This is a genomic window from Arcobacter sp. s6 (genome assembly GCF_040884245.1).
GTDB lineage: Bacteria > Campylobacterota > Campylobacteria > Campylobacterales > Arcobacteraceae > Aliarcobacter.
In genome coordinates this window covers 57,672-115,342 of record NZ_JBEVTN010000006.1, presented here as the reverse complement: position 1 = coordinate 115,342, position 57,671 = coordinate 57,672, and the positions used below count along the sequence as shown (strand labels likewise).

The window sequence follows — 57,671 nt, the reverse complement described above, 5'->3', positions numbered from 1 at the left end:
ACATTGTTTCTATACGCCTTTATTGTACAATCTATTCTTTTCTCAATTTCATTTTTATCATATAAATTAAAATCTATATAAAATTTAAAAATATCTTTTTGTTCTGCTTTAAAAGTAGTAAGAATACTCCCTGAACAAAACTTACAATCTTTTTGTTTTTTATTTGGATCTTTTTTATCATTTTCTATTATTTCATAATCAATTTGTAAAAACTTATTTATATTATTTTTTTCTTCTTTTTCTATTGCTTTAATATAAAAATTATCTACTTCAAATAAAGAGATAAAATCTTCTATAATAGAATCTGAATGTGTTGATTTTTTATATTGTCCATTTAATCTGTAAAAACCTCTATCTAAAGCTTTTTGGGATTCATTTAAGAGTTTTTGATTATATATTTTTGAAGTTGAGAATACTTCTTTTTCGCATGAAAGAGGAATTACTTTTTCTTTTAAATCATCGTTTTTATAATCATCGTTTGAAATATATTTTGAATATAAAACAATGGTTATTGCAATAATCACGATAGAGGCTAATGTAAAAAAATTATTTACAATTATACTCTCTTGTCGTGAACTTTTTTTCATATCATAAAACCAATGCTTCTTTTAAAACATCTTCTATAACATCAACAGGTTTTATTTCCATAGCATCTTTTACTTCTTGAGGGATATCATCTAAATCTCTCTCGTAATTTTTTCTAGGAACTAATGCTTTTTTCATTTTAGCTTTATAAGCTGCAATTAGTTTTTCTTTTAATCCACCAATTGGTAAAACTTTTCCCGAAAGTGTAAGCTCTCCTGTCATTGCAACATCTGCTTTTATTGCTTTCTCACTTAAAATTGAAGCAATAGTTAAAGCCATTGTAATACCTGCACTTGGGCCATCTTTTGGAGTTGCACCCTCTGGAATATGTAAATGAATATCAAATCTCTTGTATATTTCACTTGGATCTACTATAGTTTTTTCTTCAAGCTCTTTTGATGATTTTGGAATAATTTCATTCTCAATTAATAAAACACCCTTATCAATAAGTACTTTTACAACAGAATAAGAAATTCTTGAAGATTCTTTCATAACTTCACCTAAGTTCCCAGTAACAGTTAAACTACCTTTTCCTTTTAACTTAATAGCTTCTATTTTAAGAACATCTCCACCAACTGATGTCCATGCAAGACCATTTGCAATTCCTACAAAATCTTTTTTATCAGCTGGGTCTATTTCAAAGATTGGATTATCTAAAAATGATTTTATATTTTTTGTATTAATAATAACTTTTGTTAAAGTTTCATCATTTAATATCTGTTTTACACATTTTCTAAATATTTTTGAGAAAACTCTTCTTAAATTTCTAACTCCCGCTTCTCTTGTATATTTAGCAATAATTAATTCAATAGTTGCTTTATTTAAAGAAACCTCTGTTTTTTTAAGACCATGTTTTTCTAACTCTTGAGGAATTAAATAATCTTTTGCAATATGATATTTTTCATTTGGAGTATATGAAGAAATTTCAATAAATTCCATTCTATCTCTAAGAGGTGCTGGAATTCTTCTAGCATCATTTGCAGTTGATACAAAAATAACTTGAGATAAATCAACTGGGAAATTTAAATATAAATCTCTAAACTCATGATTTTGCTCAGGATCTAAAATTTCTAACATAACAGCAGTTGGATCACCTCTGTGATTTGCTCCTAGTTTATCAATTTCATCTAAAACCATTACTGGGTTCATTTTCTTTGCATCAATAAGACCTTTTATAAGACGTCCTGGCATTGCTCCTACATATGTTCTTCTATGTCCTCTTAACTCATTTACATCTTCCATTCCACCAAGTGCAACTCTTATAAGTGGTCTTTGTAATGCTTTTGAAATAGAGTTTGCAAGTGAAGTTTTACCAACACCTGGAGGTCCTACAAAACATAAAACTGTACCTTTTGATTTTAGATCTTCGATATTTCTTTGTTCTAAAAGTTGTTTAACAGCAAAATACTCAGATATTCTCTCTTTAGCTTTTTCAAGTGAGTAATGATCCTTATTTAACTGATCTTCAACATTTTTTACAGAAATTTTTTCATTTGCATATTCACCAAAAGGTATATCTAAAACTTGCTCAACATAAGTTTGAAGAAGATTTGCATCAGGAGAATCAGGATTCATTCGGCTTAATTTTTCAACTTGTTTTTTAGTCTCTTTATAAGCCTCTTTTGGCATAAAATCTTTTTTAGCTTTTAATCTTTTTTTGTAAGATTTAATCTCTTCATCTTTTTTAGTATCACTACCAAGTTCTTTTTGAATAGCTTTAATTTGCTCTTTTAAAAAGTAGTCTTTATGTGTTTTTTCTATTTTAGAGTTTACTTTTTGAGTAATTTCTTTTTGAATTTTAAAAGATTCAATCTCTTTTTTGATAACTTCAATAATATCAAGTAATCTTTGTTCTACATTTGCTTGAGAAAAAAGTTTATATGCTTCTTCTTTTTTTACTTTTAAAACAGATGAAATTAAATCAGCAATTCTTGTTGCATCATCATTTTCTTCAATTGTTTTTACTAAATCTGCAGGAAATTTGATATTTAATCTTGATAATTTTTTTACATTTTCTATCAATACTTCAATAACAGATTTTATACTTTGCTCATTTGACTCTTCATTTCTTAAAATATCTACATGTGCAAATAAAGAATTATCATCAGAAAAATCTGAAATTTTTCCTTTTACTAATCCTTGAAAAAGTACTTTTATTTTACCATCTGGTAAAGATACTTTTCTCATAATATTTCCAACAACACCAACATCAAAGAAAGAATTGTGCTCTCTTTTCCCTTCTTTTCCATGTTTTGAAACTGCAACTACAACTAATTTATTATGTTCAATTGCATATTCAACGGCTTTAATATTTTGCTCATTACTTAAAAAAAGAGGAGCAATCATAAAAGGATATAAAAATATATCATCTTCTATTATTAAAGGTATAGTTTGTGGAAATTCATCATAATTTTCTAATTCCATTTAATTAACTCCTAAAAATTGTTCATATTTATTAAATATATTTATTCGAAAATTGATCTATAAAATGGTACGCTTACAGGTTCAATTTCACTTGGTTCAATCCAAGATTCTTTTACTTTTTGCTCATAAAATGCAACAGCTAACTCTTTATCTTTTCTTTTATAAAGATCAGCTATTTCTCTATTTATAGATGCTTTTGCCATTTCTAATCTTGCATTAATTGTATCAACTAAAGGCATATATGGTGAAGTTGAATATTTAACTTTAAAATCTTGAATTTGCACTAAAGTATCATCAATTAATTGTTGATCCCTAAATTGATATTTAAAACCTAAAAAGTTTGCTTTTATTTTTAAGTATCTTGCATAGTCTATATCTTTACTTAAACTAAATCTTTTAATATATTCATCTAAATAGAAGTTTGCAAGGGCATACTCTTCTTCATCAATATGAGCATTAATTAAAATTAACATAGCACTTGGAATAAAAGGTGAATTTCTATGTTCACTTTCTAAAGATGTGTACGTATCATCCGCTTCATCTAAATCATTTGATGCTATTTGTTTCATCATTTTGTTATACCAATAAACTGCTGGTTTGTTATATTCTTCTTCTGATTTAGAAGAACAAGCAGTAAATACAAACGCTGCGCAAGCTATTAATAATATATTTTTCAACCTAAAGCTTTTTATCATTTCAATATCCTTTCTCATAAAAGTGATATTCTATCTAATAGTAGCTTAGGAATTATCTGCTATAATTAATCCAAATAACTAAAAAGGTAATATAATGAAACTTACATTAATTGGTAATGGAATTATGGCTCAGTCATTAGCAAGGGGTCTTCTTAAAAATCATGAGATTGAAATCATTGGTAGAGATATTGAAAAACTAAAAAATATTCAAGAGAAAATGCCATCTATTACTATAAAAGTATTAGAAGATCGTGAAGACATAAGTGGAAAAAATGTTTTATTTTGTGTTAAACCTTATGCTTTACAAAGTGTATCAGCAAGACTTACTGGAAATGCAAATTTATTATTATCAATCTTAGCTGGAACAAAATTAGAAACACTAAAAAAACAAATAAAAGCTAAACACTATATTAGAACTATGCCAAATATTGCAGCATCTGTTCAAAATTCAACTACTACAATTACAGGTGATAATGAAGCAAAAATAGTTGCTATGGAAATTTTTTCAAGTATTGGACAAGCTATTTGGGTAAATACTGAAAATCAACTGGATATTGCAACTGCAATCGCTGGAAGTGGACCTGCTTATTTAGCATTAATAGCGGAAGCTTTAGCTGATGGTGCTGTTAAAGCTGGACTTGAAAGACATATCAGTACTCAATTAGTTCAAGGATTATTTTCAGGAACGGCATCTTTACTAAAACATACGCATCCTGCTATTATAAAAGATTCTGTTATGAGTCCAGGAGGAACAACAGCTGCTGGTTATGCAAAACTTGAAGAAGCAGGTGTTAGAGATGCTATGATAAAAGCAGTTGAAGGTGCGTATAATAAAGCGATTGAACTTGGTAAAAAATAGTTTTACCCTAGTTGAAACATTAATTAGTATTACTTTATTAGCAATCGTAGTAAGTGGATTTTTAAACTCCTCTTATTATGATGAAAAAAATCACAATAATTTTATGTTGTTAAACAATTTAGAAAATAAATTTAACACACAAAACTACAGTGATTTTTCAAAAACATCTACTTCAATTCAAATTGTTAAAAATAATATAAATATTGAAAATATTAATGTTTCAAAATATCAATTTGAAAATGAAGATATAAAAATCTATAAATATGAAAAATAGTTTTTCTCTTCTTGAAGTCATTTTAACCCTTGTTATATCAAGCATTGTAATAATATATTCAAGCTTTTTAACAAAAGAACTAATCTTAGACAATAAATACAATCAAAATATAGAAATAGCAAAAATAAATATCTTATCAACAAAGATATTTTTTGAAAAGCATAAAAATGAATTGGATTTAATAAATTATTCAAATGAAAATTTATATTTTAAAGGTTCATTATTATTAGAAAAAGTAAAAGAATTTTCATTAAATAATGCAGGTACTATTATAAAAATAAATATAAACTATGATGATAAAATAAAACAATTATGGGAATTTAAAAAATGAAAAAATCTTATACACTTTTTATAAGTATAATTTTAATAACTCTCTTTTCATTTTTAGCTATTTCTATTTTAGAAACAAAAGCTCTTCGAAGTTCAAATTTATCAAATCAATATTTATATATTCAAGGGAAAAATCACTTGGAATTTTTCAAAAAATATATTATTGATTCAGATTTAAAAGATATTACAAGTTTAGAAATAAAAGATGATTTTTTTAATATTATTGCAAAAATAGAGCAAAAAGACTCTATTTTTATTATTAATATTTTGGTAAAAGCAAAAGATTATGATATTTCACTTTATGAACAAATTATTAAAGAATAATATCCAATACTTTTTTAGCAAGATTTAAGGCTTTTGTTCTGTGAGAAAACTCTTTTTTAGTTTCATATCCTAGTTCACCTAATGTTTTATCAAAACCATTTGCTATAAACATAGGATCATATCCAAAACCACCCTCACCTAATTCTTTATTTATAACATTTCCATGCATCCAACCATGAACTGTATAAACTTCACCTTTATAAACTATTGCAATACACGCTGTATAAAAAGCTGATGTTTTTTCTAAATTATTTTTATTTAAGTTTTCTATTAATTTTGCATTATTTTGTTTATCAGTTGAACCCTCACCTGCATATCTTGCTGAGTAAATTCCTGGTTCATTATTTAGTGCTGGAACTGTAATTCCTGAATCATCTGAAATTACAACAATATCATTTTGCCCTATTTTTATAAGTTCATTATATATTGTTTGAGCTTTTTTAATAGCATTACCTTTGAAACTATCTTTATCTTCAATTATTTCAAATTTTCCTAAAATTTCACTAAATGCTATGACTTCATCATTTGGCATAAGTTTTTCAAACTCAGCAATTTTCCCTTTATTCCCTGAAGCTAGTATAATCTTCACTTTTTATTCCTTTCAACCTACTATTAACTATAATTAACTATAATCACGACAAATTATATTATGTTTAGGATTATATATGATTAAATCAGTTTTACCTCTTAGTTTGATTATCGCTCTAAGATTTTTCGGTCTATTTTTAGTTTTACCAGTAATATCAGTATATGCTATGAATTTAGAAGGCTCAACTCCAACTTTAGTTGGTATTGTAATTGGTGGTTATGCATTGACTCAAATGATTTTTCAAGTTCCATTTGGAATGATTAGTGATAAATTAGGTAGAAAAGGAACTATTGTAATTGGATTAATTCTTTTTGCAGTTGGTTCTTTTATTTGCGCTATTTCTTCAGATATTTACTCTTTATTATTTGGTAGGCTTTTACAAGGTGCAGGAGCTATTGGAGCTGTTGTAACTGCAACTATTAGTGACTTAGTAAAAGAAGAACAAAGAGCAAAAGCAATGGCAACAATGGGTATGTTTATTGGTGTTGCATTTGCAGCATCAATGGCAGCAGGACCAACACTTGGTTCAGCATTTGGTGTTCATACTCTATTTTACATCACTATGTTTATAGCCCTTGGTTCAATTTTTGTTTTATTAAAAATGGTTCCAAATCCACCACATATAACTCATACTTATAATAAAAAAGTTGAGATTGGTGCTGTGTTAGGAAATATTAATTTAATAAAAATGAATATAACAAACTTTTTACAAAAAGGTTTAATGACATTTGCATTTATGATTATTCCTATTGTTTTAACAAAAACTTACGGATGGCAATTATCAGATTTATGGCAAGTTTATATGCCTGCAATGGTGTTTGGATTTATTGCTATGGCACCTGCTGCTATTATTGCAGAAAAAAAAGGTAAATTTAGAGAAATCTTAATTATCGGAATTATATTTTTTGCACTTTCATACCTAATTATTGGATTTAGTCCAAATGCAACTATATTTGTAATTGGTGTTGTTATATTCTTTATTGGATTTAATATGCATGAACCAATTATGCAATCACTTGCTTCAAAATTTGCAAAAGTTCATCAAAGAGGTTTAGTTTTAGGAATCTTTAATTCAGCTGGTTATTTAGGAACTTTTTTAGGTGGAATGCTTGGTGGTATTTTCTATCAAAGTGTTAGTTTAACTACTTTAGTTATTGTTATTGCAATCATCTGTGCTTTATGGGCTGTATTAATAATCACTATGGCAAATCCTGCTAAGAAAAAATTTGCATATCTATCACTTAATGAATTTCATTTAGAAAATAGTAAAAATTTAACTAATGATGCTATTGATGAATGGTATATAAATAATACTGAAAATGTAATCGCAATTAAATATGATAATGAAAAAATTACAGAAGAAGAAATTAAAGCGCTTCTAAGATAACTTTTACTTTCAATAATAATTAGCTATAATATTGCTAAAAAAGGAGGAAATAAGTTGAAAAAAATATTAATAATATCTTTCACACTTATCTCCTTTTCTTCCCTTTTTCTTAGTGCCTCAAAAAATGTAAATATCAGTGACTCACAATTAAACTCAATATCAAAGAAATACGGTTCTAGTGGTAAAACTAGAGTTGAAGCTTGGGATGCGATGCTAGAATCATCTAAAAATGAATCCCTTCTAAATAAAATCAAAAATGTAAATGACTTTTTTAACCAAATTACATACAAAACAGATGCTGCTCATTGGAAGCAAAAAGATTACTGGGCTACACCTTTTGAGTTTATGGGTACAGGGGCTGGAGATTGTGAAGATTATGCAATTGCAAAATATTTTTCTTTAATAAAGTTAGGAATTCCTGATGATAAGTTAAGAATTACATATGTTATTTACAAAAAAGCGAATAGTAGATTTGAGCAAGCTCATATGGTTTTAACTTATTATCACAAAACAGGGGCAGAACCTGTTATTCTAGATAATATTAATAGAAAATTAGAATTAGCATCAAAAAGAGATGACTTAAAACCTGTTTACAGTTTTAACGCATCTGGTTTATGGCAAGCAAAAACAAAAGGTGATACAAGAGTAGGAGATAATAATCTTAAATCTTGGAAGAGCTTAATAGATAGATTTTAAAAAGGAAAAAAAATGTCTTTATCTAAACAACTATATATAATCATATCAATAATATTTCTTATGATTTTTACAGGTAATTTTATTATTAGTGTAAAAAATACTAAAGAGTATTTAGAAATTGAGTCTATAACAAAAGCCCAAGATACTGCAACTTCTTTGGGTATGAGTCTTAAAACTTTACTAAAAGATAAGTATGATCCTGAAATTGGATCTATTATAAATGCCATTGCAAATAGAGGTTTTTATAAAGAGATTAGGCTTGAAAACTCTTTTTTTAATATCCAAGATAATGATTTAATAAGAGCATCCAAAGATTTAGATACATCAAACTGGAAAGTATCAAATGTTTTAATTGATGAAAGAATAGGAAAAATAGAGGTAATTGGAACTAATGATTTAGAAAAAGAGTTACTTGCCTTAGAAAATGGGAATACGAAAGATAATAAAAATAATCTAGTAAATGAACAAAATCAAAAGACCTATGACTTCATAGCAAATGATTCATATAAACATGTCAAAAATGTAACTTTTAATTTTACTGCTACAAATGAAAATGGAAGAATAGTAAATACAAGTGCTATTCTTAATGTAGATAAAACTTTAGTTCAAGTTAGTAGAGATGAGAAATTTGATTATATTCCAAACTGGTTTATAAATATAATTCCAATTCACCTAGAAGAACAATCAAGTGAAATAAGTGATGGTTGGCAAACTACTGCAATTATTTATGTAAGTGCAAATGCAGGAGATGCTTACGCTAAACTTTATGATCAAGCAAAAAGTGCAAGTATTTATGCACTAATAGCTTTTGTAATATCTATGATGATTTTATTTATTTTTGTTCAGTATCTATTAAAACCTCTTAAAAAAATTGAAAAACTTGCAAATAGTATTGCCGTTGGTAAATTTGAAACAATAGAAGAACTTCCTTGGACAACTGAAATAAAAACTGTTGCACTTGCAATGAATGATATGTCTAGAAAAATAGAAGCAATTATTGAGAAACTAAATACAAATTTAGAAAATCTTACTAAAAAACTATCTCGTGATGAATTAACACAACTTGATTTAAGACAAAATTTTGAAACAGATATGAAAGATATGTTTATTCAAAAAAATACAGGTTATGTGTTTATTATAAAAATATATGAATTAGCAAATTTTGCAAAAAATCATACTAATAAAGAAATTAATGGTTTTATAAAAAAATTTGCATTAGTTTTATCTTCTACAAAATTAAATGAAAACTCTAAACTAACTGCTTATAGATTTTTTGGTTCTGAATTTGCAGTTATTGCTAAAGATTTCAATGAAAAAGATGCAAAAGAATATTCATTAATATTACAAAAAAAATTTGAAGAACTAGCAAGTGAATATATCAAAAAAGATATAGTGCATATAGGATCAACTCCATTCAACCAAATAGGAACAATACCTCAAATTTTACAAGCGGCAAATGAAGCTTATGAAAAAGCAACGCTCATAGGTCCAAATGAAATATTTATTGCTAAAGATGCAACATCAGCAAGAGATATGGAAGAGTGGAAAGAGTTAATATTTGATATAGTTGATAATTCAAAATTCAACTTAAAATATATAGGTAATGCAACAAGTTTAAAAGACTCATCAAACGAGATAGTAATGCAAGAAGCATTCGCTAGTATAAAAGATAAAGAAAATTTAGATATACCTATTGGTACTTTTGTATCAATTGCAGAAAGATATGGAAAAATTATTGATTTTGATAAAAAAATCATTACAAAAGTAATAAACAATATTTTGATTAATAAAATAAGTCATGATATCTCTATAAATTTATCTATTGAATCTATTTCAAATACAGGATTTATTTTATGGTTAGAAAAAACTATTGATGAACATAAATCAATTGCTAAACAATTAGTATTTTCAGTTACTGCTTATGCTGTTGCAAAAGATGTTGATAAGTTCAAATTTTTTGCAGATGAAATGCATGAACACGGAGCAAAAATTATTATAAAAAGATTTGAAAGTAAATTTATACCTTTAAATAATATAAAAGATTTCAATCTTGATTATATCAGACTTGCAAGAGAATATACAAACAATATTACAAATGATTCTTCAAAACAAAGTTTTATAGAGGCTATTGTAGATTTAACACATCTTCTTAACATTAAACTATTTGCTGAAAATGTGCAAGAAGATGAAGATTTAGAAACTATAAAAGAATTGAAGGTTTATGGGGCAAGTAGATAAAAATTCAAAGAGAAATCTCTTTGAATTTATTAATGTTCCCTCTTCTTATTTATATATAAATTTAAAAGAGCTATTAGCTGATTTCGATCAAATGGTTTACTCAAATAATTATCCATTCCCTCATCTATATACTTTTCTCTATCCCCATTTATTGAATTAGCAGTTAATGCAATAATAGGAGTATATTTACCAATCTCTTTTTCATATGCTCTTATATGCATTAATGCTGTTAAGCCATCCATAATAGGCATATTAATATCTAAAAATACTAAATCAAATTCTTCTTTTTGATATTCATCAACAGCCAGTTGACCATTTTCAACTATTGTAACATTCAAACCTAATTTTTGTAAAATAATTTTTATTAATAGCTGATTATTTGGGTTATCTTCAGCAACTAAAACTTTTGCCGAAAAACTCTCTTTTGATTCAATTTTATTTTCAATTTTTTGAGCATCTTTTTCTATTAGTTTTGATTCTGCAATAATATTAAAAATTTTTGAACCATAAATAGGTACATCTAAAAAATAATCCATTAAATGCTTCATTTTATTATCATTATTTATTTTCTCTAGATTTCCCACATAAACAACCGGACATTTAAACTTAGCTTTTCTTCTTGAAAGTTTTTCATAAAGCTGAGGATCGCCAAAACAAAAGATTAAATCCATTTTTTTGCAACTTTCAATATCTTCATCCCCTTGATGAATTCTTCCAAAGTATTTAACTGTATTTATTAAATGATTTCTAATATTTTCTGTATCTTCCATAATATTACAAATAGCAAAATCATATTTTAATTTATTGACATCTACAATACTTATGTCTTGAACTACTAAATCTAAATCAAAATAAAACAGACTTCCTTCATGCTCTTTACTAATTAATTTAATTTCAGAACCTAACATTTTAATAATATTTAAACTAATTGCAAGCCCTAAACCAGTTCCACCATATTTTCTTGAAATTGATCCATCTGCTTGAGAAAAAGGTTCAAATATATTTTTTTGATTTTCAATTGAAATTCCGATTCCTTCATCTTTAACAGAAAATCTAACACTAGCTGTATTTTCATTCAAATTTAAAAGTTTTACATCAAATGAAACCTTACCCTTTTCAGGTGTAAATTTAATAGCATTACTTATAATATTTGAAAGAACTTGTTTTAATCTCGTTTCATCACTAAAAACAAAATTTGGAATACTTTCATCTAAAGTATATAAAAATCTAATATTTTTTTCTTTTGTATTCACAGCATATAATTGAACTATTTGATCTAATAAATTTTTTAAATCGAAATTAGATTTAGAGATTTCATATTTTCCACTTTCAACTTTTGAAATATCTAAAATATCATTAATAATATTTAATAAAGCCTTAGCGCTTTTTGAGATAATTTTTGCTTTTTCTCTATGTTCTAATTGTAAATCAGAGTTTGATAAGATATCTGAAAAACCTATAATTGCATTTAATGGTGTTCTTATTTCATGACTCATATTTGCTAAAAATTGAGACTTTGTTTCATTCGCTTTTAAAGCATCCTCTTCTGATTCTTTAGCTTTTAAAGTTATATCTTCTAACTCTTTATTTTTTTTAACAATTTGTTTAATAACTAAAAATCCAAGTAAAAGAATAACTACTATAATAAAATATGTAAATATATTCTCTAAATTTTTATAATACTCTTTTTCATTTTTTATATTTTTTTCTAATACAGAAATATTTTTCTTACTATCGTATAATAGTCTATTGCTGTTTTCTTTCATTCTTATAAATAAACTTGGTATTTGTTTGAAAAAAAGTTCTACTTTAAAAATATTATCTTTAATAAACTCTTCATTTGAAGACTCTATAATTGAATTTTTTACTTTAACTATTTCTTCCATACTAATGATTTTTTCTTTTAACTCGTCCAATTTAGGAATTAAATCTATTGCTTCAAAAACATATTTTTTATCATCAACTTGAAAATATATCTCATCACTTGATATTGTAGCTTCTACTAAATTTAATTTAATTTGACTTTTTAAAACTCCACCATTTTGTAAAACTTCAATTGCATTTAAGATATTTTGAATTTCATCATGGATTTCACTTTCAATATTTTTTAAAGCTCTAGTTTTTGTTGTAATTCCCATTTTGTAGAAATTAGCTTCTATTAAACTTATTTCTTTTAAAATATATTCACCAATTTTATATCTAGAATACTCGTTTTTCACACTATTATCTAGATCTGTAAGTATCTTAGAAAATACATTATGAATTACAAGTATTCCAATATATCCAATAGTAAAAGCAAATAACAAAGCTAATAAAGCTTTAAAAATTGCATTTTTCCTAAACATTTAGAATACTACTTTATCAAAATTTTTTATATCTTCATCATCAAGAAAACCATATTTTTTAAATACTTCTCTACCTTCAGCAGATGAAGCATAATCCATAAATTTTCTACTTAACTCTTTATTTTGAGAACTACTTAAAAGATTAAACACAAGTTTTGACTTTTGCGAAGACTCATCATCTAGAACTATTGCTTCTACTATATCTTTGTTATTATCCCAAAAAGTTGTTGCATGCCAATTTAAAATCAAATCTGCATTTCCATTTTTTATGGCATTTATCAAATTTCGTGAATCAGGAACTAAAAAAATAGCATTTGACACAGCTTTTTCATATAATCCAAATTTAGTTAAAACTTTTTTACTAGCAAGTCCAACACTTCCACTTTGTTCATTTCCTAAAACTACATTTAAATTTTCATTTGTTAATTCTTCTAAAGATGCCTTAACATTTTTTGGATTCCCTTTTTTTACCACTAAAGACAATTTGTTATAACCCACAAATTTACCATCTAGTAATAATCCTTCTTTTATGAATTTATCTCTATAAGATGAAGAACCAGGAAGATAAAGATCCCCAACTTGACTTGATTTTGCACTATCATACAAATCTTGGCTTCCACCTTGTAGAATTTTTATAGTACAGTTATTTACTTCTTCGAAATTCTTCGCTAACTCTTTTACAGGTTTAACCATAGTAATTCCAACATAAAAAAGAAGTTCATTTTTTGAATCGGCATAAACAATTGTACTTAAAAATAAAATCGATAAAAATAAGCCTTTTAATCGTTTCATAAAAATCCTTTTTGTTTTAATTATAACAGATTTTAAATAAAGAAAAATAGCTAAAATCATTGTTTTATAACATGTAATGATAAAATATTAATATTTTATTAATAATTATAAATTATAATACTCCTTTAAATTAAAGGGTAATAATGTTTGAAAAAATTTTGAGATTTTTTGTTGAAAACTCTCGTATGAACTATACTTTATTTTTTTTAGTTTTTGCTATAGGACTTTGGTCTTATTCAAAAACTCCAAAAGAAATCTTTCCAAGTTTTGAACTTGATATGATTTCGATTAAAGGCTCTTATAGTGGAGCAAGTGTTGATATTCTTGATAAAATGGCAGTTACTGAAATTGAAGATAATATTAAAAATATTGATTCAATTGATAGTATGTCTACAATAGTAAGTCCTGGTAAATTTACTATTGTTCTTGAGCTTAAAAAAGGAAAAAACAAATATCAAGAAGCTGACAAAATTAAAGACGCAATAACTCTAATAAAATCAAACCTTCCTTCTGATATGGATGAACCTTCTGTAAATACTCTTGATAGAACTAGATCTTTAGCTGATATTTCAATCACATCGAAAAAAATATCTATTGATGATTTAAAACCTTTTGCTGATGATTTAAAAAGTAAACTTCTTACAATAAATGGAATAAATGAAATTACAGTTTTTGGCGATTCTGATAAATACTTTGAAGTATTACTTGATGAAAGAAAGATTGATGCATTAAATTTAAATAAAAGTGATGTATTTGCAGTAATTGGAAACTTATCATATATTTTTCCTATTGGAAAAATTGAAGATCCAAAAAAGCACTACTACATTTCTACATATAATGGTGCAAAAAATGCTGAAGATTTTGGAAATACTTTAATAAAAATTTCTAATAAAACTGTTTATGTTAGAGATATAGCAACTATTTCAAAAAAATATGAAGACTCGTCTACCTTATATTCTTTTAATGGTGAAAATGCACTATCCCTTGAAATTGTACAAGCAGAAACAGGTGATGCTATAAATATTGTTAAAGACATAAAAAAAATATTACCTAATATTCAAAAAAATAATCCTGATATAAATATTTCAATTGCCGATGACAATAGTGAAAGAATTATTGATAGGTTAAGTGTTGTATCTTCAAATATTATGCTAGGAATTATTTTAATTACAATTTTAGTTGCATTATTAATAAATGGAAGAATGTCTTTTATTATAGCTCTTGGAATTCCAACTTCATTTGTAATTGCAGCTGTTTATTTCTATTTCTCTGGATATACAATTAATATGATTTCTCTAGTTGGGGTTTTAATCGCAATTGGAATTGTTGTTGATGATGCGATTGTTGTAAGTGAAAATATACAACAACATATAGAAGAAGGCTATACTCCAAAAGAGTCTGCTATTATGGGTGCTAAAGAGATGATAAAGCCAGTTACTGTTGCATCTTTAACTACACTTTTTTCTTTTTTACCAATCTTATTAATAAGTGGAACTATGGGAGAAGTTATGAAGCTAATTCCAATAGCACTTAGTGCACTTGTTATTGCTTCATTGATAGAATCATTTGTTTTTCTTCCAATTCATGCAGCTCATGTTTTAAAAAGTGGTTCAAAGGCAACTTCTTGGGAAAAAGCAAATGCTATTTACAATAAGATTATTCATTTTTTTATGAATTGGAAAAAAACTTTTATAATTATATTTATAATAATCGTACCTTTTTTAACTTTTGAATTCATAAGTAATTCAAAGTTCCAAATGTTTCCAAAATTTGATGGAAGTGATGTAAAAGTTACACTTAAAGCAAATGCAAATACTACACTTGAAGAATCCTTTAAAATAGTAAGTGCTATTGAAGCTGATTTAATGAAACATAGTGATGAGTTTTATATTAGAAATATAAACTCAATAGCAGGCTATAGAAAAGATGTTGGGGACAATACAGAAAACTTTCCATACGCTATGTATATGACAGTTGAGCTTCAAAAGCTAAAAGCTATGAATATCTTAGATAAATATGTAACACCAAATTTGAGTCTTGAATATGATGAAGAAGGAAGAACAAGAGAAATAACTTCTGATGAGATATCAACAAAATTAAAAGAATTTATAATTAAAAATGATTATAAAAATAAATTTAACTTAGAAGAGATAGAAGTATTAGAGCGAAAAGTAGGACCTGTAAAAGCAGATATTAAAATTGGAATTGTTACACCTGATAATCAAAAAGCAATAGCTGCTGTTGAAAAAATAGATAAAGAACTAAAACAAATACCAGGTATAAAATCAGCATCAAACTCTTTAAAATTTGGAATTGATGAAATCAAAATAAAAGTTAATTCATATGGAGAACAATTAGGTCTCACAGAATCTTTTATAGGAAATTATTTATCAAATTTATATTTATTGAAGAAAAAAGCTGTTTCATTTGATGAAAAAGAAATGTTAGATATAAAAATTCAATCTGAAAATAAAGATGATTATGAAAGCTTTAAAAATACAAAAATACCTGTTGAAGGTGGCTCTTTTGTAACATTATACGAAGTTGTAGAATTGACTACTTTAAAAGCATTTGAGCAACTTTTGAAAGATGAAGGTATTAAAAATTTTTACGTTTTTGCAAATGTAAATCCAGATGTTATAACAGCTAGTGAAGTAATTAATAAAATAAAACCTTTATTGGATGAAATAGAAAAAAGTGGAATCAAACTTGTATTTAAGGGTGAAGCAGAAAAGAATGCAGAATTAAAAAGAGATATGTTGCTTGCAACTGGTCTTGCTTTAGTACTAATTATGCTTTCTATGCTTTATCTATTTAATTCATTTAGAGAAACATTTATCGTAATGAGTGTTATTCCTTTTTCTATTTTAGGTGTTTTAATAGGACATCAAGTTATGGGATTAAATCTTTCAATGCCTTCAATGATTGGAGCCTTAGGACTTGCCGGAGTTGTTATAAATGATGGAATTATTATGATGACTTACTTAAAAAAAGCAAAAGATATTGAAGAAATATTTGCTCGTGCAACGAAAAGATTTAGACCTATTATTATAACAACGGTTACAACAATTGTGGGAATGTTAACTCTTATATTATTCCCAAGTGGAGAAGCTGCTATTTTCCAACCAATTGCTATTGCACTGGGATTTGGTCTTGCATGGGGAACTATTTTAAATTTGATTTATTTACCAGTTCTATTTACACTAACTCATAAATTAAGAAAAGTCCCTAAGATACAATCTTAGGCATTTTCTATAATTAAAGTACAAAAATAAAGTTTTTTAGTGTCGAAAGTCCTATTTCAAAAGGTTCAACATTTATTTTTTTTAATGTATATTCAACATTTATAAGTATTCGTGAAAGTACGATTTCAAATGAAAAATTTGAATAATCATAAACACTCTCTTTTTCTAATTTAATATACTCTAGGTCATTGATGATATTATAATCACCCATATATTTTTTTTCTAATTCAATTTGCCAATTATTTTGCCAAGTATTAAATAGATATTCACCTTTTTCATTTTTTGCTGTTTTAATTTTCCATCTTATAACTTGCAAATATTTATGCAAATTTTGCATCTCTTCTTTATTATATGAAAAAGAGACAAATTGATGTTCCCTCTCCATTGCATAAGCTTTGAAGATAAGTTTATACATACCAAGTATCAATAAATCATTTCTATTATTCATACTTTTTTCTGAAAATGCATAATAAAAATAATCTTCATAAGTTTCTAACTTAACTCCATCTTGTACTATATGAATATAATCTTGATTTGTTGATATTTCATTTATAATATCATCTTTTATATCTTTGTTAAATGCATTAGGATTTCTCAAATCTAATTTGTTCTTATAAGTAATCAAAGATTCTAAAATTTCAGCTTTATACTCTTCTATTTGAGATGCAGAATTTGTTTGTGCAAGACTTTTTAAGCTAACTTTATTAAAAGCACAAGCTTGAAAAAATATAGATAAAAAAATCAAAAAAAAGATTTGAGAGATAATTACTTTCATGAATTTCCTTTTATGTATTTAATTGTTATTTAGTATACAATAAAAAACTTCATCTATATCTTGAATAAAATGATTATTTGATATTTTATTTTAAATACTATATAGTTCATAAAACAAAATGAAGGGGTAATATGCCTATACAAATTAATCAAACAGTAAAAATATTGTTTGAAGTAAGAGTTGATGGAGTTGTAGTAGATGGAAGTAGAAGTAATAAACCTTTTGAATTTCAATTTGGTGTAGGTCAAGTAATACATGGTCTTGAAAAAAGAATAATAAATATGAAACCAGGAGAAGCAGCTGATATTTTAGTTCCAGCAGCAGAAGCCTATGGAGAGTATGATCCAGCAGGAGTTCAAATACTTCCAATGAAACAATTTGAAGAAATTAAAGATTTGAAAATTGGAATGCAAATTCAAGCACAAGATGAAAATGATCAACCTATTCAATTTATTGTAAAAGAGATTAATGAATATGAAGTTAAAGTTGATTTTAATCATCCCTTAGCAGGGAAAGATTTAGAATATAAGGTAAAAATAGATTCACTTCTATAAGAAGTAAATTTTATATATAACTTATTTTAACTTCTAAATATCAAATACTATTTATTAAGATATAATTCTTTTATAATTATAAAAAGGAGTAAAAATGGCAAAAGGTAAAGATGTACAAAAAGCTGTAAAAAAAGCACCAACAAAAACAATGAAAGAAAAAAAAGCAGAAAAAGTAGCTAAAAAAAACTCTAAATAATCAGTACTTTTTTCTAAAAAATAAAGAGAGAAAGCTCTCTTTATTTAAGTTTATCTATTTGTATATTATTTAAAACAACCTCTATTTTAACAAATTTCAATTTATTGTTGATTAATTTAATTTGATTATTTACTTTTGAACTACCTGTTATCATTTCATTATTGTAAGTATATTTTTCTTGCGCTTGTTCAGAAACATATGCAATGTTATCTTTTATACTAATTTTTCTATCTAATATTTTATAAGAATAATTTTGAGTAGAATCAAAGCCTTCTTTTGTTTTTACTAAATATTCACCTTTAGTAAGTTTTGTTTTTTGTTTATTACCATTGAAATCAACATTTATTATTATATCAACATTTTCATCTAAAAGTTCACCTATTTTATTAACATTTTTACTTAATACAAATCTATCAGATTCAAGTAAAAAACTTTTTATTTTTTCTTGTGTTAATTCATTTGCTAAGGTATTTGTAAACAATCCCACTATAAAGAACATGCTTATTATATATTTCATTTTTCTTCCTTTTATTTATGATTTTACAATTTTTTAAGAGTATATTGTACTTAAATTAATTTTTACTTGCAATTAATAGAATTAAAAAAAGCCCCATCAAACAGACAGGGCTTTTCAAAAATCTAAGTTAAAATCTTTTCTTAACTCAACGACTTCAATTCAGCCACAACCTTAGCTAGTTTATCTTCAGCAAGGGCTAACCCTGCTCTATTTTCTTCTAAAACATTTGCAGGTGCATTTGCTACGAATCTTTCATTTGAAAGCATTCCTGATAGTTTTGCTATCTCTTTTTCTAATTTTTCTTGTTGTTTTGAAAGTTTAGAAATAATTGGTGCCATATCAATCTCACCTCTTGGAATATAAACTTCTAGGTTATCACTTACATCTGTGATTGAGTTTTCTTGCTTTTGTGTTACAAACTCTAGGTTCTCTACTTTTGCAAGTTTTTCGATAAATGGTTTTGCTGTTTTCTCGTCAATATTTTTATTGATTTTTATATATGCTTTTGCAATTTTTGAGTTACCCATATCTATGATAACTTTTGCTCTTCTAATTGCTGTAATTGCTTCTTCTATTATTGCAAACATATCTTCAATTTCTTGATTTTTTGCTATATTTTTAGGGAAAGGATTAACCATTAAAGATTCACCCTCTTCCAAAGTTGTTCCTGATAATTTGTGATATAAAAAATCAGAAATAAATGGCATAAATGGAGATACCATTTTTAATGTTTCTTTGAAAATTGCACCAAGCTCTACAACAGAGTCTTTAGAAGCTTTTGCATATTCAATTCCCCAATCACAGAATTCATTCCATACAAATTTATATAAAATAGATGCTGATTCATTGAATTTATAAGTTTCTAATGAAGTTCTTAATTCATCAACTGCATCACTTAATTTACTTTGCATATAAAGACCAAGTGGTGTTTTGATTTCAATATCTTTTAAATCAGGGAATGTATCCACATTTAACTGTAAAAAATTACTTGCATTATAAAGTTTATTTGTAAAGTTTCTAAATTGCTCTAGGTTTTTAGCACCTAATTTAATATCTCTTCCTTGAACACAAAGGTATGCAAGTGTAAATCTAATAATATCTGCACTATGCTCATTTACCATATCAAGTGGGTCAATTACATTTCCTTTTGATTTTGACATTTTAGCACCATGTTCATCTCTTACTAATGCATGCATATAAATATCTTTAAATGGTAACTCTTTTTTAAAGTGCTCTCCCATCATCATCATTCTAGCTACCCAGAAGAACATAATATCAAAACCAGTGATTAGTAGTGAATTTGGATAAAAATCTGCTTCATCAGTGTCGTTATAAAGCTCTTTTAATTTTCCATTATTTCCCCAACCTAATGGTGACATAGCCCAAAGAGCTGAAGAGAACCAAGTATCTAAAACATCTGGGTCTTGAGTATAGTGTTTTCCTCCACATTTTGGACAAGCTTCTGGATCATCTGCTTTATCAGCCCATTGATGATTACATGAATCACATGTAAATACAGGAATTCTATGCCCCCACCAAAGTTGTCTTGAAATACACCAAGGTCTTAACTCATCCATCCAAGCTGTATATGAGTTTATCCAATGAGCTGGGTGAAATAGTGTTCCATTATGCTCACCTGATGCTGCTCTTTGCTTTGTAGTCTCTTTAGTTTTTCTAATAGACTCTTGAGCCATTTCAGAACTTAAAAACCATTGTTGAGAAATAAACGGCTCAACAATATTTTTACATCTATAACAATGCCCTACTTGATGAACGTGATCTTCAATTTTTACAATATACCCTGCGTTTTCTAAAGCTTTTACGATAACAGGTCTAGCTTCTAGTCTTTCAAGTCCAGCAAACTCTCCACAGTATTCATTTAAAATACCTTTTTCATCAAATACCTTGATGAACTCTAAATCGTGTCTTTTCCCAACTTCGTAGTCATTTTGGTCATGAGCAGGAGTTACTTTTACAACACCTGTTCCAAATTCCATATCAACATGAGAATCTGTAATAACTTTGATAGTTCTATCAGTTAGCGGTAATAATACCTCTTTTCCAACGATTGATTTATATCTGCTATCATCAGGATGAACCATAATAGCTGTATCCCCAAAATAAGTTTCAGGTCTTGTAGTTGCAACTTGAAGTTCACCGCTACCATCTGCAAATTTATAAATCATATGATAAAACTTACCATTTATTTCTTCATGTTCAACTTCGATGTCTGATAGTGCACCATCGTGTGTACACCAGTTTACCATGTAATTATTTTGAGTGATATGATCTTCATTGTATAAAGAAATAAAAGCCTCTTTTACAGCCTCTTTTAATCCTTCATCCATCGTAAATCTTTCTCTTTTCCATGCAGGAGTAACACCTAGTTTTCTCATTTGGTGAACTATGTTTCCACCAGATGTTTCTTTTTGTAACCAAGCTCTCTCAAGAAATTTTTCACGTCCGATTTCTTCTTTAGTTGTACCTTCTGCTAATAATTGTTTTTCAACAACATTTTGAGTTGCAATTCCTGCGTGGTCAGTTCCTGGTTGCCAAAGAGTTTTAAACCCATCCATTCTTTTATATCTAGTAATAATATCTTGTAATGTAAATGTTAAAGCATGCCCTATATGTAAACTTCCTGTTACGTTTGGTGGGGGCATCATGATTGAAAATGTTTTTTGTTTTCCATTTTCATCAGCTTCTTGAATAGACTTATTTCCTTCTATTTCGAAATATCCTCTATCTTCCCATATTTTATAAAATTTATCTTCTACTTGTGATGGTTCGTATTTTTCGCTCATTAAAAATCCTATAATTTTTCTTAAATATTCGCGATTATACCCATTTTTTACTTAGGTTGTTATTTTACATTATTTATAAAAAAGAAATTTTTAAAATTATATATTATTACTTTTTTTAATATATGTGATATAATAAATTCTGTTTATTTTAAATATTAAGGAGAGAAAAATGTTAAAAATAATAATTGGAAGTTTTGTTCTAGCATCTTCATTATTTGCAGTTGATTTGCAAAGTGATGGAGTTGAAGTTAAATATAAAAACTCAAAAGATGAAGTAAAAGAGATAGTAATAAAAAGAGAAAAACCTCAAGAGTGTCTAAATGTAAATTTTGACCCAAAAGTTGTATATGGGGGAATTCATCAAGCTGCTGATTCTGTAAAACCTGAATGTAAAAGAGCTTTTGTAACATATATGGGTAAAATTGCTCCTATGAAGTTTTCTGACAAAGTAGAAACTTTTGGAGAAGTTGAAGTTTTAGATTTTATAGAAAAAGCTAAAAATGATAAAACTATGATGTTAGTTGATTCAAGAACTGAAAATTGGTTTTATCATGAAACAATTCCAACAGCAGTTAATGTTCCATATTTATATTTAAAACAATCACAGTATCCTGATGAGTTCGAAGAATATTTAGAAATATTAGGAGTAAAAAAAGTTGATGGGAAATATGATTTTTCAAAAGCAAAAACAATATTAATGTTTTGTAATGGAGCATGGTGCGGACAATCACCTGAATCTATGAAATATCTATCTGATATTGGATACCCTGAAACAAAAATGAAATGGTACAGAGGTGGAATGCAATCTTGGTTAAGCCTTGGATTAACTACTATAAAACCATAAAAATATAAAAGAGAGTTTTTTAACTCTCTTTTAAAACATTATCAATATCTTCAATTATTGCTAAATCAAATCTATTTTCACTTGCTTCAAATTTTAAAATTTCAATAGCTTCATCATGACTAAATAATTCTCTATATGTTCTATTTTGTCTTAGTGCATTATATGCATTTAAACTTTGAAGTAATCTATCTTTAAATGTTAAATCTTTTCCCAAAAATGCACAAATATAACCACTACCATCTAATCTTTCTTGAACCTTTGAAGCACTTGATGCAATATCGGCAAATCCAATAATATTTTGTAAAATTTTTCTAGTATAGTATGGATAAGTTTTTATTTTTTCTACTTCATAAATATCAAGTTCTAATTCTTTTTCTAATAATTCTTTTCCTAAAGTTAATTTTCCAATATTACATAAACTAGCTGTAATTAAGAAAGTTAATTTATCTTTGTGATCTAGCTTATAGAATTCACACATAATTTCACTTAATTCTATTAATTTTGATTGAGGATTTTCAATTTTATAAAAAATTGTTGTAATTTTTAAAATCTCTTCAAAATCTACTGCATTTGTAAAATCATGTAAAGATGAATAAATAAACATCAAAGTATCTTGCTCATTTAACATATCTTGCCAAAAGCTTATTTCTCGAACACATTCAAAGAATTTTTCTATTAATTGTCTTGAAAAATACATATCAAGTTTATCTTTTGTAAATTCAATTGCGTCAAATCTATTTTTAATATTTTCTTTTCCGAAATCATACATTGTATCAAGAGTTTTCGCTAAAAAAATTATTTGTGAAAAAACAGGTATTTCATCACCTTTTAAAGCAAATATTCCACTACCATCAAATTTTTCTTTTTGATATTTCAAAACATTTTCTTTTTTTATTAAGAATGGGAAATCTTTTATACACTCTTGGGAAATTTCACAAAACTCTTTATCATTAGTACTTTGATTTAAAGCAAGAGAAGAAACTAAAGAATAAGAGCATAAATCACTTAATTCTTCTGAGCTTAAATTCATTTTTATTCCAATATTTAAAGCAATATATGCCACTCTCTTTGCATGACCTAAACTTATTTTATATCTATCTTTTGAAACAAAATCTAAAGCTATACTTGTAGCTAATAAAAAATTATTTAGATTAAATTGTATTTGTTTTTTCTTATCCATAATAAACACCTCATTACTATTACTTATTTAAAAGTGATATTACAATATAATTTTTAATTATAAATTAAAAAGGAAACCTATGTTTAAAAAAATTATATTTACATTTCTACTTTCATCAATTTATACTTTTGCCTTTGATTATAATTTAAAACCGGTAAAAGTTACAAATGATGTTTGGTGTTTTTTTGGAAAACTTGATATGCCTACAAAAGAAAATGGTGGTTTTATGTCTAATAGTTGCTATATAAAAGCCGATAAAAGTTATGTATTAATAGATTCAGGAGCAAGCTATGCCTTTGCTTCACAAGCATATGAAGCTATGTCAAAAATAGAAAAGCTTCCTGTAAGTACTATTATTTCAACACACAGTCATGATGACCATTGGTTAGGAAATAATTTCTACAAAGAAAAGTTTAATGCAAAAATATTAGGCCCATCACTTATAAATAAAGAATATAATGAAAGTTCTATTACAAGAATGCATCAAGTTTTATCAAAAGAAAATTTCAAAGGAACAAAGATAATCCCAGTTGATGACATTGTAAATGAAACAAGAACTTTAAAAATTGGAAATAAAGAGTTAATAATAGTTCCAGTTGGAGTAAAAGCTCATACTTCTGAGGATTTGTTTGTATATTTAGGAAGCGAGAAAATTCTATTTACAGGTGATATTGCAATGAATGGACGAGTTACCTCGAATAGAGATGGCTCTGTTATTGGCTCATTAAAAGCTATTGATATGATTAATTCAAACAAATGGGATTATTTAGTTGCTGGTCATGGACTTGATACTTCAAAAACTGCATTAAACGAAGCTACTGAATATTTCTCTTTATTAAAAGAAAGAGTTTTAGAAGCCATTGAAAATGATACAACGGGAACAGAAATTACAAAAGTTGTAACAATGGATGAATTTAAAGATAAACCTTTATATGATGAGTTAAATAGTAAAAATGTATATGATGCATTTAGAGAATTGGAGTTTTACGAAGAATAAATTTTTCATTTTTATCTGTCTTAAAAACTTTGTAGTTTCACTATGTGAAACTACAAAAAACTACTTTTAAAATAAATTTTCTTTTAAATAGATTTCTTATAATATATCTTTAATTAATAAAATTAAGGAGAAATTATGTCAAAAAAAATTTTAATATTAGCTGGTGATTTTGTAGAAGATTACGAATTAATGGTTCCTTTTCAATGTTTAAAAATGTTAGGTTATACAGTTGATGTTGTTTGCCCAAATAAAAAAGCAAATGATCAAATAAAAACTGCAATTCATGATTTTGAAGGTGATCAAACTTACACAGAAAAACCAGGTCATAACTTCACGTTAAATGCTACATTTGATGAAGTTGTTGAATCAACTTATGATGCATTAGTAATTCCAGGTGGTCGTGCTCCTGAGTATATTAGATTAAATCCAAGAGTTATTGAAATTGTTCAAAATTTTAATTCTGCAAATAAACCAATAGCATCTGTTTGTCATGGGATTTTAGTTCTTGCAGCTGCTGGGATTATTACAAATAAAACTTGTTCTTGTTATCCTGCATGCTCTCCTGATGTTGGTTTAAGTGGTGGAACATGGGCTGATATTGGATTTGAAAGTGCAATTGTTGATGGAAATTTAGTAACAGCTGCTGCTTGGCCTGCACATCCTGAGTGGTTAGCAAAATTTAATGAGTTATTAACAAAATAAATTCGTTATAATAAATCAAAAAAGGTTTATTATGTCATCTCAAATAAAATCTTTATCAAAGGGTTTAAAAGTTTATAGGTTTATCGCAGATTATGGTAAACCTATTTTAGCAGTTACTTTATGTGAGAAATTACAAATTGATAAAAGTACCATGTCAAGACTTCTAAAAACCCTAAAAGATGAAGATTTTATCTCTTATTTAGAAAATTCAAATGAAATAATAGCAAATGATATTTCAAATAAAACAAACCAATCTACAAAAATAGAACTACTCATTAAAAAAACAAAAGTTTTATTAGAAGAAATTTCAAAAACTACAAATGAGTGTGCATATTTAGGTATTTTTGAAGATTACAAAGTTTCTTATATTAATCAAATAGATTTGTCAAATAGAGAATTAAAAACAAGAAATAATATAGGAATTCAAACAAATCTTCATACAAGTGCACTTGGAAAATCTATTTTGACTTTTGGAAATTATGATTTAGAAAAGATTAAATTTAATCAATACACAAACAATACAATTACAAATATAAATAACTTAAAAAAAGAGATTGAACAAGTAAAAGAACTAGGCTTTTCAATAGATAATAAAGAGTATCAAGATGGTATGTGTTGTGTTGCAGTTCCTTTATTTAATAAAGAAAATATTTTAATAGGAGCTGTTGGGATATCTGGTAATTCATCAAGATTAGAAAAAAAAAATCTTCTAGAACTAGGTGAACTTATTTCAAATATAGTTTCTAAATATACAATAACTTACTAACTTCACATTTCTTACACACTTTATTACTAATATCCGAGTAATTAAATCTAAAGAGGGGTTATGAAAAATACATTTTTTACTAAATTATTCAGATTTTCATTTTTCAAATCATCAACAAAAAGCTGTTTAAAAAATAATAAAAATATAAAAGAAAATCTTACAGGAATAAAGTTTGATTATACAGAGAATGATTTATCAGTTTATTTTGAAGTTGCCGATAAACAATTAGCAGAAGAAATTTTATCTGAAATAGATTTTATAAGAAATATGAAGAATCTAAAATATGGATTTGTTTTAGATATTTATCCACAGCAAATACCTGAAATTGTTTCATCATTACTTGCTGTAAATATTCCAATATATGCGATAATTCCTCAAAAGAGTAATCACTAAGGATTACTCTTCAACTACTTCTACAATAGCAGCTACTGACTCATCAGTCATATCTAAATCCAAATGAGCAGCCCCTTTTGCTTCAACAAGTTTTGGCTCATATCCTCTTTGTTTAGCTAGATTATAAAAATCTATTGTTACTTGTGGTTTTGAAATATCATCAGCAGTTCCATAAACTAGAACCATTTTCATATCTTTGTTTACATTATGTAAAACATCGGACATAGCAATTAAATCTTTGCCCTGATCTTTTTCAGCTATACTATAATTACCACCTGCACAAACAAGATTGTTTACTAAGTTAGGTTTTAAACCAGTCATGGTAGCACCCATAGTACAACCTGCACTATGACCTACATATGTAACTTTACTTGCATGAAATTTTTCTTTTAATGCTTCAACTAAAGATGCTAGAAACTCAACATATTCTCTTTTAATAGATAAATTTCCATCACCTTCATGAGCCAATGATTTAAAGTTATTTGTAGATGAACCTGAATATCCAGGAAGTGCCACAGCTACCGTTGTAATATCTGTTTGTAAAGATAGATTTTCGGCAAAGGGAGCATATCTTGCTAGAGTATTAGTTCCCTCTTTCCAAGTTCCATGAACAATAATATTTAAGGCATCTTCAGTATCACCTTTAGATTTATAAAATTGGATACATTCATTTCCTGCAAAAATAAAATTATCACCTTTTTTAGCACAATCTTCTTGAGATACATTTGAAGCAAATAAACTCGAAGAAATAAGTAAACTTGAAAATAATAAAGCTTTTTTTAACATTTTTAATCCTTTTTTAAATTAATTAATAAGGCGTAATACCTATATAACCAGCTGTTTGTCTTTCAATAATTTCTACAATACCAGCTTGAACGTAATCAATATCTTCTATAAAATCTTCTTCAGTCCATTTCATAGTTTCCATTGTATTTTTACAACCTATAAACTCAACATCATATTCCATAAGAGATTTTATTCTATCTAATGTTGCTTTGTCATAATCTTTTTTAATTGCTCTCATTCCATTTCCATAAAGAACAACAGCAACTTTCAAAGTTTCACTTGGATACTCTTTTAAAATATTATAAATAGAACCAAGAGTATGATTTACAACTTCTAAATTACTATCGTGTAAATTTATTACTAACTTTCTTGGCTTCTCAAATGTTGGTTGAGGATCGCTAAAAGTTGATTGTGCATAAGAGAAGATTGCCATCAAAATAATTAAAATAAGTTTTTTCATTTTTTATCCTTTTAATATCATATTTTCTTTTATGATACCATTTTTTATTATTTTACAATAAAGTCCCCTATGAGACTTTAATAGTGCTGGTAATTTTTTGTCAAATATATTCAAATGGTTACATACTGTACATACTTGTGTTATTTCAATAACTGAATCTTCTATAGATAATTGTTTTCCAACTTCGAAGATATGAGGATCAAAATCCAATAATATATTTTCACCCAAAGATCCAAATTCTAAATCTATACCATTTTGCTTTGCAATTTCATAAGATTGAATTCCCACTATCATAACTGTTTGATCTAGTTTTTTACCTGCAAATTTATCATTTTCAATTCCAAAATCAACTATTAGATTTAATTTATCAACCATTGGTCTTGGAAGTCCACTTGAATCTTTTGTTGCACTAAAAGTTTTTAATACTTTTCCTATATTATTCATTTCAAATTCTCTTTTAAAATTTCTATAAAATCACTTTTTGTCCAAGATCCAGGATATTGTTTGATATAAACTCCATCTTTTGAAACAATAAAAAAAGTAGGAGTTATTTTTTTATAAACTTTTTGTAAATCAAAAGGTAAAGCATTTTCATCCATATCATTTTTTACATATACATAATCTTTTTTAATAAGAGCTTTTATCTCTTCTAATCCTAAAACTTCTTTATCCATTTTTTTGCAGAAATAACAAGATTTTGCTGTTGCATAAACTATAATTTGTTTATTTTCATCTTTTGCTTTTTTTAATATTTTTTCCTCATCTTTTGATGAGAATTCATCTTTAATCTCTTCTTTCATTTCTAAATTATTTTTATATTCCATAAAAAATATTGCTAGATTATTATACTCTTCATCTTCTAGTTTCATTTTTTGTTTTTTGTCATAAAAACTTAAAATATGTTCATCACAAATAGTATTAAATATATCTGGATTTTCTAAATATGTTTTTAGGTATTTTTCTATCTCTATTTCTTGCATTTCAGGATCTGTTGCATCTCCAATTTTCTTTGGACTATCCATAATTGCATATGCTAACATATTAACAGTTGGTGCTTTTAAATTCAAAAGTTTATTATTTTTTGCAAAAAAATTCTCTTTTAAACTATTTAAATCTATAAATCCACTATGACAAGTGGCACATTTATTATCAAAAATCTCTTTACCCTCTTTATAATCTGCATATAGATTTAAAAATAAAAGTAAAGATACTATTAAAATTTTTATCAAATTAAAATCCTTTTTTCAACTTAATAAATATTTTTATTAAAAAATTTATTAAATGGAAAAAAGTATAAAGAAAAACTCTTTATACTTTTAAATCAAGAATTAAATAATTCCAGGATTTCCAGCAACTCCAATAATATCAGGAGTATCAACTTTTAATTTGCTAATATGTTTAACATTTTTTAAGTATGTTTCAACAGTTTCCCATACAGGCTCACCTTCAGATTGCGCTCCAACAGTTGACCAACCAGCTACTTTATATGATTTATTAGCATCTATTTTCATTCCAGTTTTTGTAAGAACAATATCTGTTATTCTTTCACCCATTTTACCTTTTGGATTGATTTTATAAGAAATACCACCTGTTCTTACCATATCTCCACCTTGTTGGTAGAATGGATCTTCATTAAATAAATTATCAGCAACATCTTCTAAAATTAATTTTATATCAGTTCCTGTCATATCTCTTGCATAAGTTTCAGGATAAGTCATAGCTGTTTGAGTCATTAAATCATCAAATGTAATTGTTTGCCCTGGCATTACAGAAGTTCCCCATCTAAATCCTGGACTTAATGAAATTTGAGCTTCTTTTACCTCAAGTAAAGCATCACAAATAATTTGATCCCAAGAACCGTTGAAGTTCCCCCTTCTAAAGAGTGTTTGTTCTGTTGTAGCTATTGGTCTTGTAAGTTCTTTTAAGAAAGGTAATCTTTGATCTTCAATATATTTTTTCATATCTTTATCTTCAGGAATTAAATCTGAAAAAATTGGTAATAATGTAAATTTGAAGTCTTTTATTTTTCCATTTTGAATGTCTAAATCAAGTACATTTAAGAACTTACCATTACTTCCCGCATTACAAACATATGTTGTACCATCTGTATTTTTAACAGGAACAGCTTCAGGAACACCATCATGAGTATGACCACCCATAATAAAATCAATTCCAGTACAAACCTCTGCCATTTTTTTATCAGTATCAAATCCATTATGTGAAAGAACAATAACCGCATCAGGTTTTTCAGTTTCTCTAATCATATCAACAATTTCTTGCATTGAATCTTCTTTGATACCAAAAGTCCAATCAGGAATAAATCTTTGAGGATTTGCAATTGTTGTATAAGGGAAAGCTTGACCTATAATAGCAACTCTTGCATTTCCCATTTTCTTAATTGTATATGGTTTAAATGCGTGACCTGTATCTTCATCAAATGCTTCAATTCCATTCATCATTGATGTTTCTTTTACAAAAACATTTTGTGCCAAGAATTCTGCATTTAGAGCTTTTACATTTTCTAAAACTTCTTCAGCTTTATATGTAAACTCCCAATGCCCAACAGCAACATCAACACCAAGTAAATTCATAGCACCAACCATATCTTTACCTCTTGTGTAAAGAGAAGTAGCACTTCCTTGCCAAGTATCTCCACCATCCATCATAAGAGTTTTATCTTTTCCATAACTATCTCTTAAATAATCAACAACAGTTTTAATTTGAGCAAAACCACCTGTTCTTCCCATAACTTTTGCATGCTCTTCAAAATTTACGCAAGAATATGCATATTCAAGTCTTTTATTACCTTTAAGTCCATAATAATCTAGTAGTTTTTCACCCACAATGTGAGGTGGTTTACCAAAATTACCAAAAAAACCAAGATTTACACTAGGTTCTCTAAAGTAAACTGGTAATAATTGTGCATGAGAATCTGTCATATGAAGAAATCTTGCATTACCAAAAGGCTTTAATTTATAATAATCTTCTAATTTATTCGTTGTATCTGTCATTCTTGTATGAGAATTAGCAAATACAGGTGCAGCACCAAGTACTGCCATCATATAAACAAATTCTCTTCTACTTAATTTACTCATAATAATCCTTAATTATTTTAAAGCTGGTGCATCATCGCCAACAACTGTGAAACCAAGCGAAGTCCACGCTTGCATTCCACCTCTGTAGTATTTGATTTTTTCAGCTGGATATCCAATTTTTAATAATGCAAATTTTGCATCCTTAACCATACCTGGTGTTTGTTCACACCAATAGCCATTGCAATATAGAACTACTGTTTTTGCTTTTGAAAAATCTATAGAACCATCATCTTTTACAGAAATTCCCATATAATCTTCCATCATATCAATTGCGTCATCTTTATCATCAAAGTTTGTAAAAGGAACATTAACAGCACCTGGAATTCTAAGTCTTGCAAACCACCCTGGTTTTCTTGAATCTATAATTGCAATGTTTGAATCTGTTTGTGCTTTTTTCATATATTCTATAAATTCTAATTCTCCTAAAGTTTCAACACCTGGTGCTAAAATCATAGGTTGAGGAGTTCCTCTATCTGTAGTATCGTACAATGATGAGATTTTATTCCCAGCAGTTTGATTTCTCATAATAGTGAATCTTTCACCATTTAAAGTTATATCTACAGATTTTACACCATCAGATATAGCAACATACTTTCCTTCTGCAAATAATACAGAAGAAGTTAGTCCTAGTATTAATGATGATACTACTAAATTTTTAAAAAATTTCATTCTGTTCCTTTAAAAAAACAAAAAAAAAGTCAAGATTTAAACTCTTGACTTTTTTAATTTAAATATTAATTCAAGAAAATTAATATTTATAACCATCACCTGGAACTGATTCTCTCCAAGTTTTTTTAGCTTCTTCTTCTTGAGTTAATGCACTAATAGCAAAAGAACAAGCTCTCCAAGCTCCAAATTCAACTGTAGCTTCACTTGTTTTTACTTTTTTGTCATCAACAATATCAATATTTTTTGCACCTGATTTAATTGCACCTTGTACAGCTTCAATATATTGACTAGCTTTCATACCAAGTCTCATAAATTCTACTTTGTTTTTCACAGCTATTTCATTATATTTTGCAGCGGTAGCGATTACTTTTTCTATTCCATTCACTTCAACATTACACTCTTTTTTAACATCTAAGTTAGATATTTCAGACGCTGTTGCGTTAACTAATCCATAAGTTAATAATGCAGTTGCTGTTGCGAATTTTAAAATTGTTTTTTTCATAATATTCACCTTTATTATTTTCTTATATCTGGACCATCAATTGACATTCCATTTGACATATACGCCATGAAATAGATTAATTCTTTCATTTGAGTACTTTCATCTTTTGGTGGAACTTGTCCTTGATCTACAACACAACCTGATAATCTTCTTTCAAGAGTACCTAAACTATCCCATTTTAATCTAAATACTGGGAATTGTGTAATTTGTCCTGTTAATGGAGAAAGTTTTTCATTTCTAACTCTTTGACCTGCACCTTGTACGTGACAAGTTGCACAAGACATTTTTAAATATCCTCTTTGAGTATAATAAAATTCTTTTCCATTTTCATATGCTTTTTGAGCATCAGCATTTTGAATTTTAATATCAAATTTTTTACCAGCTTCTTTTGTTGAATTAACTAAATAAGCTTGTAAATTTGCCATATCACCCTTTTTTGTATCCCACTCTTTTTCACCATTAGCTCTTAAACAATCATTTACTGCTGAAGTTAAAGAAACAACATCTTTTTTCTTATCATCAAAATAAGGAAATGTTCCTGCAACTGTTGGATCTGGGAAACAAGTTGCAAAAGAGTTACCATTAGCAAATTTTTTGTTATATAACTCTTCTCCCGTATCAATATCTGATTCATATGGAGGCATTTCTTTTATAGCATCGTATTGCATCTTTGCATCTTTTGAATATGCATAAGTACCTATATTAAAATCATTATGCTTTAAATTTTTCTCATAATCATTTTTTAATTCAGCATCTGTTGAATAAGGAAAAAATTTATCTTTATTTTTTTCTGGATCAGCAAACTTTGCTTCAAAATATTTTACTGCTTCAATTCTATCTTTTTCTGCTTGTGCATTGAAATCTGAAGCATTTAAAGCACATACTGTTAATGCTAATAATGCTGTTGACTTTACAATTTTTGATAACATAGTATCTCTCCTTTTTTATAAATTACTAGAACTAGTAATTATTTAATTTTTTCTGTACTAGTATCAGTAGCACCTTTTAAATCTTTCCATGTAATTTCAAGATCATCACCAACATTTCCACCTTTAAATGAAAACTTCATATATGGATCTTTTGATAAAAATTGACTTGTTGATGCTTCATAAACAACTTTTCCACCAACTTTTGCAACTACATAAGTAATAAAGTTTGCTTCTTTTTTTGCTCTTTCAGCTTCTTGGTAACTTAACATTGGATGTGTAGCTAATGCTTTAACTTCAACTACTCCATTTTTTAATTTTGCTTTGATTTTTGTAGTATCTGACATTTTTTATTCCTTCATTTATTTTTTATTTTATTTTGTTTTTATTTTAAGCGATTAGTTGAATAAAATCAACCACCACATCCACCAATTGTTACTTTTACTAATTTAGAAACTGAATATAATTTCCCATCAGCTTCAGCTATAACTGTTACAGTTCCAGTTTTAGCTAATTTAATTCTAATTGCGTAATCAATTACTGCATTTTCAGGAATTGTAAATACAGCAACAGCACTTTCAGGATTTGCATCTTGGAAAACTGCTACTTTAGTAGCTTTTAATTCAGTATCAAAAGATACTGGAATAACTGCACCATTTTCAGCAATATCAGGAGCACTTAAATTAATACTTCCCTCAGTTGTTGCAGTTGATCCGAAAATTTCTTTAACTGCATCATCAACTTTAGTTGCAGTCCAAGCTTTTGGCTTAGTTTCTCTAAAATCAATTGCACTTAATTTACCAGGGATTACAGCAACTGCCATAGCTCCTAAACCTAAACCTAAAAAATTTCTTCTATTAATCATTTTATCTTCCTTTTATTAATTTATTGTTTTTAAATAAGCAACTAAAGCTTTAATTTCAGAATCACTTAACCATCCATTTTTACCAAATGCTGGCATTGCTGAAACTGGATTTGTCTTATATGGATCAAATATTTTATCATATAATGCATCTTCAGGCCAAGCCGACAAGTATTGTAATACCGGTCCCATACTTCCTGGTCCATCTAATGTTTTACCATTAACTGCATGGCATGCAATACAGTTACCTTGAGTATTAGTTGTGAAAATTTTTTCACCTTCTTTTACTAAATCAGCATCTGATGCAAAACCACTAACAACAATAAATCCACTAATTGCAGATGCAGTTAATAACTTTTTAATTACATTCATAACGTTCTCCTTTTTATTTGCTAGAATTAATCATATAATCGATTACTTCTTTCATTTGGTCATCTGTCAAATCTGTTCCACCTCTTGGGGGCATCGTATTTATACCATTTATACCATTATGATAAACTTTGTCTATTCCTTGTGCAATAACTTTACTCCAAGCATCTTTATCTCCTAAAACAGGAGCACCAATAGCTGGATTTCCATGACAAGCAGAACAATTTGTTTCATATGTTAATTGACCTGGTTTAACTGAAGTATCTACGACTTTTGGTAAATCTCTAACTACAGATATAGGTTGATTCGCACTATCTGTTAAGTCATACTCTATTTTCATTAAAAGTTTATCAGTGTCTTCTTTTATACAATCTTTCATGCATTTTGTTCCCGTTCCATAAATTTTTGGATCTGAAAGTAATGCAGTCATATTTTTAACACCTTGTCTTGGATCTTTTGTATCAACTTCAGGATAAAAACCATCAGCATTTGGCATCTTAATTTTCATCATTTTTTCTTTGTCTAATACAAAATCGTCATCCATTTCTTCACCCTCATAAGTAATACCATTTACTGATAAAATATATGCAGTGATTGCATAAGTTTCGCTATTACTTAAACTTTTTGAATGTGGATAAGGCATTGAATCTTGAATATACCAGTATAAAGTACTTGCATATGGCCAATATGAACCAACAGTTCTTAATGGACTTTCAGGATTTGGATGTTCATCAGCAGGATTTAATCTTTGATGTTTTAAAGAATTCACTGATCCTCCAGCAAGTCTAGGATATCCACCCTTTCCTCCTGCACCAAAATCACCATGGCACATTACACATTGTGCATCATAAAGCTCTCCACCCCATTCAACTGAACCTTCAGCTTTTTTAGGTTTTCCATCATCTCCTAAAACTACTTGACCTCTATTCATTTCAAATTCAGGTAAACCAGTCCCATCAGGTTTTACATCAATATCCCAAGCTTTTATTTCATTCTCAGTTGGTGTTCTTCCAATGTTATAGCTCTTAATATCCTGTGTATTTACATGATATGAAGAATACTTACCATCTTTTATTGGGTATTTTACAGCACCATCAACAGAAACTTCTTTTGAAGCAGCCATTGCAGAACTTGCTAATAAACCAGATAAACCAACACTAAGAAGAGTAGATTTAAGCTTTTTTATGTTTTCTAATTTGAACATTATTACACTCTCCTTTGCTCGTTATTTCCCAAGTTACTATTGCATTTCTGTGATAAACTGATTCAACACCAACTGCTGATGTTTCTTCATCAATTGTAGGTTGAACATTTCCAAAGTCATCATAAGATCTACTAGCAAGGATTAGAGGTTTTCCATCCCATTTAATAACATATGAGAATCTTGTCCAAGATTTTGGAAGTACTAAACCTTTTAATTTAGCTTCTACCCAATTATCTCCACCATCAAATGAGATATCAACACCTTTTATTGTTCCATGACCAGACCAAGCAATTCCTTCAATTTCTACCATCTCACCTTTTTTAAGATGAGTCCATGGTTTTTCAGGACATGGAGATGTAATTACTGAATTAACTTCATTTACCCAGAAATATCTAATAGCTTTTCCTGACTTTTGCAGCATTGTATATTTTGAAGTTTCTTCTTTTGAATGCCATGGCTTATCAGAGAACTCTAATCTTCTTAACCATTTAGTATTAAGATTTCCTTCCCAACCTGGAACGACAAGTCTTACAGGATATCCTTGTTCAGGTCTTAATGCTTCACCATTTTGTCCCCAAACAACCATAATATCATCCATTGCTTTATCAACTGGAATTGATCTTGGATTTGAAGCATTGTCACTACCTTCAGCTAACATCCAAACAGCATCTTTTTCTAAACCTAAGTCTTCTAAAATAGTTTTTAACATAACTCCTGTCCAAGAAGCAGCACTCATAAGACCTTTCATAAATTGTAAACTATTAAATTGAGGACCTCTCCACTCAGGACTTCCATTTGCAGGACATTCTATAAAGTATGTTCTTGTTTCACTTGGATATTTTTTTAGATCTTCTAAAGTTAAAACTATCTCTTTTTTAACTTTTCCATGGATCATTAATCTCCATTCATTTGGATTAACATGTGCAGTTCCACCATGATCTCTAACGAAAAATAAACCATTTGGAGTAATAATCCCTTCTGATTCATGAATTGGACACATCGAAACAGATGCATGGGCATCTCCCGATGAGAACAACTCATGTGTTCTTCTAATATTATTATGCTCATATGGTGATGGAATACCATATAGATTTTTATCTACTGGATCTCCTAATTTTTGTCCCCAAGGTGCTTCGTTCATAATCGCTGGATCATCTGCTTTTGCAGATATTGGCGCTAAAACCGAGGCAGCACTTAAGGCACCAGCAGAATAAATAGCAGTTTTTTTAAAAAAATCTCTTCTACTTGTTACCACAGTAGTATCAGATTTTACATCTTTTTGTAAAACTTCGCTGTTTTTCAACTTTTACCTCCTAAGATATTTGACAATACTCATTAAATTTTTTCATCATTACTATTATAGATTTTATAAGTTAAAATGAAACTTAAAATATTAAATATTCTTATATTATGAGAGAAATATTTAGGCTTTAGTAGCATTAAAATAGCACCTATAATTGGGGCTTATTTATGATATTTGTTTTAATTATAGTGAAAGCTATAAGTGAATATTAATTCATAATTATAGCTTCTTAGTTAAAAAAATTTTACTAATTTTTAATTTTTAAAGAAAAGATTTTATGTAGTTTTCTTATTATAAGCATCAATACTAATCCATCGATCATACTTGCAATAATAAATGAAAAATACTCTGCTTGAGTAATTAAGCCATAGTTATATGTAAGCATAGCAATAGCTACAAGAAAAGTTAAAGGCATAGAATCACTTAGAGCAAATAGCATTGTTTGTTTAAATTTTAAGTATTTATAAAAAGCTAAATATGAGCTTATTAGTCTAATAAGTATTATTGCAGCCATAATAAAAAGTGCATGTTCAAATATATCATAAGTTAGCATATCAAGTTTCACAGTAGAACCTGTGTAAATAAAGAAAATAGGAACGAAAAAACCAAAACCAAAAGATTCAATTTTTTCTATTAGTTCATGTTTTTGATAAAAAAACATTTTAAAAAAAAGTCCTGCAGCAAATGCTCCAAGTACAACATCTATTTTTAAAGCATACATAATAGCAACCAAAATTAATAGACTTGAGATTGAAAATCTAATATCTTGATCAAACCTATTATCATGTGAATCTGGAACAAGAAACTTTTTCAATTCTGGATACCACCAAAAAATTATATAAAATAATCGCAAACCTAAAATTGTAAGAAGAACAACACCTACTATTGTTAAAATAGAGATAAAAAAGTTAAGATTAAAGCCATATTCAACCCAACCACTAAATAATGTTAATGCTAAAATACTAATAACTTCACCTACAACACCAATTGATAAAGCAAGATTAAGCCATGGTTCATCTTTACCATACTCTTTAATGAGCATCATAATCATACCAAGAGAAAAAATAGGTAATGCAACGAAATAAGTAATACCTAGATTAAATATCCAACAAATTAAACCAGAGATGCTATATAAAAAAACGAAATATAAAATTACATTTATAGCTAAAGTAGCTTTTATAATTTTTACTAGTTTTAAATTTATTTCAAGACCTGCTAAAAACATTAGATATACAAAACCAAATTTTGCAATTAAAATTAAAGTCTCATCCGCATAAATCAATCCAAAATATCCAGCAATCAAACCCAAGCAAATTTCAACTACAACAACAGGTGTTCTAAATAATTTTGATAAGGAAGGAGAAAACATAATAATTGAACAAATTGAAATAATTAAAAAAAACTTTTCCATTTTTAGCTTTCCTATTTAAAATAGGTGGAATTCTACCCTAAATATTTAAATTTTACTCATCATCGCTTTCTTTAATTATCATTCCTGCTTCTCGTAGGAAAGGACTTGCTACAAAGCTCATTTTTTTTATTTTATCAGATTTTGCATAACTTAAATAGAGTATATCTTTTGCTCTTGTAACAGCTACATAAAAAAGTCTTCTTTCCTCTTCTATGCTTCCACCTTTACTCATAAGTTTTCTATTTGGAAATCTTCCATCCATAAGATCTATTACATATACTTCTTTAAATTCTAGACCTTTACTTGCATGAATTGAAAGTAGATTTACACCATCTCCTTCACTCATTTCACTTCCACCTAAAATCATTGAATTTATAAATTTTGATAAATCCTGAAAGTTTCTTGATAAATTTTTTAAAAGCATTACTTTTCTATTTATTTTAGCAAGTGCCTTTGTTTTTTGCATTGGATTTATTGTTCCATCTTTTTGTGTTGCTCTTTTTGTAGATAAAAAATCTTTTAGTTTTGAATAGGCCATAGATGATGAAATACTTGTAACTAAAGATTCTGGATTTTTTGTACGTCGCAAATGTTTCATTAATAAATATATGTCATATAAATATTTACCTCCATCTACATTTAGTTTTGGATGTTTTAATATTGGGTTTCCTAAAAAAGCTTCTTCAAAATTACAATCTTTGAACTTAGAAATAGAACCTAACTCCATAAAATCATCAAAAAGACCAAGTTGTCGGTTTTTTACTTTCCCATTTTCATAAGGATTATTCATATCAGCACGAGGTTGAAATAATCCTCTCAATAAATCTCCATCACCAAGTTTAATTAAAGCATCAAAAACATCTTTTGCTATTGCTTTTCCTATACCTTTCCCATGCTCAACAATATGAATAAAAGCCATCATATCATTATGTGTTATTTGCATAACTAAAACATCTAAAATAAACTTAACTTCAATTGAATCAAAAAAGCTCATTCCACCTTTTCGTTTTGCAGGAATTGAGAATTCTCTTAGCGTTGCTTCTATTCCATCAGCACTTGAGTTATTTCTATAAATAACAGCTATTTCATTATGCGGTGTTGATGTTTTAGATATTAGTTCTGATAAATATTGATATTGAGAAAAAAGCTCTCCAAAGGCTAACAACTTTGGTTTGTGTTCAGTTTCAGTTCTTACAACTTCTAATTTTTTTTCATAAACTCTTTCATTAAATTCGATAACTTTAGTTGCTAAATCTAAAATAGGTTTTGTTGAACGATAGTTTTTTCGTAAAGTAAAAACTTCTGCATTCGGATATCTTTTTGCAAAAGTTGAGATTATTCCAATATCAGAACCATTAAATGCATAAATACTTTGGTCATAATCTCCTACACAAAACAAAGAATTAGGTCTGAAAGCATCAAGAAGCCTTCCTTGTAGAGGATTAGTGTCTTGATATTCATCAACTAAAATCTCTTTAAATTCAAATTCTTTATCTTTTAGTGTATCAAGCATAATAGTTAACAAATCGTCAAAATTTGCATATCCATATTTCGTTTTTAACTCATGAAATTCTGCAACAACATCCTCATAAATCATTGTGTATAATTCATGACTTACATTTTTTGATTTTATCCATTCTGCAAAATCTTCACCATCATTTGAATTTAAATACAAAGAATACATATCATATAAATATCCACCATCATAGGGATTTGCTTCGTCATGTCTATCAAAAAATACTCTTTTTTCATAAATCGATTTAAATAATGTTTTTAATTCATTTGGTTGTTTTAAAGTTATATTTACATTTAACTCTTTTAATAACTTATAAGAAACTGAGTGAAAAGTTCCAGCCATTATTTGTTTTGCTATGTCTTTTCCAAAATATTTTGCAACTCTAGCTACCATTTCAGCAGCTGCTTTATTTGTAAAAGTTAATAATAGGATTTCATTTGGCTTAACACCATTATTAATTAAAGTAGCAATTCTTCCAACAATAGTGGAAGTTTTACCAGTTCCTGCACTTGCTATTATAAGATTATAACCATACGGGCAAGTTGCAGCGCTTAATTGCTCTTGATTTAAATTTGATAAGGGCATTAGATTAGTTTGTTGTGTTTGTGAAAAGTTTTATCATTTCGAAATAGTATCATAAAAGTGTTAAGGGAAATTGAAAAATAAAAAAAAGAGTGGATAAAAATCGACACTCTTTTTTTAACAAGGAAACATAAAAAATTATTTGTCTAAAAATCTAAATCTTAAGGTATTTATAAATAAGTCGCTGCGTCAACCTATCTATAAGAAAATTATAACAAGCCATCATTAACTAATATATAATCAAGGATTAATGGATAGTTAACTTGGATATAAATTAACAAATAATTTTTATATTACATAATAATAAAAAATTTAAACAGCTTCAGTTCCTCTTTCTTCTGTTCTTATTCTTACTACTTCATCTAAAGATGAAACAAATATTTTCCCATCTCCAATTTTCCCTGTTTTTGCAGAATTTACTATCGCATTTATTGTACTTTCTACCATCTCATCTTTTACTACTATATCTATCTTGATTTTTGGAAGAAAATCTACTACATATTCAGCCCCTCTATACAATTCTGAGTGACCTTGTTGTCTTCCATATCCTTTTACATCGTATACACTCATTCCTGTTATACCTATTTCAACTAGTGCATCTTTTACATCTTCTAATTTAAAAGGTTTAATTATTACTTCTATTTTTTTCATTTATTCCTCTTTCAATCTATTATAGGTTAAATCCACGTTCACCGTGTACTGATTCATCTAGACCTTGACTCTCTTTATCTTCATTTACTCTTGCTCCACCTGTTAATAATGATGCTATATAATAAACTACAACTGTTCCAATTAATGTATAAGCACCTACAATTAATGTAGATTCAAATTGAACAAAAATTTGCCCTAATCTATCATCATCAGCTTTTAATGGTCCATCCCATAAAAGATCTTTATCATTAAGAGCGAAAATACCAGTTGCAATTGCACCCCATAAACCAGCTAGGAAGTGAATTCCAAATGCATCTAAACTATCATCAAAACCAAGTTTCTTCTTAAGTATAGCAACACCAAAGAAAGCAATAAGAGCACCTACAATACCAATAATTAAAGCACCACCAACACTAACAAATCCAGCAGCAGGAGTAATAGCAACAAGTCCTGCAATTGCACCAGATGCAGCACCTAATAATGTAGGTTTTTTAAATACAAAAGATTCAATAGCTAACCAAGTAAGAGTTGCAACTGAAGCTGCTACTGTAGTTGTTAGAAATGCAACACCTGCAATTGCATTTGCACCAAATGCAGAACCTGCGTTAAATCCATACCAACCAAACCATAATAAACCAGCACCAACTGCTGTTAAGATAATACTTACAGGTTTCATTGCAACTTTTGAATAACCAGCTCTTTTACCAATAAGTAAAGCAAGAACTAAACCAGCAAGACCACCATTCATATGTACAACTGTTCCACCTGCAAAGTCAAGAGCACCTTCATTAAATAAGTATCCGCCACCCCAAACCATATGTGCAATTGGTGCATAAACAACAATTGTCCAAATAGCTGCAAATATCATCCATGTAGAGAATTTCATTCTTTCAATAACAGATCCAGATGCAATTGCTATAGTAATAGCTGCAAAAGTACCTTGGAAAACAATAAAAATAAATTTAGGATATAGTTGTCCCAACTCTACACTTGCAAAATCTTTCCAAGAAACACCATCAAGCATCACATGAGAAAAACCTCCAATGAATTGATTCATAGGACCTTCCATTGTTCCAAATGCGATAGAGAAACCAGCAACAATCCATGCGATAAACGCAATAGCAAAAGCACCAAATACCATTGAATACGTATTTAAAATATTCTTAGCTCTTGTCATCCCTCCATAAAATAAAGCAAGACCAATTGGCGTCATCAACATAACAAGCGCCGTAGAAATCATCATCCAAGCAGTATCTCCTGAATTAAGCACAGGTTCTGCTTCATCTGCAAATGCTAAAACACCAAAAAATGGTATTGATAAAAGCAATTTTTTCATTCATTATCCTTTTGTTTTTTATATAATGAAAATTTATCACTTTTTTTTAGAAAAATTACATTTCAACTGTATATTAAATAATCAGTTAATATATTTTTTATTATTAAGTAGCTTTTTTTATTTAGAATTGAATAAATTAAGATCTTGTAGCATTAATTATTTGTTGAAAGAGTTTATAATATCCTATTACTAAAATAGCTAATATATAGGTAAACTGTAAGATATTTATAGCTTTTTGAGCCATTATCCAATGTATAGTAATTAATATTAAAGACAAATATACTAATTTATGATATCTATTATATTTTTTATACAATTTTTTTGTGGAAGTTATTGCCATAAATAAAATTATAAAAAAAGCAATCATTCCTAGATATATAAAAGGCTTATCTAAAGTCTCTTTTATTACAAAGTTAAAATCAAATTGAGCATCCAATATAATAAAATTTAAAAGATGTAATAAAGTATAAAAGAAACCTAAAAGCCCTATTTCTTTTCTATATTTCATAAGATTTATTTTATCTTTTATCAAAGAAATTATTATGGAAAAAAATACAATCACAGTAGCAGCCGCTCCCGTAATTGTATAGATATATTTTATTGGGTCATTAACATCATCAATAATAAATAATTTAGTTAATAAATAGACCAATGGTGCTAAACTTATTAAATATAAAAATAATCTTTTCATTAGATATACTTTCTTAAATCCATTCCAGTATAAAGTGATGCTACTTCTTTTTCATAACCATTAAACATCAAAGTATCTTGTTTGAAAAAGCTTCCTAAAACTCTCTCTTTTTTTTGTGACCATCTTGGATGATCAACATTTGGATTTACATTTGCATAAAAACCATATTCTCTTGGATTTTCTTTTTGCCAAGTATTTAGAGGTTCTTTTTCAACGAACGAAATTTTAACTATTGATTTAATTGATTTAAATCCATATTTCCAAGGAACAACAAGTCTTATTGGCGCACCATTTTGTTTTGGCATAAGATCTCCATAAAGTCCCGTTGCTAAAAATGACAAGTCATTCATAGCTTCATCCATTCGCAAACCTTCAATATATGGATAATCAATTACTCCAAATTTTCCTCTTTTTTGGTCAGGGAAAACTTCAGGATCAACTAATGTTTCAAATCTTATATATTTTGCACTTGATAATGGTTTTACTTTTTTAACTAAAGAACTAAGAGTAAATCCATTCCAAGGAACAACCATACTCCAACCTTCTACACATCTAAATCTATAAATTCTCTCTTCCATTGTAAACATTTTTACTAAATCATCTAAGTTTATTTTCATTGGATTTTCTACTAAACCATCTATTGTGACAGTCCAATTATCAGTATTTAATGTATGTGCGATATCTTTCACACCACTTTGATTTGTTGTGAATTCATAAAAATTATTATGTGATGTGATTTGTTCAAAAGTATTTAATTTTAGATTATCTTTATTTTTGTCTTTTATAAAATCAAGGGTAACTTTAGGTAATTCATCTTTTGCAAGAAGCTCCATAATAGCTCCACTTGATACAATTGAAGCGGCTCCTAGTTTAAGAAAGTTTCTTCTTTTTTCAAATAATTCTTTGGGAGTAACTTCATTTTCACTTATTTGCCAATCTTTTCTTTTGATTATATTCATAGCATATCCTTTTAAATTCTAAGCAAATTATAGAAGTTTTATGTAAAGGATATGTTTAGTAAAAAGCTTTTTATTTCCCTTTCATTAGTATAGTTATATATTTACTTGACCAAACAACTAAGCCCATAATTAATAACACAGCAGTTAGATTTATAAAAAACATATAATTTAAACCAAAATTTAAAGTAAATGAAGAAAAAATTCTTAATAATGCAATAAATTGGATAACTACAAAAATAAATATTGCAAAATTATTTGCATGGGGAGTAGTTCCTGAATGTCCTAAAATTACCCTTGTTCCAAAACCTACAAGTACTGTTAAAAAATATCCAAGAGCCATCGTATGAATCACTGCTTTTTCAAAAATTATGCTAGGGTCATAAAATGCCATTATTCCTTCTATAATTGACACAAAAAAAGCAACTGGAATCCAATAAAGTCCTAAATATAAAACCCACATAATAGCTGGGACTTTAAAAAACGGTAATTTCCATTTTATTAATTCTCTAGTAATCATTACAAATAAAGGAATATCAGCTAATAAATTTAATTTTACATTATCAAAAGATAATAAAACAACTTTAAAAATCAACAATGCAAATATAATTTCTAGTAAATTCTTACTTTTATTTGCTATATAATTTGGTGCTTTTGCTGTTGTAAAAAAAGGAATCATTCTTTGTGAAATAACAAAAATCACCATAAAGATAAAAAGATAAAATCCACCATTTATAGCAAATTTTGATAAATGATGTGAAAAAGGAAAATTAATATTTGAAATTATAAATAATATATGAAAAATAAGTCCAGCAAAAAAAGATATTAAAACCCATTTTGTATCATCTTTTACTTTTACAATACTTTTTTTATGAATTGAATAAAGAAGTTTAAAACTAAGAACTTGTGCAATTAACATCATTATTTGAAATATAAAAACTACATCTGAATAAAAGATAATTGACAGTAAAATTCCTAAAGAACTGATAAAATAGAGAATAAATTGATTCATATACTCTTTTATAACTATTTCTGCTTGAATTAAAAATCTTGGAAAAACTACAAATAAGAATCCTAAGAAAAATTGAATAAAAATTACAAATACCATAGTATAAGCATGAAAAGTTAAAACTGAAGTATCTAAAATAAGAATATTCGAATAAGACGCTGTAAATAACATCATAAAAAGAATTAAAAATAAAACACCACTTGTAAAAAATGGTTGATGTGGTTGAGAAGAAAACTTCTTATACCAAGCTTGCATAACATCTCCTATATAAAGTCTAAATTATTAATATAAAATAGTATCTTTGATTTTGAGAAATTATATCAATTTAGAAAATAATATTCCTTGACTATAAACAAGAGAAAACTCTTGTTTATTTATTTAAATTATCATAAGCTTTACAAGCTAAATCAAAATCCATATTACAAGCTTTATTGAAAAGTTCACTTGCTTTTGAGTTGTCTTTTCTAAGAAAAAGCCCTTCATAATACATAACTCCTAGATTATAACAAGCATTTGCATAGTTTAAATCACATGACTTTTGATAAAGATTTGCAGCTTTTAATGGATTTTTTTCTACACCTTCTTCATTTTTAAATTTTATTGCAAGATTATAACAAGCTTTTGCATGATCTAAATTACAAGCTTGTGTTAAATAATCAACTGCTTTAAAAGAGTCTTTTTCAACTCCATCTTCTTTTTCATACATTATAGATAAATTATAACAAGCAGCAGAGACACCTTTTTGACAACTTCTATCATATAAACTTACAGATTTTGAAGGATCTAACCTTACTCCTAAACCATTTTCAAACATATAAGCAATATTATAACAAGCTTCACCATGTCCTTCATCACATGCTTTTATAAAATAATTTGCTGCTTTTTCATAATCACGCTCTACTCTATTTCCTTTGTAATAAATAAGGCCTGCATTATAGCAACCAGAATAAGCTCCTCCATCGCAAGCTTTTTCAAATATATTTAAAGCTTGAAAAACATTACCTTTGTTATACTCTTCAAAACCATCATTTACTGAAACAGCAAATGAAAACTGAAAGCTTACACAACAAAAGAACATAATTTTTAATAAAAATTTTAACATTGTTTTTCTCCTATAAATAAATATAAAACTACATTATAAATTATACTACTATATTCATTATATTATTTAAATAAACTACTTATTACAAATATTGAGTTAAAATAAAATCTTTTTTTCAAATTTTAACATCTAAGGGTCATATGAATACTTTTTTTACAAAAAATGAACTGATAAACTATATTTTTATTATCACTGGTTCTCTTATTTTATCATTAGCATTAGTTGGTTTTTTTCTTCCAAATGAAATAATCACGGGAGGAACAGCAGGTCTTGCTTTATTACTTCACTATATTACACCTCTTACAATTGGTTCTTTAATCGCCTTGATTAATCTTCCTCTTTTAATAATTGGAAATAAATACCTTGGAAAAATGTTTGCAATAAGAACAATAATCACAATACTTATGATTTCTTTATTCATAGATTTATTTTCCCAAATTATAAAAATAGAAGCATTTATTATTGATACAATTTTAGCTTCTATATTTGGGGGTATTTTTGTAGGTTTAGGATTGGCATTAGTTATAAAAGGAAATTCATCAGCAGGTGGCTCAACTATTCTAGCTAAGATAATATCTTCAAAAACTGAGATTAAAGCTGGTCAAGTTATTTTGATAATTGACATAATCATACTACTATCTTCTTTATTTATTTTTGAAGATAGAGCAAAAGTTTTATGGAGTATCATAAGTATTTATATAACTTCAAAAATGATAGATTATATATTAACTGGAAGTTTAAACAAAAAAGTTGTTTATTTAGTAACACAAAAAACCGATGAACTAAAACATCTAATTACCCAAAAGTTAGGCCCTGAAGGAACTATACTAAAAGGGGAAGGATTATTTGAAAATCAAGAAAAAAAGATGATTTTAATTGTTGTAGAAGTTACAAAACTTCAAAAACTAAGACAAATTGTTAGAGAATCTGATCCTGATGCATTTATGATTATAAGTGAAGCTAGTGAAATGTTAGGAAGAGGAAATTAGAAAAAAAATAAAAGAGTCATAGGACTCTTTCATTTAAAAATTAGTGACAAGTTCCACAACAAGAAGTTGAAGTTGACTCATTAACAGCTGCTAATGCTGCTTCATAATTTGGCTCTTCTGTAATTTCAGGACAAATTTCTTTGTAAGTAATAACACCTGAAGCGTTGATTACAAATACTGCTCTACAAGTAACACCAGCTAACGGCCCTGATGCAACTAATACACCGTAAGATTTAGCAAATGCTTTTGCTCTAAAGTCAGAACCTACAGTTAAATTTTCAATTCCTTCAGTTGTACAAAATCTTCCCATTGCAAATGGTAAATCCATAGAAACTACGATTACTTCTGCATTTTCAACTTTAGCTGCTGCTTCATTGAATTTTCTTGTTTCTGCTGCACAAACTGCTGTATCTAAAGAAGGTACTACAACTACGATTTGAGCTTTACCTTTTTGACCACCAACTTGAACATCTGATAAATCTTTTGCTACTACTGTAACTACTGGAGCTACATCCCCTACTTTTACATCTGTACCACTTAAAGTAACTTCGTTACCTTTTAATTTTGTTGTTGCCATTATTTTCCTTTTTAAAAATATTTAACGAATTATAATTAAATAGGATAAAAAAACTCTTAATTGTTTGCAATCAAGTTGTAATTTTTAAATTTGTTACTATTTAACTCTAATTGAATTTTCTTCTAATACAATTCTATCTTCTGCTAATAGTTTTGTCAATGATGCTTTAAAAGCTTTTTTACTAATACCAAATTTAGCATTAATATCACTAGCTTCACTTTTGTATGTAAAAGGCAGCTTTCCGCCATTTTGTACTAAAACATCATAAACTTTATCCCCTGAAACTTTTTCACCTATTTTTTGTAAAGAAATATCAAGTTTATTATCATCTCTAATATTTTTTACATAGGCTCTTTTTTTATCACCTATTTTTATATTTTCAAAAATTTCTGAGTGATAAATAATTCCATCATATCTATCATTTACAATAACTTTATATCCAAGAGGTGTTTTAGAGTATAAAATAATCTCTACTTCATCATTTTTCTCTAAGTTTTTTATCTCTTTTAATAAATCAAATTTTTCAGAAGCTATCAATCTATCTGTTTTATCATCAAGCTGAAGTTGTAATACTTTTCTATCACCTATATTAAAAGAACTACTTTTTTGTTTATTTTTAGGAACTAAAATATGCTTAGGTAATCCAATATCTACAAAAGACCCAAATTTCATATTATCCACAACTTCTAAAGATGCAAATTCATATAAATATACATAAGGCTTAAGTGTAGTAGCCACTAATCTATCTTCACTATCTGTATAAATAAATACATCAAGAAAGCTTCCTATTTCCATAGATTTTGTTACATATGCATTTGGAAGCAACACTTCAGTTTGGTCATCACTTATTAAGTAAATTCCAGGTTCACTCACTCTATTAACAGCAAGTGTATTTAACTCGCCTACGTAGATGTGTTCGTTTATTTGTTTTTCATTCATTTTGGTTTTTCCGTTTCTTTTTAATTTATTTTATATGTTGGATTCAAAATTTTTGCAATAGTTTGATGAACTTGAAGTAATAATAATTTATCAATTTCTCCAATTTTTTTATCAAATCTATCTACTGCAAAACTTTTTATCTGAAAACATTCAATTGATGAATCTTTTGATAATTTATTTATATCATCTGGAATTATCTTGATAATCCAAGGATAATCAATATAGTGTTCTTTCCATTGTGTAATTGGAACAACAATTTTAATTCCGAATCTGCCTATTCTATCATCATTTACCACAATTGCAGGTCGTAATTTTTGGATTTCATTAGCAACACTTGGTTCAAAATTCACCATCCATATTTCGCCTTGATTAATATTCAAAGATTTTTCCTTCTGCATTTCCTAATTCTTTTGATAAAGATTGATACTTTTTATCAGCAGAAGCTAGTAATGCACCTTTTTCCCATTTCTCCAACTCTTTTTTTTCTAAATAAGCCTCTAGAGCTTCTTTGTAAATAGCTGACATTGACGTTTTTAATTCAGCTTTAATATTTACAAGTTTTTCTTTTAAATCATGGGGAATTGTAACAGTTATTTTTTCAGCTGTCATATTAAACTCCTTATTTTTATTCTTATTATAACTATGTATTTAAAATAAGTCAATGAATCAAAATTAGATATTTAGCTTTTTCATTGTTTAAAATGGAAATATTGAGAATAAAAAATTATTAATTAATAAGAAATTAATATATATACAATAAATGCCAAATTAAAAAACAAGGAAGAAATATGAAAAAAATAGTCTTTTTGCTATTTGTGTGTTTAAATCTTTTTGCACAAGAGGTTTATGATTTAAGAGATAAAACTACAAATACTGCAGCTGGCTGGTTTATATATAATGAAAATGAAAATCTTAATCTTGGGGAGAATGATTTATCACGTCTTTTCCCTAAAGAATATGAAATTTTGAGAAATGCAACAAATGCAATTGATTTTGAAGATGGAATTAATGCTCTTAATATAAAAGCACAGAATTTAAGAATAAACCCTAAAATAGGCGATATTATTATTTATGGACAAAAAGAAATAATTGCTGGATATCATAAAAAATTTATGATTATGCCAAATGAAGGTAAGGTAGAAAATGGCCAATCAGTTATCTATTTCTTTCCAGAGTCAAGAGATTTTGCAAAAAAATGACTACAAAGAATCCTGAAAAGATTAGTTATGAAATAAGTGGAATTATTCAAAAGATGCCAAGCCAAGGCAAAAATTATTTTGTTCTAAGAAATCAAAAAATAAGTCTTTTTGATAAAGATAATAATAGAATTGCAATAAAAGAACTTTCAATAGATAGCGGAATTGAAATAGAGTATAAATAATGTCAAAATCTGATGAAATTAGAATTTGTAATGTAAGAAATGTTCTTCAATCAAATAAAGAAAACTCAAATATAACTTGGAATAAAGAAGAACATACTTATATGTTTTTATAAAATAAGAGAAACAGCTGTTTCTCTTATCTTTTAAATTTAATCAATTTCACAAAAGCCAATATAACAACAGCAACCATAATAATACTTGCACCTGAACTAATATCATAAATATATGAAACTACAAGTCCTAAGATTGTAAATATCGTAGCTAAAATTGAACTAATTACCATCATTGTTGATAATCTTGAAGCAAAACTTTCAGCTAGATAAGTAGGGATTGTCAAAAGTGCAATTACTAATATCAAACCTACAGCTTTAATTGCGGCAACTACGCAAAGTGCGGCTAGAATTAAAATCAAAGTATAAAAAAACTTTACATTTATTCCTCTAAGTGTTGCAAACTCACTATCATAAGAAACGGCAAGTATTTGTTTATAAAAAAACACTACTGTGCAAACTATAAAAATATCTAAAAGACTCATATATATTAAATCATCATTTGATACAGCAATAATAGATCCAAATAAATATGACATCAAATCCACATTATATCCAGGAGTTAAATCCACAAATATAATACCAATAGCCATACCACTTGCCCACATCATACCAATAATTGCATCTATTCTATTTCTATTATTTAAAGTTATAATAGCAATTATTACAGCAGTTATAACTGCAAAAACTGTAGCTCCAAAAAGAACTGGAAGTCCTAAATAAATAGCAAGTCCTATTCCACCATAAGAGCTATGTGCAATTCCACCTGTTAAAAAAGTGATTTTATTAACTACTACTAAACTTCCTATTATTCCTGCTGCAATTGATATTAGTACACCTGCTATTAAAGCATTTTGAATAAAATCGTATTGTAATACTTCTAACATATTAAAAAGCCTTAATGATCATGATTACAACAAACTTGAGTTTTTCCCAAAGCCGATAAAAGCTCAACTTCGCATAAATGCTCATTTTGTGTATCTAAATTTTTTTGTATATTTTCTAAAGAATGATAAACTAAGTTTTTATTTATATGTGCAACATTTTTTGCATAGTTTAATAAAACTGAAATATCATGACTAACTACGACTATACATATAAATTTGTTTAATTCTTTTAATAATTCGTAGATTTCCCTTTGACCTTTTACATCAATACTTGCAGTTGGTTCATCTAAAAGCATGATTTTTGGATTTGAACATAAAGCACGGGCAATAAAAACCCTTTGTCTTTGACCTCCACTTAAATCACCAATTTTAGAGTTTGCAAATTTATCCATACTAACTTTTTTTAAAGAATCCATGGCACAAGCTATATCTTCTTTTGAGTAACCAAATATTCTTTTTTTTGAAACTATATGTCCCATTAAAACTATTTCTAAAGCAGTTATTGGAAAATCTATATTTAAATTTGTATTTTGAGGAACATATCCTATTAAAGAGTTTTTTAATTTTTTATCTATTTTTCCAGTAACTGGCGTTAATAATCCTAAAATCAGTTTAAGAAGTGTTGATTTTCCTCCACCATTTGGACCGATTATTGCTAAAAAATCATCGTCTTTTATTGATAAATTTATATTTTCTAGTACATCTGTTTTATGATATTTGTAATATAAATTACTAATATTTATTAATTCCACTTAAAACCTTTTATTCTGCAACTTTGTTGCAATATTAGCGAAGATTGGATTAATCTAATATCAAATTTCATTTCTAAGATAAGAATATATTAATCCTAGATATTCATGAATAGCCATTTCACTTTTTCTTATATTTGAAGCTTCAATATAAGAAGATAAAGAAGTAGCTTTGTATGATAGATGATTTGTAGGACTTGGTATTATATTTAAGCCCTCTTTTTCAAATAATAAAACTGCTCTTTTCATATGAAAAGCAGATGTTACTAAGATAACTTTTTTATCAGCGATTATTTTTTTTGTTTCAACAGCTTCTTCTTGTGTATCTTTTGGAGTATCAAGTCTTATAATATCAGCTGGATTTACACCTAATGAGATTGCTAGTTTTTCTTGCATAAAAGCGTGAGAATTTTTATCAAACCCTCCATATCCTGAAACTATTAGTTTTGCATTTTCAAGATTTTTATAGTGTCTTATACCTTCAACTAAACGATTAATAGCAATTCCTTTTACTTGAGAAGTTATACTTAAATCATCATCACTTCTATGTTCACTTCCTAAAACTAATACATATTCAACTTTAGGTGTTTCAAGTAATGTATCATAGGTGTTTTCAAGGGGTTTTAATAAAGCATTTGCAAAGGGTTGAAAAGAAAATAGGAAAAACCAACAAATAGCTAAAAATAAAAATACTTTTGCTTTTTTATATGAATTAAACATCAAATAAAGAAAAGAGAGTAAAAGTAAAAAAAGACCAATTGGAATTGGCAACAAAAAAGCTGAAACAATTTTTTTAAATAAAAACATCTAATTCCCTATTAAAGCAGAAGCATAACCAACTACTCTTGATGCATCTTTTGTTCTATTATAACTAGTACAATAATACAACACTTTTGTATCAAAGCCTTTTTTAATAGCTGATTTAATTACAGCTTTTACACCTAATTTTCCACAAGCTTCACAGCCTTTATCAAAAAGTTCTAGGTCTTTTTTTGCAATTGCATTTAAACAAATATTATCTAATTGATTTGCTTTTTCTTGTGTATAAAAATGACTTAAATCAGTTGAAATAACTAATAAGTTTTCCTCATCATCCAAAACCTCATCAATTAAAAGTGATAACTCTTCATAAGGCATTTTTCCATATACGATTTCTACAATTGAAGCATCACCAAAATAGTGCTTTATAAAAGGAGCTTGGGTTTCTGTTGAGTGCTCTAAATGCATATTATCTTCAAAACCTAAGAAAGTATACTTATCTTTTAAATTATTTGAATAGTTTTTATCAATACTTATATTTCCTAAAGGAGTTTCATATTCATCATATAAAGCAATACTAGCCCCTTCATAATACATACTATGGCATGGACCAATGACAATTACTCTTTTTGGCTTTTTATCTTTTGCAATAAAGTATGCTAAATTTGCTGTTAGCCCACTATAAATATATCCCGCATGTGGAACTATAATAGCTTTAGTATTATATGTTCCATTTATTGTAATTTGTTTATTAAACTCTTCAAAATATTTTAAAATCTCTTCTTTATTATTTGGATAAAAAGAGCCTGCAAAACCTGTTTTTCTTATAGTTTTCATTTTAGGATATACTCCTTGTATTTTATAATTGCATTTTGGACATTTACCATTTTTTAGATTATTTTCTATAACTTCAAATCTATTTCTTTTTAAAACTGCATGATTGCAATTTGGACAAAGTGTATCATTTTGCAAAGAGGTATTTCCAATATATACATATTTTAATCCAGCTTTTTTACCTATTTCATAAGCCATTTGCAAAGACTCTATTGAAGTGTGAGGAATATGCATATCTTTGTAATCTGGATGAAAAGATGAAATATGCCAAGGAGTAAATTCATCAAGTTCTTCTTTTATAAACTTTGCTATTTTTTCAAGCTCTTGCTTTGAATCATTTTTTCCAGGAACCAATAAAGTTGTGATTTCTACCCAAATATCATTTTTCTTAAAATGCTTTAGATTTTCTAACACTTGATTTAGATTTCCACCAAGATTTGATTTATAATAGCTTTGACTAAAACATTTTAAATCAATATTAACAGCATCAATTAAACCTTTCATATCATCAATAACTTCGCTACTTTCAAAACCATTACTTACATAAACACTTTTTATTCCATATTTTTTTGCTTCTATTGCTATATCTTTTGCATATGGATAAAAAATTGTTGGTTCATTATATGTATAAGAGATTGATTCACACTTATATTTTAAGGCCATATTTACAACGTCTTTTGGGCTATGATATTTTGATTTATCTATATTTTTTTCTTGAGAAATTCCATGGTTTTGACAAAATGAACATTTAAAATTACAACCAACTGTTCCTAAAGATAAGGATTTAGATTTTGGCAAAAAATGATACAAAGGTTTTTTTTCAATTGGATCAATATTTAGTGCACTTATATGTCCATAAACCAAACACTCAATTTTATCTGCAATATTTTTATTTACTCCACAAATACCTATTTGATTCTCTTTTAATCTACAATAGTAAGAACATAAAAGACAAACTAATCTGTCTTTATCTTCTTTATAAAATTGCATTATTTAATCTTTGTTGCTGTGTATGTACAGATAACTGGATGTAAATCTAAACAAGATTTAGAAAAACCAGCTTTTTTTGATAGTTGAGTAAAAAAATCATCAAAATCAGGAATCTGCTCCCAAACTTGTGGTAAAAATGTTGCTCTTTTATTTTGACATTCTAAAATAATACCATGCTCAAAAGGTTTAATTTTTGTTTTTAAATCTTCAATTCCATCATATTTTAAGACAAGAGCTGGAGTTAAAATAGATATTTCTATCTCTATTTTTTTAAACTCTTCAATAGTTAATCTTGGAAATCTCAAATCAGAAAAAGCAGAACTATGGGCATTTGAGATAACTTCTTCAAGTAAAGTTCTATGTGCAACTAAAGAACCAATACAACCTCTTAATTTTCCATTTAAATTTATGGTTACAAAACAAGCTCTTTTTTCATTTAAAATAGGAAACTTCATTCTTAAGCTTTCTTTATCAATTTTGAAAGAGTGATTAAATTCATTTAAAATTGAAGTTCTTGCAATCTCTAATAAAATATCTTCAATTTTCATATACATTCCTATCTTAGTCTATTTTATAATATCTTTTATAGCTTCTATAAACTCATCACTGTCATTCACACATTTACAAACTTGATAATCTTTTATTCCTATTTCATGGGCGATTTCTCTATACTCAATATCAAGTTCAAAATCTGTTTCAGAGTTATCAACGATAAAAGCTATTGGATAAATTATTACATTTTGATCTTTAAAGTTTTTTAGCATCTCATCAAGTGAAGGATCAAGCCATTTCATTGGCCCTACTTTTGATTGATATGCTAAATTTATTGATTTGAAATTTATATTTTTTTCTTGTAATTTTTTTGAAAGTATTTCAACATGCTCTACCATTTGTTCTTGATATGGATCACCTGCATCTACAATTTTTTGAGGAAGTCCATGAGCTGAGAAAATTAAATTATACTCACAGGCATCACTTGTTTTTGAAATGATTTCATTTATAATGCAATCATTAAATAAATCATTTTTATAAAATGTTTCTATATATCTTACATTTTTTCCAAATGTATAAGGAAGATGATCAATAAAATCTTCAATTGATGACTTTGTAGTTGTTGTTGAAAACTGTGGATATAAAGGTAGCATTACTATTTCACTCATTTTATCTGCTATTATTTGTTTTATCACATCATCGGCAAAAGGAGGTGTATAACGCATTACTTGATAAGTAGTAAAACCTTCTATTTTTTCATTACACTTTTCTACTAGTTTTTCAGTTAAAGGATTAATAGGAGAAGCATTTCCTATCTCCTCATAATTTTTCCAAGCACTATTTAATCTTGTCGTTGTAATAAAAAATGCTATCATTTTTCTAATCAATGGATTCTTTACTGTTATTATATTTCTATCATTAAACATATTTGTTAAAAACATTTTTAATTCAGCTTTATTTCTAGCTCCACCCATATTTAGTAAAACTAAAGCTTTTTTATTTTCTTGCATTTTCTTCTAACCTTATTATTTTATCACTACACCATGAAGCCATTTCTAAATCATGTGTTATTAGTAGTATTGCACAATTATCAAGTAAGTTTATTAATAATTTCATTACATCATAAGCTATGATATTATCTAAAGCGGATGTTGGTTCATCTACTAATAATAAATCTGGCTTCATCAAAAGTGCTCGCAAAATAGAGCATCTTTGAAGTTGTCCTCCACTTAATTCATGTGGTTTTTTTTCTAATAAATTTTTATCTAAACTTAATTTTAATAAAAATTCATTTAATTCTTCTTTTTTATAATCATTTCTTATAACATCTTTTATTTGTTCAAAGATTGTATATGTTGGATGAAAGGAGTTATATGGATCTTGAAAGATCATACTAATATTGGATTTCTTTATTGTTCCATTTATAGGTTTTAATGTTCCTAAAATCAGTTCAAATAGCGTTGTTTTTCCGCTTCCACTCTTACCAAAAATCGTAACTAATTCACCTTTTTTTAACTCTAATGAAAAATTATTATATATAGGATTATCTTTTTTATAAAAAAAAGTTAAATTTTTTATCTCTAAAACTAAATCTTTATTCAATATATAGGCCCTTATTTTTAAAATATTACTATAGTCAAAATAAGCTTTATTTTTCCTCTTGAAAAATCTTTTTCTTTTTCACATTTCTTATACAATTATAAGGAAAACTTACAATTGCATTTATAAAAAAAGTAAAAATATTAAGCATAAAAAAAAGTAAAAAAAGCTAGAATATTTTTTCTAAAAATTAAGGAGAAAAAATGAAAAAAATCGTATTAACTGCAATCTTTGCAGCTGCAACAGCAGCATCATTATCAGCTGCTTCTATAGCTGCATGTGCTTCATGTCATGGTGCTAATTTTGATAAACCTGCTTTAGGTAAATCTGAAATCGTAAAAGGTTGGGATGAAGCTAAAATAGTTGCATCATTAAATGGATACAAAGCTGGAACTTTAAATGTTCACGGTATGGGTGCTGTTATGAAAGGTCAAGTTGCTAAATTAAGTGACGCTGACATTGCTGATATTGCAAAGCAAATAGCTGCAATAAAATAATTTATTAGAGAGTTAGTCAATTTTTTGACTAACTTTTTTCTCCTCTTTATCTTCTTCTTTTTTTATTTCACTTATAAGTTTTGATTCTTTTGCTTCTTTCGAATTTTTTTCTTTATTTATAGCATCATTTAAATCATCAACACTATCAAATAGTAAACCATTTACTATTTTATTAGAATCATCAAACTGACCACTTCGCGCCGCCCAAACAAAAATCATTAATAATCCAGCAGAAATTATAATTCCAACAATTAACATAAAAAACAAAGTATCATCTATCATTTTTATAATCCTATTTCATTTTTATTCTAAGTGAATTTAATACAACCATTAGTGAACTTAAACTCATTGATAACGCAGCAACTAAAGGAATAACATACCCAGCCATTGCTAAAGGTATTGTTACTGCATTATAAATAATTGATAAGCCTAAATTTTGTTTTATAAATTTATATGTTTTATTTGATATCACAAATGCTTCTTCTAGGGAACTAAGGGTAGAATTTAATAACACTATGTCAGAAACAGCAAGTGAAACTCCAGCTGAATTTCCCATAGCAACAGCGACATCTGCATTTCCTAAAGCAACACTATCATTCACTCCATCTCCAACCATAACAACTGTTTTATTCTCTTTTTTTAATTGTTTTATATAATCTGCTTTTGAAACAGGTGTTTGAGCAGAAAAATATTTACTTATATTTAATTGCTTTGCAATTCTTGATGCAACTTGTTCATTATCTCCTGTCAACATTACTATATCAATATTTTTATTTTGTAAAAATGCAATTAACTCTTTTGCATTATCTTTTATCTCATCTTCAAGTTCAAATGTTGCTATAACTATTTTATTGATTGCAAATAAATAAACTGTTTTAGAAGAATCAAATTTATAGTAAATATCATTTTGTTTTAGTAATTCAATATTTCCACCTAATAACTCAAATGATTTGCCTTCAAGATTTTCATATAGTGCACTCATTCCCT

At 27.4% G+C, this 57,671-nt stretch carries 63 protein-coding genes (3 of these 63 running past the window's edge); 18 read left to right on the top strand and 45 right to left on the bottom strand.

Annotated features, from left to right (window positions below; genetic code table 11):
* Positions 1–4 carry the start of a rhomboid family intramembrane serine protease gene (locus ABVS04_RS05025; protein ID WP_368029575.1) on the bottom strand. Its footprint begins 536 nt before the window's first position, so the window shows 4 of its 540 coding nt (coding positions 1–4); it begins with the start codon at positions 2–4; its stop codon lies off the left edge, out of view.
* A protein-coding gene (locus ABVS04_RS05020; RefSeq protein WP_368029574.1) for a hypothetical protein crosses the window boundary here: on the bottom strand, positions 1–587 show its 5' portion. 13 nt of this gene lie to the left of the window's left edge; only the first 587 of its 600 coding nucleotides appear in the window; the start codon lies at positions 585–587; its stop codon lies beyond the left edge, outside the window. The genes ABVS04_RS05025 and ABVS04_RS05020 overlap by 17 nt, the downstream gene beginning before the upstream one ends.
* Before the next feature lies 1 nt (position 588).
* Positions 589–3,009: an endopeptidase La gene (gene lon, locus ABVS04_RS05015; RefSeq protein WP_368029573.1), complete on the bottom strand. Its 2,421-nt coding sequence runs from the start codon at positions 3,007–3,009 to the stop codon at positions 589–591.
* Between the two features lie 41 nt (positions 3,010–3,050).
* Entirely contained in the window at positions 3,051–3,704 is a 654-nt protein-coding gene (locus tag ABVS04_RS05010; RefSeq protein ID WP_368029572.1) for an outer membrane protein assembly factor BamD, read from the bottom strand.
* 94 nt (positions 3,705–3,798) lie between these two features.
* Between ABVS04_RS05010 and ABVS04_RS05005 the strand changes: the two genes are divergently transcribed.
* From ABVS04_RS05005 to ABVS04_RS04990, 4 genes are read left to right on the top strand one after another with little or no spacing between them, the layout of a single operon-like run.
* A complete protein-coding gene (locus ABVS04_RS05005) occupies positions 3,799–4,563 on the top strand; it encodes a pyrroline-5-carboxylate reductase (protein ID WP_368029571.1) in 765 nt (254 codons plus the stop codon).
* Positions 4,550–4,837 carry a prepilin-type N-terminal cleavage/methylation domain-containing protein gene (locus ABVS04_RS05000; protein WP_368029570.1) on the top strand — a complete coding sequence of 96 codons (288 nt, stop codon included), beginning with the start codon at positions 4,550–4,552 and terminating at the stop codon, positions 4,835–4,837. Before ABVS04_RS05005 ends, ABVS04_RS05000 begins: the two co-directional genes overlap by 14 nt.
* Positions 4,827–5,168, top strand: a complete 342-nt coding sequence (locus ABVS04_RS04995) for a hypothetical protein (RefSeq protein ID WP_368029569.1) — start codon at positions 4,827–4,829, stop codon at positions 5,166–5,168. The genes ABVS04_RS05000 and ABVS04_RS04995 overlap by 11 nt, the downstream gene beginning before the upstream one ends.
* The gene (locus tag ABVS04_RS04990) at positions 5,165–5,491 is read left to right on the top strand and encodes a hypothetical protein (RefSeq protein ID WP_368029568.1); all 327 of its coding nucleotides are present in this window, start codon (positions 5,165–5,167) and stop codon (positions 5,489–5,491) included. Before ABVS04_RS04995 ends, ABVS04_RS04990 begins: the two co-directional genes overlap by 4 nt.
* On the opposite strand, the gene ABVS04_RS04985 is transcribed toward ABVS04_RS04990, so the two are convergent.
* Positions 5,481–6,080: a non-canonical purine NTP pyrophosphatase gene (locus ABVS04_RS04985; RefSeq protein ID WP_368029567.1), complete on the bottom strand. Its 600-nt coding sequence runs from the start codon at positions 6,078–6,080 to the stop codon at positions 5,481–5,483. The two genes, ABVS04_RS04990 and ABVS04_RS04985, sit on opposite strands and share 11 nt — an antisense overlap.
* Before the next feature lie 76 nt (positions 6,081–6,156).
* On the opposite strand from ABVS04_RS04985, the gene ABVS04_RS04980 reads away from it, so the two are divergent.
* From ABVS04_RS04980 to ABVS04_RS04970, 3 genes are read left to right on the top strand one after another with little or no spacing between them, the layout of a single operon-like run.
* On the top strand, positions 6,157–7,467 hold the full coding sequence (locus ABVS04_RS04980; protein WP_368029566.1) for an MFS transporter: 1,311 nt from the start codon (positions 6,157–6,159) through the stop codon (positions 7,465–7,467).
* 54 nt (positions 7,468–7,521) lie between these two features.
* The gene (locus ABVS04_RS04975) at positions 7,522–8,163 is read left to right on the top strand and encodes a transglutaminase-like cysteine peptidase (RefSeq protein ID WP_368029565.1); all 642 of its coding nucleotides are present in this window, start codon (positions 7,522–7,524) and stop codon (positions 8,161–8,163) included.
* A 12-nt stretch (positions 8,164–8,175) separates the two neighbouring features.
* Complete coding sequence (locus ABVS04_RS04970) at positions 8,176–10,401, top strand: EAL domain-containing protein (RefSeq protein ID WP_368029564.1); 2,226 nt, start codon at positions 8,176–8,178, stop codon at positions 10,399–10,401.
* Positions 10,402–10,430: 29 nt separating this feature from the next.
* On the opposite strand, the gene ABVS04_RS04965 is transcribed toward ABVS04_RS04970, so the two are convergent.
* Together ABVS04_RS04965 and modA are read right to left on the bottom strand one after the other, a co-directional pair.
* Positions 10,431–12,746, bottom strand: coding sequence for a response regulator (locus tag ABVS04_RS04965; RefSeq protein WP_368029563.1), 2,316 nt, complete (start codon positions 12,744–12,746; stop codon positions 10,431–10,433).
* Positions 12,747–13,538, bottom strand: a complete 792-nt coding sequence (modA, locus tag ABVS04_RS04960; protein ID WP_368029562.1) for a molybdate ABC transporter substrate-binding protein — start codon at positions 13,536–13,538, stop codon at positions 12,747–12,749.
* Positions 13,539–13,681: 143 nt separating this feature from the next.
* Here modA and ABVS04_RS04955 point away from each other — a divergent pair, with 143 nt between their 5' ends.
* The gene (locus ABVS04_RS04955) at positions 13,682–16,783 is read left to right on the top strand and encodes an efflux RND transporter permease subunit (RefSeq protein ID WP_368029561.1); all 3,102 of its coding nucleotides are present in this window, start codon (positions 13,682–13,684) and stop codon (positions 16,781–16,783) included.
* Positions 16,784–16,796: 13 nt separating this feature from the next.
* On the opposite strand, the gene ABVS04_RS04950 is transcribed toward ABVS04_RS04955, so the two are convergent.
* Positions 16,797–17,558, bottom strand: a complete 762-nt coding sequence (locus tag ABVS04_RS04950; RefSeq protein WP_368029560.1) for a hypothetical protein — start codon at positions 17,556–17,558, stop codon at positions 16,797–16,799.
* A 131-nt stretch (positions 17,559–17,689) separates the two neighbouring features.
* Between ABVS04_RS04950 and ABVS04_RS04945 the strand changes: the two genes are divergently transcribed.
* On the top strand, positions 17,690–18,112 hold the full coding sequence (locus ABVS04_RS04945; protein ID WP_368029559.1) for a peptidylprolyl isomerase: 423 nt from the start codon (positions 17,690–17,692) through the stop codon (positions 18,110–18,112).
* 236 nt (positions 18,113–18,348) lie between these two features.
* Here ABVS04_RS04945 and ABVS04_RS04940 read toward each other — a convergent pair whose 3' ends face one another.
* Both ABVS04_RS04940 and ABVS04_RS04935 read right to left on the bottom strand, forming a co-directional pair.
* Entirely contained in the window at positions 18,349–18,825 is a 477-nt protein-coding gene (locus tag ABVS04_RS04940; protein WP_368029558.1) for a hypothetical protein, read from the bottom strand.
* Between the two features lie 140 nt (positions 18,826–18,965).
* Positions 18,966–21,629: a valine--tRNA ligase gene (locus tag ABVS04_RS04935; protein ID WP_368029557.1), complete on the bottom strand. Its 2,664-nt coding sequence runs from the start codon at positions 21,627–21,629 to the stop codon at positions 18,966–18,968.
* Between the two features lie 169 nt (positions 21,630–21,798).
* Between ABVS04_RS04935 and ABVS04_RS04930 the strand changes: the two genes are divergently transcribed.
* Positions 21,799–22,473: a rhodanese-like domain-containing protein gene (locus tag ABVS04_RS04930; RefSeq protein WP_368029556.1), complete on the top strand. Its 675-nt coding sequence runs from the start codon at positions 21,799–21,801 to the stop codon at positions 22,471–22,473.
* A gap of 19 nt (positions 22,474–22,492) precedes the next feature.
* On the opposite strand, the gene ABVS04_RS04925 is transcribed toward ABVS04_RS04930, so the two are convergent.
* The gene (locus tag ABVS04_RS04925; RefSeq protein ID WP_368029555.1) at positions 22,493–23,653 is read right to left on the bottom strand and encodes an HD domain-containing phosphohydrolase; all 1,161 of its coding nucleotides are present in this window, start codon (positions 23,651–23,653) and stop codon (positions 22,493–22,495) included.
* Between the two features lie 79 nt (positions 23,654–23,732).
* On the opposite strand from ABVS04_RS04925, the gene ABVS04_RS04920 reads away from it, so the two are divergent.
* The 4 genes from ABVS04_RS04920 to ABVS04_RS04905 all read left to right on the top strand — a co-directional run bounded on the left by ABVS04_RS04920 (position 23,733) and on the right by ABVS04_RS04905 (position 26,511).
* Positions 23,733–24,650 (top strand): MBL fold metallo-hydrolase, encoded by a 918-nt coding sequence (locus ABVS04_RS04920; protein ID WP_368029554.1) that lies wholly within the window; start codon positions 23,733–23,735, stop codon positions 24,648–24,650.
* A gap of 135 nt (positions 24,651–24,785) precedes the next feature.
* A complete protein-coding gene (locus ABVS04_RS04915) occupies positions 24,786–25,352 on the top strand; it encodes a DJ-1/PfpI family protein (RefSeq protein WP_368029553.1) in 567 nt (188 codons plus the stop codon).
* 31 nt (positions 25,353–25,383) lie between these two features.
* Positions 25,384–26,118, top strand: a complete 735-nt coding sequence (locus ABVS04_RS04910; RefSeq protein WP_368029552.1) for an IclR family transcriptional regulator — start codon at positions 25,384–25,386, stop codon at positions 26,116–26,118.
* Between the two features lie 60 nt (positions 26,119–26,178).
* Positions 26,179–26,511: a hypothetical protein gene (locus tag ABVS04_RS04905; protein WP_368029551.1), complete on the top strand. Its 333-nt coding sequence runs from the start codon at positions 26,179–26,181 to the stop codon at positions 26,509–26,511.
* A gap of 3 nt (positions 26,512–26,514) precedes the next feature.
* On the opposite strand, the gene ABVS04_RS04900 is transcribed toward ABVS04_RS04905, so the two are convergent.
* The 21 genes from ABVS04_RS04900 to ABVS04_RS04800 all read right to left on the bottom strand — a co-directional run bounded on the left by ABVS04_RS04900 (position 26,515) and on the right by ABVS04_RS04800 (position 45,941).
* Positions 26,515–27,297 carry an alpha/beta fold hydrolase gene (locus tag ABVS04_RS04900; protein WP_368029550.1) on the bottom strand — a complete coding sequence of 261 codons (783 nt, stop codon included), beginning with the start codon at positions 27,295–27,297 and terminating at the stop codon, positions 26,515–26,517.
* Between the two features lie 22 nt (positions 27,298–27,319).
* Positions 27,320–27,757, bottom strand: coding sequence for a DsrE family protein (locus ABVS04_RS04895; RefSeq protein WP_368029549.1), 438 nt, complete (start codon positions 27,755–27,757; stop codon positions 27,320–27,322).
* A 3-nt stretch (positions 27,758–27,760) separates the two neighbouring features.
* Complete coding sequence (locus ABVS04_RS04890; RefSeq protein WP_368029548.1) at positions 27,761–28,201, bottom strand: MOSC domain-containing protein; 441 nt, start codon at positions 28,199–28,201, stop codon at positions 27,761–27,763.
* The gene (locus ABVS04_RS04885; protein ID WP_368029547.1) at positions 28,198–28,986 is read right to left on the bottom strand and encodes a thioredoxin family protein; all 789 of its coding nucleotides are present in this window, start codon (positions 28,984–28,986) and stop codon (positions 28,198–28,200) included. Before ABVS04_RS04885 ends, ABVS04_RS04890 begins: the two co-directional genes overlap by 4 nt.
* 99 nt (positions 28,987–29,085) lie before the next feature.
* The gene (gene soxB / locus ABVS04_RS04880; protein ID WP_368029546.1) at positions 29,086–30,852 is read right to left on the bottom strand and encodes a thiosulfohydrolase SoxB; all 1,767 of its coding nucleotides are present in this window, start codon (positions 30,850–30,852) and stop codon (positions 29,086–29,088) included.
* A gap of 12 nt (positions 30,853–30,864) precedes the next feature.
* A complete protein-coding gene (locus ABVS04_RS04875) occupies positions 30,865–31,521 on the bottom strand; it encodes a rhodanese-like domain-containing protein (protein ID WP_368029545.1) in 657 nt (218 codons plus the stop codon).
* Between the two features lie 79 nt (positions 31,522–31,600).
* A complete protein-coding gene (locus ABVS04_RS04870; RefSeq protein WP_368029544.1) occupies positions 31,601–32,023 on the bottom strand; it encodes a hypothetical protein in 423 nt (140 codons plus the stop codon).
* 14 nt (positions 32,024–32,037) lie between these two features.
* Positions 32,038–32,952 (bottom strand): sulfur oxidation c-type cytochrome SoxA, encoded by a 915-nt coding sequence (gene soxA / locus ABVS04_RS04865; protein ID WP_368029543.1) that lies wholly within the window; start codon positions 32,950–32,952, stop codon positions 32,038–32,040.
* 38 nt (positions 32,953–32,990) lie between these two features.
* On the bottom strand, positions 32,991–33,296 hold the full coding sequence (soxZ, locus tag ABVS04_RS04860) for a thiosulfate oxidation carrier complex protein SoxZ (RefSeq protein WP_368029542.1): 306 nt from the start codon (positions 33,294–33,296) through the stop codon (positions 32,991–32,993).
* A 65-nt stretch (positions 33,297–33,361) separates the two neighbouring features.
* Positions 33,362–33,814 (bottom strand): thiosulfate oxidation carrier protein SoxY, encoded by a 453-nt coding sequence (soxY, locus tag ABVS04_RS04855; protein ID WP_172125206.1) that lies wholly within the window; start codon positions 33,812–33,814, stop codon positions 33,362–33,364.
* A 15-nt stretch (positions 33,815–33,829) separates the two neighbouring features.
* Positions 33,830–34,183, bottom strand: a complete 354-nt coding sequence (gene soxX / locus ABVS04_RS04850; RefSeq protein WP_368029541.1) for a sulfur oxidation c-type cytochrome SoxX — start codon at positions 34,181–34,183, stop codon at positions 33,830–33,832.
* Positions 34,184–34,196: 13 nt separating this feature from the next.
* Positions 34,197–35,384 (bottom strand): c-type cytochrome, encoded by a 1,188-nt coding sequence (locus ABVS04_RS04845; RefSeq protein WP_368029540.1) that lies wholly within the window; start codon positions 35,382–35,384, stop codon positions 34,197–34,199.
* On the bottom strand, positions 35,353–36,687 hold the full coding sequence (gene soxC / locus ABVS04_RS04840; protein WP_368029539.1) for a sulfite dehydrogenase: 1,335 nt from the start codon (positions 36,685–36,687) through the stop codon (positions 35,353–35,355). Before soxC ends, ABVS04_RS04845 begins: the two co-directional genes overlap by 32 nt.
* A gap of 247 nt (positions 36,688–36,934) precedes the next feature.
* Positions 36,935–38,098, bottom strand: a complete 1,164-nt coding sequence (locus ABVS04_RS04835; RefSeq protein ID WP_368029538.1) for a cation:proton antiporter — start codon at positions 38,096–38,098, stop codon at positions 36,935–36,937.
* A gap of 52 nt (positions 38,099–38,150) precedes the next feature.
* Positions 38,151–40,199: an ATP-dependent helicase gene (locus tag ABVS04_RS04830; RefSeq protein WP_368029537.1), complete on the bottom strand. Its 2,049-nt coding sequence runs from the start codon at positions 40,197–40,199 to the stop codon at positions 38,151–38,153.
* Positions 40,200–40,508: 309 nt separating this feature from the next.
* On the bottom strand, positions 40,509–40,847 hold the full coding sequence (locus tag ABVS04_RS04825) for a P-II family nitrogen regulator (RefSeq protein WP_368029409.1): 339 nt from the start codon (positions 40,845–40,847) through the stop codon (positions 40,509–40,511).
* Positions 40,848–40,866: 19 nt separating this feature from the next.
* Positions 40,867–42,183 (bottom strand): ammonium transporter, encoded by a 1,317-nt coding sequence (locus tag ABVS04_RS04820; RefSeq protein ID WP_368029536.1) that lies wholly within the window; start codon positions 42,181–42,183, stop codon positions 40,867–40,869.
* Positions 42,184–42,319: 136 nt separating this feature from the next.
* Complete coding sequence (locus ABVS04_RS04815) at positions 42,320–42,874, bottom strand: ferric reductase-like transmembrane domain-containing protein (protein WP_368029535.1); 555 nt, start codon at positions 42,872–42,874, stop codon at positions 42,320–42,322.
* Entirely contained in the window at positions 42,874–43,833 is a 960-nt protein-coding gene (gene msrP / locus ABVS04_RS04810; RefSeq protein ID WP_368029534.1) for a protein-methionine-sulfoxide reductase catalytic subunit MsrP, read from the bottom strand. Before msrP ends, ABVS04_RS04815 begins: the two co-directional genes overlap by 1 nt.
* Before the next feature lie 70 nt (positions 43,834–43,903).
* Positions 43,904–45,094 (bottom strand): NnrS family protein, encoded by a 1,191-nt coding sequence (locus ABVS04_RS04805; protein ID WP_368029533.1) that lies wholly within the window; start codon positions 45,092–45,094, stop codon positions 43,904–43,906.
* Positions 45,095–45,209: 115 nt separating this feature from the next.
* Positions 45,210–45,941, bottom strand: coding sequence for a tetratricopeptide repeat protein (locus ABVS04_RS04800; RefSeq protein ID WP_368029532.1), 732 nt, complete (start codon positions 45,939–45,941; stop codon positions 45,210–45,212).
* 140 nt (positions 45,942–46,081) lie between these two features.
* Between ABVS04_RS04800 and ABVS04_RS04795 the strand changes: the two genes are divergently transcribed.
* On the top strand, positions 46,082–46,930 hold the full coding sequence (locus tag ABVS04_RS04795) for a YitT family protein (protein WP_368029531.1): 849 nt from the start codon (positions 46,082–46,084) through the stop codon (positions 46,928–46,930).
* A 40-nt stretch (positions 46,931–46,970) separates the two neighbouring features.
* Here ABVS04_RS04795 and prx-suh read toward each other — a convergent pair whose 3' ends face one another.
* The 4 genes from prx-suh to ABVS04_RS04775 all read right to left on the bottom strand — a co-directional run bounded on the left by prx-suh (position 46,971) and on the right by ABVS04_RS04775 (position 49,055).
* A complete protein-coding gene (prx-suh, locus tag ABVS04_RS04790; RefSeq protein WP_172125178.1) occupies positions 46,971–47,507 on the bottom strand; it encodes a thiol peroxidase Prx-SUH in 537 nt (178 codons plus the stop codon).
* Between the two features lie 96 nt (positions 47,508–47,603).
* Positions 47,604–48,446, bottom strand: coding sequence for a S1 RNA-binding domain-containing protein (locus tag ABVS04_RS04785; protein ID WP_368029530.1), 843 nt, complete (start codon positions 48,444–48,446; stop codon positions 47,604–47,606).
* Between the two features lie 20 nt (positions 48,447–48,466).
* Positions 48,467–48,826, bottom strand: a complete 360-nt coding sequence (locus ABVS04_RS04780; protein ID WP_368029529.1) for a type II toxin-antitoxin system PemK/MazF family toxin — start codon at positions 48,824–48,826, stop codon at positions 48,467–48,469.
* Positions 48,816–49,055, bottom strand: coding sequence for a ribbon-helix-helix protein, CopG family (locus tag ABVS04_RS04775; protein WP_368029528.1), 240 nt, complete (start codon positions 49,053–49,055; stop codon positions 48,816–48,818). The genes ABVS04_RS04780 and ABVS04_RS04775 overlap by 11 nt, the downstream gene beginning before the upstream one ends.
* A 179-nt stretch (positions 49,056–49,234) precedes the next feature.
* On the opposite strand from ABVS04_RS04775, the gene ABVS04_RS04770 reads away from it, so the two are divergent.
* Complete coding sequence (locus ABVS04_RS04770; protein WP_368029527.1) at positions 49,235–49,645, top strand: hypothetical protein; 411 nt, start codon at positions 49,235–49,237, stop codon at positions 49,643–49,645.
* Complete coding sequence (locus ABVS04_RS04765; protein WP_368029526.1) at positions 49,642–49,827, top strand: hypothetical protein; 186 nt, start codon at positions 49,642–49,644, stop codon at positions 49,825–49,827. The genes ABVS04_RS04770 and ABVS04_RS04765 overlap by 4 nt, the downstream gene beginning before the upstream one ends.
* A 136-nt stretch (positions 49,828–49,963) precedes the next feature.
* Here ABVS04_RS04765 and ABVS04_RS04760 read toward each other — a convergent pair whose 3' ends face one another.
* Genes ABVS04_RS04760 through ABVS04_RS04730 form a run of 7 tightly spaced genes read right to left on the bottom strand, consistent with a single transcriptional unit; the run spans position 49,964 to position 56,190 of the window.
* The gene (locus ABVS04_RS04760) at positions 49,964–50,764 is read right to left on the bottom strand and encodes a metal ABC transporter permease (protein ID WP_368029525.1); all 801 of its coding nucleotides are present in this window, start codon (positions 50,762–50,764) and stop codon (positions 49,964–49,966) included.
* Between the two features lie 11 nt (positions 50,765–50,775).
* The gene (locus ABVS04_RS04755) at positions 50,776–51,516 is read right to left on the bottom strand and encodes a metal ABC transporter ATP-binding protein (protein WP_368029524.1); all 741 of its coding nucleotides are present in this window, start codon (positions 51,514–51,516) and stop codon (positions 50,776–50,778) included.
* Positions 51,517–51,576: 60 nt separating this feature from the next.
* Positions 51,577–52,320 (bottom strand): YdcF family protein, encoded by a 744-nt coding sequence (locus tag ABVS04_RS04750; protein WP_368029523.1) that lies wholly within the window; start codon positions 52,318–52,320, stop codon positions 51,577–51,579.
* Positions 52,321–54,096 carry an AmmeMemoRadiSam system radical SAM enzyme gene (gene amrS, locus ABVS04_RS04745; RefSeq protein ID WP_368029522.1) on the bottom strand — a complete coding sequence of 592 codons (1,776 nt, stop codon included), beginning with the start codon at positions 54,094–54,096 and terminating at the stop codon, positions 52,321–52,323.
* Positions 54,096–54,644, bottom strand: coding sequence for an AmmeMemoRadiSam system protein A (gene amrA / locus ABVS04_RS04740; RefSeq protein ID WP_368029521.1), 549 nt, complete (start codon positions 54,642–54,644; stop codon positions 54,096–54,098). Before amrA ends, amrS begins: the two co-directional genes overlap by 1 nt.
* 18 nt (positions 54,645–54,662) lie before the next feature.
* Positions 54,663–55,598, bottom strand: a complete 936-nt coding sequence (gene hemH / locus ABVS04_RS04735; protein ID WP_368029520.1) for a ferrochelatase — start codon at positions 55,596–55,598, stop codon at positions 54,663–54,665.
* A complete protein-coding gene (locus ABVS04_RS04730; RefSeq protein ID WP_368029519.1) occupies positions 55,585–56,190 on the bottom strand; it encodes an ATP-binding cassette domain-containing protein in 606 nt (201 codons plus the stop codon). Before ABVS04_RS04730 ends, hemH begins: the two co-directional genes overlap by 14 nt.
* Before the next feature lie 200 nt (positions 56,191–56,390).
* Here ABVS04_RS04730 and ABVS04_RS04725 point away from each other — a divergent pair, with 200 nt between their 5' ends.
* Positions 56,391–56,684, top strand: a complete 294-nt coding sequence (locus ABVS04_RS04725; protein ID WP_368029518.1) for a cytochrome c — start codon at positions 56,391–56,393, stop codon at positions 56,682–56,684.
* A 12-nt stretch (positions 56,685–56,696) separates the two neighbouring features.
* Here ABVS04_RS04725 and ccoS read toward each other — a convergent pair whose 3' ends face one another.
* Positions 56,697–56,966 (bottom strand): cbb3-type cytochrome oxidase assembly protein CcoS, encoded by a 270-nt coding sequence (gene ccoS, locus ABVS04_RS04720; protein WP_368029517.1) that lies wholly within the window; start codon positions 56,964–56,966, stop codon positions 56,697–56,699.
* 10 nt (positions 56,967–56,976) lie between these two features.
* On the bottom strand, positions 56,977–57,671 hold the final stretch of the coding sequence (locus ABVS04_RS04715) for a heavy metal translocating P-type ATPase (RefSeq protein WP_368029516.1). 1,744 nt of this gene lie beyond the right edge of the window; only the last 695 of its 2,439 coding nucleotides appear in the window; its start codon lies off the right edge, out of view; it ends in the stop codon at positions 56,977–56,979.

Excerpts from the sequence above, each read along its gene's own strand:
- ABVS04_RS05005 (WP_368029571.1), top strand. The coding sequence starts at position 3,799 with ATGAAACTTACATTAATTGGTAATGGAATTATGGCTCAGTCATTAGCA.
- ABVS04_RS04770 (WP_368029527.1), top strand. The coding sequence starts at position 49,235 with ATGAAAAAAATAGTCTTTTTGCTATTTGTGTGTTTAAATCTTTTTGCA.
- ABVS04_RS04980 (WP_368029566.1), top strand. The coding sequence starts at position 6,157 with ATGATTAAATCAGTTTTACCTCTTAGTTTGATTATCGCTCTAAGATTT.
- ABVS04_RS04875 (WP_368029545.1), bottom strand. The coding sequence starts at position 31,521 with ATGAAATTTTTTAAAAATTTAGTAGTATCATCATTAATACTAGGACTA.
- ABVS04_RS04795 (WP_368029531.1), top strand. The coding sequence starts at position 46,082 with ATGAATACTTTTTTTACAAAAAATGAACTGATAAACTATATTTTTATT.
- amrA (WP_368029521.1), bottom strand. The coding sequence starts at position 54,644 with ATGAAAATTGAAGATATTTTATTAGAGATTGCAAGAACTTCAATTTTA.
- ABVS04_RS04950 (WP_368029560.1), bottom strand. The coding sequence starts at position 17,558 with ATGAAAGTAATTATCTCTCAAATCTTTTTTTTGATTTTTTTATCTATA.
- amrS (WP_368029522.1), bottom strand. The coding sequence starts at position 54,096 with ATGCAATTTTATAAAGAAGATAAAGACAGATTAGTTTGTCTTTTATGT.
- hemH (WP_368029520.1), bottom strand. The coding sequence starts at position 55,598 with ATGCAAGAAAATAAAAAAGCTTTAGTTTTACTAAATATGGGTGGAGCT.
- soxY (WP_172125206.1), bottom strand. The coding sequence starts at position 33,814 with ATGATTAATAGAAGAAATTTTTTAGGTTTAGGTTTAGGAGCTATGGCA.
- ccoS (WP_368029517.1), bottom strand. The coding sequence starts at position 56,966 with ATGATAGATGATACTTTGTTTTTTATGTTAATTGTTGGAATTATAATT.
- lon (WP_368029573.1), bottom strand. The coding sequence starts at position 3,009 with ATGGAATTAGAAAATTATGATGAATTTCCACAAACTATACCTTTAATA.
- ABVS04_RS04890 (WP_368029548.1), bottom strand. The coding sequence starts at position 28,201 with ATGAATAATATAGGAAAAGTATTAAAAACTTTTAGTGCAACAAAAGAT.
- ABVS04_RS04900 (WP_368029550.1), bottom strand. The coding sequence starts at position 27,297 with ATGTTAAAAAAAGCTTTATTATTTTCAAGTTTACTTATTTCTTCGAGT.
- ABVS04_RS04965 (WP_368029563.1), bottom strand. The coding sequence starts at position 12,746 with ATGTTTAGGAAAAATGCAATTTTTAAAGCTTTATTAGCTTTGTTATTT.
- msrP (WP_368029534.1), bottom strand. The coding sequence starts at position 43,833 with ATGAATATAATCAAAAGAAAAGATTGGCAAATAAGTGAAAATGAAGTT.
- ABVS04_RS04935 (WP_368029557.1), bottom strand. The coding sequence starts at position 21,629 with ATGAGCGAAAAATACGAACCATCACAAGTAGAAGATAAATTTTATAAA.
- soxB (WP_368029546.1), bottom strand. The coding sequence starts at position 30,852 with ATGAGTAAATTAAGTAGAAGAGAATTTGTTTATATGATGGCAGTACTT.
- modA (WP_368029562.1), bottom strand. The coding sequence starts at position 13,538 with ATGAAACGATTAAAAGGCTTATTTTTATCGATTTTATTTTTAAGTACA.
- ABVS04_RS04825 (WP_368029409.1), bottom strand. The coding sequence starts at position 40,847 with ATGAAAAAAATAGAAGTAATAATTAAACCTTTTAAATTAGAAGATGTA.
- soxA (WP_368029543.1), bottom strand. The coding sequence starts at position 32,952 with ATGTTATCAAAAATTGTAAAGTCAACAGCATTATTAGCATTAACAGTA.
- ABVS04_RS04835 (WP_368029538.1), bottom strand. The coding sequence starts at position 38,098 with ATGGAAAAGTTTTTTTTAATTATTTCAATTTGTTCAATTATTATGTTT.
- ABVS04_RS04775 (WP_368029528.1), bottom strand. The coding sequence starts at position 49,055 with ATGACAGCTGAAAAAATAACTGTTACAATTCCCCATGATTTAAAAGAA.
- soxX (WP_368029541.1), bottom strand. The coding sequence starts at position 34,183 with ATGAATGTAATTAAAAAGTTATTAACTGCATCTGCAATTAGTGGATTT.
- ABVS04_RS04925 (WP_368029555.1), bottom strand. The coding sequence starts at position 23,653 with ATGGATAAGAAAAAACAAATACAATTTAATCTAAATAATTTTTTATTA.
- ABVS04_RS04830 (WP_368029537.1), bottom strand. The coding sequence starts at position 40,199 with ATGCCCTTATCAAATTTAAATCAAGAGCAATTAAGCGCTGCAACTTGC.
- ABVS04_RS05010 (WP_368029572.1), bottom strand. The coding sequence starts at position 3,704 with ATGATAAAAAGCTTTAGGTTGAAAAATATATTATTAATAGCTTGCGCA.
- ABVS04_RS04930 (WP_368029556.1), top strand. The coding sequence starts at position 21,799 with ATGTTAAAAATAATAATTGGAAGTTTTGTTCTAGCATCTTCATTATTT.
- ABVS04_RS04895 (WP_368029549.1), bottom strand. The coding sequence starts at position 27,757 with ATGAAAAAACTTATTTTAATTATTTTGATGGCAATCTTCTCTTATGCA.
- ABVS04_RS04750 (WP_368029523.1), bottom strand. The coding sequence starts at position 52,320 with ATGTTTTTATTTAAAAAAATTGTTTCAGCTTTTTTGTTGCCAATTCCA.
- ABVS04_RS04785 (WP_368029530.1), bottom strand. The coding sequence starts at position 48,446 with ATGAATGAAAAACAAATAAACGAACACATCTACGTAGGCGAGTTAAAT.
- ABVS04_RS04760 (WP_368029525.1), bottom strand. The coding sequence starts at position 50,764 with ATGTTAGAAGTATTACAATACGATTTTATTCAAAATGCTTTAATAGCA.
- ABVS04_RS04815 (WP_368029535.1), bottom strand. The coding sequence starts at position 42,874 with ATGAAAAGATTATTTTTATATTTAATAAGTTTAGCACCATTGGTCTAT.
- ABVS04_RS04920 (WP_368029554.1), top strand. The coding sequence starts at position 23,733 with ATGTTTAAAAAAATTATATTTACATTTCTACTTTCATCAATTTATACT.
- ABVS04_RS04905 (WP_368029551.1), top strand. The coding sequence starts at position 26,179 with ATGAAAAATACATTTTTTACTAAATTATTCAGATTTTCATTTTTCAAA.
- ABVS04_RS04990 (WP_368029568.1), top strand. The coding sequence starts at position 5,165 with ATGAAAAAATCTTATACACTTTTTATAAGTATAATTTTAATAACTCTC.
- ABVS04_RS04995 (WP_368029569.1), top strand. The coding sequence starts at position 4,827 with ATGAAAAATAGTTTTTCTCTTCTTGAAGTCATTTTAACCCTTGTTATA.
- ABVS04_RS04870 (WP_368029544.1), bottom strand. The coding sequence starts at position 32,023 with ATGAAAAAAACAATTTTAAAATTCGCAACAGCAACTGCATTATTAACT.
- ABVS04_RS04910 (WP_368029552.1), top strand. The coding sequence starts at position 25,384 with ATGTCATCTCAAATAAAATCTTTATCAAAGGGTTTAAAAGTTTATAGG.
- ABVS04_RS04725 (WP_368029518.1), top strand. The coding sequence starts at position 56,391 with ATGAAAAAAATCGTATTAACTGCAATCTTTGCAGCTGCAACAGCAGCA.
- ABVS04_RS04970 (WP_368029564.1), top strand. The coding sequence starts at position 8,176 with ATGTCTTTATCTAAACAACTATATATAATCATATCAATAATATTTCTT.
- ABVS04_RS04955 (WP_368029561.1), top strand. The coding sequence starts at position 13,682 with ATGTTTGAAAAAATTTTGAGATTTTTTGTTGAAAACTCTCGTATGAAC.
- ABVS04_RS04800 (WP_368029532.1), bottom strand. The coding sequence starts at position 45,941 with ATGTTAAAATTTTTATTAAAAATTATGTTCTTTTGTTGTGTAAGCTTT.
- soxZ (WP_368029542.1), bottom strand. The coding sequence starts at position 33,296 with ATGTCAGATACTACAAAAATCAAAGCAAAATTAAAAAATGGAGTAGTT.
- ABVS04_RS04845 (WP_368029540.1), bottom strand. The coding sequence starts at position 35,384 with ATGTTCAAATTAGAAAACATAAAAAAGCTTAAATCTACTCTTCTTAGT.
- ABVS04_RS04915 (WP_368029553.1), top strand. The coding sequence starts at position 24,786 with ATGTCAAAAAAAATTTTAATATTAGCTGGTGATTTTGTAGAAGATTAC.
- ABVS04_RS04945 (WP_368029559.1), top strand. The coding sequence starts at position 17,690 with ATGCCTATACAAATTAATCAAACAGTAAAAATATTGTTTGAAGTAAGA.
- ABVS04_RS04805 (WP_368029533.1), bottom strand. The coding sequence starts at position 45,094 with ATGCAAGCTTGGTATAAGAAGTTTTCTTCTCAACCACATCAACCATTT.
- ABVS04_RS04940 (WP_368029558.1), bottom strand. The coding sequence starts at position 18,825 with ATGAAATATATAATAAGCATGTTCTTTATAGTGGGATTGTTTACAAAT.
- ABVS04_RS04765 (WP_368029526.1), top strand. The coding sequence starts at position 49,642 with ATGACTACAAAGAATCCTGAAAAGATTAGTTATGAAATAAGTGGAATT.
- ABVS04_RS04820 (WP_368029536.1), bottom strand. The coding sequence starts at position 42,183 with ATGAAAAAATTGCTTTTATCAATACCATTTTTTGGTGTTTTAGCATTT.
- prx-suh (WP_172125178.1), bottom strand. The coding sequence starts at position 47,507 with ATGGCAACAACAAAATTAAAAGGTAACGAAGTTACTTTAAGTGGTACA.